Source organism: Bartonella sp. OD88NMGDW (genome assembly GCF_042193775.1).
Classification (GTDB): domain Bacteria; phylum Pseudomonadota; class Alphaproteobacteria; order Rhizobiales; family Rhizobiaceae; genus Bartonella; species Bartonella grahamii.
The window spans coordinates 230,687-288,357 of the sequence record NZ_JBHIMA010000001.1 but is presented as its reverse complement, the minus strand read 5'-3'; the positions used below and the strand labels follow the sequence as shown (position 1 = coordinate 288,357).

The 57,671-nt window shown below is 37.7% G+C and carries 44 protein-coding genes and 2 pseudogenes (1 of these 46 cut by a window edge); 25 read left to right on the top strand and 21 right to left on the bottom strand.

From position 1 onward, the window contains the following. From panB to rpoZ, 11 genes are all read right to left on the bottom strand, one after another. Nucleotides 1-514 carry the 5' portion of a 3-methyl-2-oxobutanoate hydroxymethyltransferase gene (gene panB / locus ACFIJR_RS01280; RefSeq protein WP_375625857.1) on the bottom strand. Its footprint begins 302 nt before the window's first position, so the window shows 514 of its 816 coding nt (coding positions 1-514); the start codon lies at nucleotides 512-514; its stop codon lies beyond the left edge, outside the window. Further along, nucleotides 511-1,371 (bottom strand): pantoate--beta-alanine ligase, encoded by an 861-nt coding sequence (panC, locus tag ACFIJR_RS01275; RefSeq protein ID WP_375625855.1) that lies wholly within the window; start codon nucleotides 1,369-1,371, stop codon nucleotides 511-513. Before panC ends, panB begins: the two co-directional genes overlap by 4 nt. 23 nt (nucleotides 1,372-1,394) lie before the next feature. Further along, nucleotides 1,395-2,141, bottom strand: a complete 747-nt coding sequence (gene recO / locus ACFIJR_RS01270; RefSeq protein WP_375648645.1) for a DNA repair protein RecO — start codon at nucleotides 2,139-2,141, stop codon at nucleotides 1,395-1,397. Nucleotides 2,142-2,172: 31 nt separating this feature from the next. After that, entirely contained in the window at nucleotides 2,173-3,072 is a 900-nt protein-coding gene (gene era / locus ACFIJR_RS01265; protein WP_375625036.1) for a GTPase Era, read from the bottom strand. Continuing rightward, a complete protein-coding gene (gene rnc, locus ACFIJR_RS01260) occupies nucleotides 3,065-3,772 on the bottom strand; it encodes a ribonuclease III (protein WP_012754936.1) in 708 nt (235 codons plus the stop codon). The genes era and rnc overlap by 8 nt, the downstream gene beginning before the upstream one ends. Then, nucleotides 3,753-4,565, bottom strand: coding sequence for a signal peptidase I (lepB, locus tag ACFIJR_RS01255; RefSeq protein ID WP_375653326.1), 813 nt, complete (start codon nucleotides 4,563-4,565; stop codon nucleotides 3,753-3,755). Before lepB ends, rnc begins: the two co-directional genes overlap by 20 nt. A 79-nt stretch (nucleotides 4,566-4,644) precedes the next feature. Next, nucleotides 4,645-5,046, bottom strand: coding sequence for a holo-ACP synthase (gene acpS, locus ACFIJR_RS01250; protein WP_375625039.1), 402 nt, complete (start codon nucleotides 5,044-5,046; stop codon nucleotides 4,645-4,647). Nucleotides 5,047-5,083: 37 nt separating this feature from the next. Next, nucleotides 5,084-5,656: a DUF2062 domain-containing protein gene (locus ACFIJR_RS01245; RefSeq protein WP_375625847.1), complete on the bottom strand. Its 573-nt coding sequence runs from the start codon at nucleotides 5,654-5,656 to the stop codon at nucleotides 5,084-5,086. Nucleotides 5,657-5,750: 94 nt separating this feature from the next. Next, nucleotides 5,751-6,329: an orotate phosphoribosyltransferase gene (gene pyrE, locus ACFIJR_RS01240; RefSeq protein ID WP_375619471.1), complete on the bottom strand. Its 579-nt coding sequence runs from the start codon at nucleotides 6,327-6,329 to the stop codon at nucleotides 5,751-5,753. 16 nt (nucleotides 6,330-6,345) lie between these two features. Next, nucleotides 6,346-8,571, bottom strand: coding sequence for a RelA/SpoT family protein (locus tag ACFIJR_RS01235; protein WP_375625041.1), 2,226 nt, complete (start codon nucleotides 8,569-8,571; stop codon nucleotides 6,346-6,348). 128 nt (nucleotides 8,572-8,699) lie between these two features. Further along, nucleotides 8,700-9,098: a DNA-directed RNA polymerase subunit omega gene (gene rpoZ, locus ACFIJR_RS01230; protein ID WP_375625042.1), complete on the bottom strand. Its 399-nt coding sequence runs from the start codon at nucleotides 9,096-9,098 to the stop codon at nucleotides 8,700-8,702. A 543-nt stretch (nucleotides 9,099-9,641) separates the two neighbouring features. Here rpoZ and ACFIJR_RS01225 point away from each other — a divergent pair. Beyond that, entirely contained in the window at nucleotides 9,642-10,310 is a 669-nt protein-coding gene (locus ACFIJR_RS01225) for a uracil-DNA glycosylase (protein ID WP_375625043.1), read from the top strand. Between the two features lie 49 nt (nucleotides 10,311-10,359). On the opposite strand, the gene smpB is transcribed toward ACFIJR_RS01225, so the two are convergent. Next, entirely contained in the window at nucleotides 10,360-10,836 is a 477-nt protein-coding gene (gene smpB, locus ACFIJR_RS01220) for an SsrA-binding protein SmpB (protein ID WP_012231306.1), read from the bottom strand. A gap of 18 nt (nucleotides 10,837-10,854) precedes the next feature. After that, nucleotides 10,855-11,739, bottom strand: coding sequence for a 4-hydroxy-tetrahydrodipicolinate synthase (gene dapA, locus ACFIJR_RS01215; protein WP_375625842.1), 885 nt, complete (start codon nucleotides 11,737-11,739; stop codon nucleotides 10,855-10,857). 252 nt (nucleotides 11,740-11,991) lie between these two features. Here dapA and ACFIJR_RS01210 point away from each other — a divergent pair, with 252 nt between their 5' ends. Next, nucleotides 11,992-14,082 (top strand): lytic transglycosylase domain-containing protein, encoded by a 2,091-nt coding sequence (locus ACFIJR_RS01210; RefSeq protein WP_375653278.1) that lies wholly within the window; start codon nucleotides 11,992-11,994, stop codon nucleotides 14,080-14,082. A 242-nt stretch (nucleotides 14,083-14,324) separates the two neighbouring features. Here the strand turns inward: ACFIJR_RS01210 and ACFIJR_RS01205 are convergent, their stop codons facing one another. After that, complete coding sequence (locus ACFIJR_RS01205) at nucleotides 14,325-15,107, bottom strand: cell envelope integrity protein TolA (protein ID WP_375625186.1); 783 nt, start codon at nucleotides 15,105-15,107, stop codon at nucleotides 14,325-14,327. 244 nt (nucleotides 15,108-15,351) lie between these two features. Between ACFIJR_RS01205 and ACFIJR_RS01200 the strand changes: the two genes are divergently transcribed. The 5 genes from ACFIJR_RS01200 to ACFIJR_RS01180 all read left to right on the top strand — a co-directional run bounded on the left by ACFIJR_RS01200 (nucleotide 15,352) and on the right by ACFIJR_RS01180 (nucleotide 21,701). Beyond that, the gene (locus ACFIJR_RS01200; protein WP_375653275.1) at nucleotides 15,352-17,532 is read left to right on the top strand and encodes a TonB-dependent hemoglobin/transferrin/lactoferrin family receptor; all 2,181 of its coding nucleotides are present in this window, start codon (nucleotides 15,352-15,354) and stop codon (nucleotides 17,530-17,532) included. A 271-nt stretch (nucleotides 17,533-17,803) separates the two neighbouring features. Beyond that, nucleotides 17,804-18,847 carry a hemin-degrading factor gene (locus ACFIJR_RS01195; protein ID WP_375653273.1) on the top strand — a complete coding sequence of 348 codons (1,044 nt, stop codon included), beginning with the start codon at nucleotides 17,804-17,806 and terminating at the stop codon, nucleotides 18,845-18,847. A gap of 18 nt (nucleotides 18,848-18,865) precedes the next feature. Then, nucleotides 18,866-19,768, top strand: coding sequence for a hemin ABC transporter substrate-binding protein (locus ACFIJR_RS01190; RefSeq protein WP_375625048.1), 903 nt, complete (start codon nucleotides 18,866-18,868; stop codon nucleotides 19,766-19,768). Between the two features lie 5 nt (nucleotides 19,769-19,773). Then, a complete protein-coding gene (locus tag ACFIJR_RS01185) occupies nucleotides 19,774-20,871 on the top strand; it encodes a FecCD family ABC transporter permease (RefSeq protein WP_375625834.1) in 1,098 nt (365 codons plus the stop codon). Then, nucleotides 20,868-21,701, top strand: coding sequence for a heme ABC transporter ATP-binding protein (locus ACFIJR_RS01180; protein WP_375653271.1), 834 nt, complete (start codon nucleotides 20,868-20,870; stop codon nucleotides 21,699-21,701). The genes ACFIJR_RS01185 and ACFIJR_RS01180 overlap by 4 nt, the downstream gene beginning before the upstream one ends. 1,144 nt (nucleotides 21,702-22,845) lie before the next feature. Here ACFIJR_RS01180 and ACFIJR_RS01175 read toward each other — a convergent pair. Next, on the bottom strand, nucleotides 22,846-23,820 hold the full coding sequence (locus ACFIJR_RS01175) for a tail fiber protein (RefSeq protein WP_375653269.1): 975 nt from the start codon (nucleotides 23,818-23,820) through the stop codon (nucleotides 22,846-22,848). A 2,556-nt stretch (nucleotides 23,821-26,376) separates the two neighbouring features. Here ACFIJR_RS01175 and thiC point away from each other — a divergent pair. The 9 genes from thiC to ACFIJR_RS01130 all read left to right on the top strand — a co-directional run bounded on the left by thiC (nucleotide 26,377) and on the right by ACFIJR_RS01130 (nucleotide 38,083). Next, nucleotides 26,377-28,212, top strand: a complete 1,836-nt coding sequence (thiC, locus tag ACFIJR_RS01170) for a phosphomethylpyrimidine synthase ThiC (protein WP_375653266.1) — start codon at nucleotides 26,377-26,379, stop codon at nucleotides 28,210-28,212. Further along, a complete protein-coding gene (locus ACFIJR_RS01165) occupies nucleotides 28,209-29,159 on the top strand; it encodes an FAD-dependent oxidoreductase (RefSeq protein WP_375625826.1) in 951 nt (316 codons plus the stop codon). Before thiC ends, ACFIJR_RS01165 begins: the two co-directional genes overlap by 4 nt. Before the next feature lie 3 nt (nucleotides 29,160-29,162). Next, nucleotides 29,163-29,360 carry a sulfur carrier protein ThiS gene (gene thiS / locus ACFIJR_RS01160; protein ID WP_273791115.1) on the top strand — a complete coding sequence of 66 codons (198 nt, stop codon included), beginning with the start codon at nucleotides 29,163-29,165 and terminating at the stop codon, nucleotides 29,358-29,360. Between the two features lie 4 nt (nucleotides 29,361-29,364). Beyond that, nucleotides 29,365-30,138: a thiazole synthase gene (locus ACFIJR_RS01155; RefSeq protein WP_012754916.1), complete on the top strand. Its 774-nt coding sequence runs from the start codon at nucleotides 29,365-29,367 to the stop codon at nucleotides 30,136-30,138. After that, nucleotides 30,135-30,740 carry a thiamine phosphate synthase gene (locus ACFIJR_RS01150; RefSeq protein ID WP_375625055.1) on the top strand — a complete coding sequence of 202 codons (606 nt, stop codon included), beginning with the start codon at nucleotides 30,135-30,137 and terminating at the stop codon, nucleotides 30,738-30,740. Before ACFIJR_RS01155 ends, ACFIJR_RS01150 begins: the two co-directional genes overlap by 4 nt. Continuing rightward, entirely contained in the window at nucleotides 30,731-31,489 is a 759-nt protein-coding gene (locus ACFIJR_RS01145) for a hydroxymethylpyrimidine/phosphomethylpyrimidine kinase (protein WP_375625187.1), read from the top strand. Before ACFIJR_RS01150 ends, ACFIJR_RS01145 begins: the two co-directional genes overlap by 10 nt. A gap of 446 nt (nucleotides 31,490-31,935) precedes the next feature. Further along, a complete protein-coding gene (locus ACFIJR_RS01140) occupies nucleotides 31,936-32,778 on the top strand; it encodes a uracil-DNA glycosylase family protein (protein ID WP_273788417.1) in 843 nt (280 codons plus the stop codon). 69 nt (nucleotides 32,779-32,847) lie between these two features. Next, the gene (pepN, locus tag ACFIJR_RS01135) at nucleotides 32,848-35,475 is read left to right on the top strand and encodes an aminopeptidase N (RefSeq protein WP_375625056.1); all 2,628 of its coding nucleotides are present in this window, start codon (nucleotides 32,848-32,850) and stop codon (nucleotides 35,473-35,475) included. A gap of 286 nt (nucleotides 35,476-35,761) precedes the next feature. Further along, nucleotides 35,762-38,083 carry an ATP-binding protein gene (locus ACFIJR_RS01130; protein ID WP_375653263.1) on the top strand — a complete coding sequence of 774 codons (2,322 nt, stop codon included), beginning with the start codon at nucleotides 35,762-35,764 and terminating at the stop codon, nucleotides 38,081-38,083. On the opposite strand, the gene ACFIJR_RS01125 is transcribed toward ACFIJR_RS01130, so the two are convergent. After that, a complete protein-coding gene (locus ACFIJR_RS01125; RefSeq protein WP_375625817.1) occupies nucleotides 38,080-38,604 on the bottom strand; it encodes a methylated-DNA--[protein]-cysteine S-methyltransferase in 525 nt (174 codons plus the stop codon). The genes ACFIJR_RS01130 and ACFIJR_RS01125 overlap by 4 nt on opposite strands. A 464-nt stretch (nucleotides 38,605-39,068) precedes the next feature. On the opposite strand from ACFIJR_RS01125, the gene ACFIJR_RS01120 reads away from it, so the two are divergent. From ACFIJR_RS01120 to ACFIJR_RS01105, 4 genes are all read left to right on the top strand, one after another. Beyond that, nucleotides 39,069-39,191 carry a hypothetical protein gene (locus tag ACFIJR_RS01120; RefSeq protein ID WP_375653332.1) on the top strand — a complete coding sequence of 41 codons (123 nt, stop codon included), beginning with the start codon at nucleotides 39,069-39,071 and terminating at the stop codon, nucleotides 39,189-39,191. A 239-nt stretch (nucleotides 39,192-39,430) separates the two neighbouring features. Further along, complete coding sequence (gene carB, locus ACFIJR_RS01115; protein ID WP_375625815.1) at nucleotides 39,431-42,916, top strand: carbamoyl-phosphate synthase large subunit; 3,486 nt, start codon at nucleotides 39,431-39,433, stop codon at nucleotides 42,914-42,916. A 246-nt stretch (nucleotides 42,917-43,162) separates the two neighbouring features. Then, the gene (locus tag ACFIJR_RS01110; protein WP_012754908.1) at nucleotides 43,163-43,372 is read left to right on the top strand and encodes a cold-shock protein; all 210 of its coding nucleotides are present in this window, start codon (nucleotides 43,163-43,165) and stop codon (nucleotides 43,370-43,372) included. Nucleotides 43,373-43,694: 322 nt separating this feature from the next. Further along, nucleotides 43,695-44,897, top strand: coding sequence for a pyridoxal phosphate-dependent aminotransferase (locus tag ACFIJR_RS01105; protein ID WP_375653260.1), 1,203 nt, complete (start codon nucleotides 43,695-43,697; stop codon nucleotides 44,895-44,897). Nucleotides 44,898-46,045: 1,148 nt separating this feature from the next. On the opposite strand, the gene ACFIJR_RS01100 is transcribed toward ACFIJR_RS01105, so the two are convergent. Further along, nucleotides 46,046-46,951, bottom strand: coding sequence for a LysR family transcriptional regulator (locus tag ACFIJR_RS01100; protein WP_012754906.1), 906 nt, complete (start codon nucleotides 46,949-46,951; stop codon nucleotides 46,046-46,048). A gap of 42 nt (nucleotides 46,952-46,993) precedes the next feature. Beyond that, complete coding sequence (gene trxB, locus ACFIJR_RS01095) at nucleotides 46,994-47,950, bottom strand: thioredoxin-disulfide reductase (RefSeq protein WP_375653258.1); 957 nt, start codon at nucleotides 47,948-47,950, stop codon at nucleotides 46,994-46,996. Between the two features lie 312 nt (nucleotides 47,951-48,262). On the opposite strand from trxB, the gene ACFIJR_RS01090 reads away from it, so the two are divergent. Further along, nucleotides 48,263-49,657 (top strand): TrkH family potassium uptake protein, encoded by a 1,395-nt coding sequence (locus ACFIJR_RS01090; protein ID WP_375625807.1) that lies wholly within the window; start codon nucleotides 48,263-48,265, stop codon nucleotides 49,655-49,657. A gap of 1,154 nt (nucleotides 49,658-50,811) precedes the next feature. On the opposite strand, the gene ACFIJR_RS01085 is transcribed toward ACFIJR_RS01090, so the two are convergent. Both ACFIJR_RS01085 and greA read right to left on the bottom strand, forming a co-directional pair. Further along, nucleotides 50,812-51,870, bottom strand: coding sequence for a glycosyltransferase family 4 protein (locus tag ACFIJR_RS01085; protein WP_375653256.1), 1,059 nt, complete (start codon nucleotides 51,868-51,870; stop codon nucleotides 50,812-50,814). A gap of 17 nt (nucleotides 51,871-51,887) precedes the next feature. After that, nucleotides 51,888-52,361 carry a transcription elongation factor GreA gene (gene greA, locus ACFIJR_RS01080; protein ID WP_007347010.1) on the bottom strand — a complete coding sequence of 158 codons (474 nt, stop codon included), beginning with the start codon at nucleotides 52,359-52,361 and terminating at the stop codon, nucleotides 51,888-51,890. Between the two features lie 338 nt (nucleotides 52,362-52,699). Here greA and ACFIJR_RS01075 point away from each other — a divergent pair, with 338 nt between their 5' ends. The 3 genes from ACFIJR_RS01075 to ACFIJR_RS01065 all read left to right on the top strand — a co-directional run bounded on the left by ACFIJR_RS01075 (nucleotide 52,700) and on the right by ACFIJR_RS01065 (nucleotide 56,935). Further along, nucleotides 52,700-53,014 (top strand): SH3 domain-containing protein, encoded by a 315-nt coding sequence (locus ACFIJR_RS01075; RefSeq protein WP_273788409.1) that lies wholly within the window; start codon nucleotides 52,700-52,702, stop codon nucleotides 53,012-53,014. 259 nt (nucleotides 53,015-53,273) lie between these two features. Next, a complete protein-coding gene (uvrB, locus tag ACFIJR_RS01070; protein WP_375653253.1) occupies nucleotides 53,274-55,559 on the top strand; it encodes an excinuclease ABC subunit UvrB in 2,286 nt (761 codons plus the stop codon). Nucleotides 55,560-56,353: 794 nt separating this feature from the next. Further along, a complete protein-coding gene (locus ACFIJR_RS01065; RefSeq protein WP_375625802.1) occupies nucleotides 56,354-56,935 on the top strand; it encodes a BA14K family protein in 582 nt (193 codons plus the stop codon). 51 nt (nucleotides 56,936-56,986) lie between these two features. Here the strand turns inward: ACFIJR_RS01065 and ACFIJR_RS01060 are convergent. Next, a pseudogene (locus ACFIJR_RS01060) lies at nucleotides 56,987-57,149 on the bottom strand (MBL fold metallo-hydrolase); the annotation flags it as partial. Here ACFIJR_RS01060 and ACFIJR_RS01055 point away from each other — a divergent pair. Next, nucleotides 57,129-57,370, top strand: a pseudogene (locus ACFIJR_RS01055) (excinuclease ABC subunit UvrB); the annotation flags it as partial. The pseudogenes ACFIJR_RS01060 and ACFIJR_RS01055 overlap by 21 nt on opposite strands. Nucleotides 57,371-57,671 lie beyond the last annotated feature (301 nt).

Below are 57,671 nucleotides of genomic sequence, written 5' to 3'. Positions count from 1 at the left end.
CGGCTTCAATTCTTTGCCAATCACTCTGTTTTCGTCCTTGTGTTTTGAAACCACCAAAACGATTCACCGCCTGGGGTGTAAGACCGATGTGCCCCATCACTGGAATGCCACGTTTACACAAAAAATCAATTGTTTCCGCTATATAAACACCACCTTCAAGCTTAACTGCACCACACCCCGTTTGAGCAAGAATACGCGATGCATTAAAAAAAGCTTGCTCTGGACTTTCCTCATAAGAGCCAAAAGGCATATCAATAACCACAAGAGCTTTTTGAGATCCACGCACCACGGCTTGTCCGTGTAAAATCATCATATCTAAATTAACAGGAAGCGTTGTCTCAAACCCATACACAACCATACCAACGCTATCACCAACCAAAAGGATATCGCAATATGGATCAGCAATCCGCGCAGTATAAGCTTGATAAGCTGTTAAAGAAACAATTGGCTGTTGTCCCTTTCTTGTACGTATTTCGGAAGATGTTATACGCTTTACGGTTTTATGTACACTCATTTTCCGCCCTTCTCTTGCAATATATATTGATCAATCAGCCTTACCTCTCCAAAGCGAACAGTAAGAAGTAAAACTGCTGGTTTATTCAATGTTCCTTTAACCACGCATAAAGTTTCCATATCCCGCAAATCTATTGCTTCAATGATTGCACGCGTTTCTTGTTGTAAAATATCACGAACAGTTTTGCATAATTTATCAACCGACCGTTCACCTTCATGGTAAAGCTTTTTAGCAGCTTTCCCACTTTCAGGAATAATTTTGGCAGCTTTACGATCTTCTAATGTTAAAAACTGATTGCGTGAAGAACAAGCGACACCATCTGACTCCCGTAGAATAGGAACTCCAACAATTTCAATAGGAAAAGCCAAATCTTCAACCATACGCCGAATAATTAAAATTTGTTGAAAATCCTTTTCCCCAAAAAAAGCCTTATCTGGTTGAACAATGTTAAAAAATTTAGCAACAACGCTTGTTACACCACAAAAGTGCCCTGGACGCAATTTTCCCATCAAAATACGTGATAATTTTTTCACTTGCACAATTGTATCATTTCCCAGTGGCCACATTTCATCTACAGAAGGGGCAAAAACACATTCAACACCTGCTTCTTTTAACAAAGCACAATCGCCCTTCAAATCTCTTGGATATTGAGAAAAATCTTCATGAGGTCCAAATTGCTTTGGATTGACAAAAATAGAAACCAATACGCGATCACACATTGCTCTTGCATACTGTACTAATGCAAGATGACCATCATGCAATGCCCCCATTGTTGGAACAAAACCAATCGAAAAACCTAAACGTCGTTCCTCTGAAGTATATTGGCGGACTTCAGCAATTGTCTTTAAAACTTTCATTTTTCCATTCAATTATCATCAGATCAACAAATTAATGCTCGTATACCAAATTGGCGCTCAAACAATTGTATCAAATTCATGCGCACTGACGGCTGCTTTATATCTCGTGGCGCCCAGACATGACGCATAAGAAAAAAACCCGTCAGTATAAAACCATTTATTATGTCACTAGAATCAGTAGGACGAGTTGTTCTTTGCACAAGAAACTGTGGTAGAATGAGAAGCTTTTTTTTCCAAGGTTCCCCTGCTTCTTCACAGACAGCCCGTCCAGATTTTGGTGATACGTAATGCAGCCTTTCCTGACCGCCTGTTGCAGCACAACAAGATAAATCAAGACCAAAACCAAGTTCTTCAAGAAGCCGCATTTCAAAACGTACAAGCAATTCTGCAGTTACAAATGGTTCATCAAAATTCTGCATAAAAAGGTGTAAAATATCATATAAAACGGGATGTGGATCACGTTCGGGAAGAAGCCGCAAATGAAAAGCTATCAATTGCAAAGCATAAAGTGCTTCTGGTAGACAGATTAATCGCGCCGCGTGTAAATCAAGAGCTTCAAGTCGAAAAAGTCCCAAATGCTCTTCTAAACGAGCCCACCATTCAGCTTCCACAAAATTTCCAGGTTGAAGAAGAGCTGCCATACGACGCGACCGCCCCCCTTTTACCACTCCCATATAACGACCATGTTCACGTGTCATAACCTCAAGAATAACACTTGTTTCACCATATTGGCGTGTACCAAGAATAACGGCTTGTTCTTTCCACTTCATTTTACTTTAATTATTTTTAAAAATCTTATTTTTAAAAATCCAATCCCATTTCGCGATAACGTTCTGGATCGGTATCCCAATTATCGCGCACTTTCACAAAGAGAAAAAGATGAACCTTTTGATCCATAATTTTCATTAGTTCTTTACGTGCTGCTTGACCAATCGCTTTTATTGTATCGCCTTTTGCTCCTAAGACAATTTTTTTCTGACTCTCACGCTCAACATAAATAACTTGATTAATTTTAACGGAACCATCTGAACGCTCTTCCCAGTTTTCTGTTTCAACCGTTGAGGAATAAGGAAGTTCATCATGAAGACGAAGAAAAAGTTTTTCACGCGTAATTTCAGCAGCAAGATGACGCATGGGCATATCGGAAATTTGATCTTCCGGATAATACCATGGTCCCTCCTGCATCATATTACTCAACGCATGAAGTAAATCCTTGCAACCAGAACCGTTTAGAGCAGAAATCATAAATGTTTGCGCAAACTTTACACGTTCATTTATTTTAGTGGTTAACGCTAGAAGAGATGATTTAACAACTGTATCAACCTTATTAAGAACAAGAACTTTTTCTTGTTTCATGTTGTTTACAATATCTAACATCATATCAACTTCATCCGAAAGACCACTTTGAGCATCAATTAAAACGAGCAGAACATCCGCGCTCTTAGCCCCTCCCCAAGCAGCAGAGACCATGGCACGTTCTAAGCGCTTATGGGGACGAAAAACACCTGGTGTATCGACCAACACAATTTGCACATCATCATGAATGACAATACCGCGGATTAAAGTTCGTGTTGTTTGTACCTTATGCGTTACAATTGAAACCTTTGTTCCAACCAATTGATTAACCAATGTCGATTTACCGGCATTAGGCATCCCAATAAGCACAACAAACCCAGAACGCGTTTTCATAACGTCACTCATGATCATTTTTTCCCACTGTTTTCCATACACCCTCTCGTCGCAAAATTTTTTCAGCTGCCATTCTTTCGGCATATCTTTTGGAGCTTCCCTGCCCAATCTCTGAAGCAAACCCAGAAATACTGACCTCTACCATAAAAACAGGATCGTGATCTGGACCTGAACGTTTTATAACCTGATAATGTGGTTGTGCATTGCCTTGGATATGCGCCCATTCCTGTAATTCGGTCTTGGCATCACGCCGACCAGCATCCATTTTCTTTGCCCGACTATGCCAATATTTTTGAATAAAAGGGCGAACGCTTTCCAATCCTCCATCGAGATATATCACGGCAATCAAAGCTTCCACGACATCTGCATGCATATTGATGAGTCGACGCCCCTCGAAATTTTTCATCTCAAAACCAACACGGATCATATCAGGCAGCCTCATTTCACGCGCAATATCAGCACATGTCTGCGCGTTGACCAGATGATTCAAACGGACTGATAATTCACCTTCACTTGCCTGAGGAAAAAGTTGATACAGCATTTCTGCAATCAAAAGCCCTAAAACCCGATCCCCTAGAAACTCTAGTCGTTCATAATTCCCCTGTTCCGAATCTTGCACACTCGAGTGTGTTAATGCCTTCTTTAACCTCTCTTCATCTTTAAAACGATGCCCCGTCAGCTTGAAAAGCTGATCAATCATTAGACGTTTCATCGTTGTTTCCTTGATTGATAAGCGGCAAATCATGAACCGTATTTATGAAAGAAAACAAACGCTTCCAACGCACATCAAATGGCCAGCGCCAAACCTGCCAAGCACTTGAACCGTTACTGATGGAAAAGAAAATCACGCTCGCGCGACCAATAAGATTTTCTTCTGGAACATAGCCTACATCTAAACGACTATCATCTGAATTGTCGCGGTTATCTCCCATCATAAAGTAATGTCCTTGAGGAACTTCAAAGACTTTTGTATCATCGACTTTCGGGATGAAAGCTAAATCAAGTGTATCATAACTGACACCGTTAGGCATTGTCTCGCGATAAACCTCAACAGGATAGTTAACCTCTGTTATATCAGAATTATCAATTTCCCCCATAAAGTGACGGGAAACAGCCTCATCATTAATATAAAGAACACTTTGACGGACTTGTATACGATCACCTGGTAGCCCAACAACGCGTTTTATATAATCAATCTTTGGATTACTTGGTAAGCGAAAAACGACCACATCTCCACGTTGAGGCTGAGATGCCCAAATCCGTCCAGAAAAAAGAGGAGGAGAAAATGGGATGGAAAAACGAGAATACCCATATGCATACTTAGAAACAAACAGATAATCTCCCACCAACAAAGTAGGACGCATTGAACCGGAAGGAATACTAAAAGGCTGGAAAAAAAGTGTCCGAATAACCGCTGCTAAAAGCAGAGCCTGTATTAAAACAGAAATAAATTCACGAACCCCACCTTTTTTTTCTTTTTTATGCACTTTATCTTTTTGGATCATCACCAACTGCCTTCTCATCACAGATATAATTTTTTTCATCATAATATTCAAATAACAAAAGCACAATCTCTCACACCATCTATCCACGTGGAAGTGCTTCGATAATAATAAATGCCTGTGCCCAAGGAAAATCATCTGTTATGCTAAGATGAATAACTGCATCATGATGAGGAGGTAATAACTTTTGAAGTTGTACTTGCGCACGATTTGTTAATTGCATTATTGGTTTACCAGATGGCAAATTAATAACCCCCATGTCTTTCCAATTAATCCCACAAGCGATTCCCGTTCCTAAGGCTTTAGCACATGCTTCTTTAGCAGCAAATCTTTTTGCATAGGAAGAAGAGCTTTTTTTGAGATTTTCCGATCTATTCCTTTCAATATCCGTAAAAATACGTTGGGTAAAACGCTCACCATAACGAACCAACATTTTCTCAATACGTCGTATATCAACCAGATCATTTCCAAGACCAACAATCATACGATATTACCCCATCTTTCTTACGATGAACGCTTCTTTAAACGCCTTTTTTTATAATCTTTTGATATCGCTTTTGTTTAAAACGAACCGTTGCTCTGTAAACACCTATATAAGATAAACCACCAAAAACAATACCTAAAAGAGTTCCACCTAAAATCATAGGACTCATAATTGTGTCCCATGCGCCTTTAAAGAGGAGAGAGAGATTTGACAATGTCAAACCATTAAATAGAGCACGAATTTGCGAAAGAGAAATCTCTTTGACATCGCTAAAAAGTGATAAACAAAAATACCCTACTTTATAATCAGCCATGACAATCAATAAAAATGTGAGTGGATTAGAAAAAATCGTCCCAATGATTGCGGCAGCAAAGTTTGCACGCAAAAGCCAAGATAAAAATATTGCCAAAATAATATGCAACCCAAAGAAAGGGGAACAAGCTAAAAAAATGCCAACAGCAACCCCTAATGCTACTTCATGCGGTGTTGCTGATATACGCAAAATACGTTTATGTATGTAGCAAAATGAGCGAGAAAATGAACGACGTGGCCATAACCAAAGTCGAATACGCGTTACAAAATCTATTGGTTCTCGACTACGAAAAAGCATATGACTCTCAATATACATCTTTTGATGATGAAATAATCTATATCATCCAAATTAATCTTTTTAAGCTTTTGCACAAAAAAAAATAGAAAGACAATTAAATATTTCGACTACCTGGTTTAATCGCTGGAAGAACAGAAAGCTCTGCAGGAAGTGCATCACTAGTATAAGAGGTTATCTCATATTCAGCAAGCGCAATCAATGGAACCCCAACATTGACCTTACCACCAGAACGATCAAGGATACATGCACTGGCCAATACCTCTGCTCCTGCTGCAACAAGCGCCTCAATAGTCTCACGAATGGAAAGACCCGTTGTCACAATATCTTCGACAATAACAACCCGTGCCCCCTTCTTGATTTCAAAACGACGCAATTCAAAGATGCCATTTACACGCTCTACCCAAAGAGAAGGAACACCAAGGTGCCGTGAAGTTTCATAGGAAGGAATAAGGCCGCCAATTGCGGGACCAACAACATAATCAATTTTTCCCTCGATAGATTTTTTGATTTTTTCAGCTAATCCACGACACAACTTTTCCGTCAAGTCAGCATGCATGAATACTTTCGCTTTTTGCATATAAGTCGCACTATGGCGTCCCGATGTTAAAATAAAATGCCCTTCTAGAATAGCATCTGCTTGTTTAAAAATATCAATGACATCTTGTGTATTCATTGCAAAATCTTTCTTTTTATCCATGAACCCGCCGTACTGTACTTACTGAACCCGCCTCTTTTAACTGAGAAAAAATACGATTCAAATGTTTTAAATCCCACACTTCCAAATCAATCATAATTTCTGTAAAATCTGGTGCTGTACGGATAAAAGATAAATTTTGGATATTAGCATCGTTAGCAGAAATTATTTGTGTAATTTCAGCCAAAGAACCAGGACTATTTACAACCAAAATGTTTATCCGTGCAGGAAAACGTTCATTCATTTGGGCATCAATATCCCAGCGGACATCAATCCATCGTTCTGGCTGATCATCATATGCCATCAAAGCTGAAGACTGTATTGGATAAATAATGATCCCAGCCCCAGGCTGCATAATACCAACAATCCGATCTCCAGGCACTGCTCCTTCCGGTGAAAAACGTACGGGTATATCTCCACGGGTTCCTCTAATAGGCAATGCTTTAGATTGATGATTCTCGAACATTTCATTCTTTTCATTTTCTGGAACTTTAAAAATCATACCTTGAGCATTCTCAATATTAAACCAACCTTCTTCCCCAGGCTTAAAAGATGACTTTTGTACTACACGGTGATCTTGATAATCAGGATAAACCGCTTTAATCACATCAGCGGAAAACAGCTCCCCACGCCCAACAGCAGCCAATACATCCTCTACATCTTTACGTGCTAAACGTGGCAAAACTTTCTTCAAAACGTCTTTTGAAAATTGTTTTCCCATATATTCAAATGAACGCTCGAGAATACGATATCCTAAACCCGAATATTGTTTACGTACCGCAGCACGACTTGCTCGTCGAATAGCTGAACGTGCTTTACCTGTGACAACAAGAAATTCCCATGCAGCCGGCGGAATTTGAGCATGTGAACGAATAATATCAACCTCATCACCATTTTTTAATTTGGTCATTAAAGGCATAATACGACCATTGATTTTCACACCCACACAAGAATCACCAATATCGGTATGGACGGCATAAGCAAAATCAATAGGAGTAGCTCCTTTAGGAAAAGCAATTAATCGACCTTTCGGCGTAAAACAAAAAACTTGATCTTGAAAAAGCTCAAGCTTTGTGTGTTCTAAAAATTCTTCCGGATTATCTCCATCTGACAAAGATTGAATCGTTTGACGCAACCATGCATACGCATTTGTTTCATTTGATAACCTCGAAGCCGAATAATTAGAACCTTGCTCTTTATAAATGGAATGTGCCGCAACGCCATATTCAGCAATTTCATCCATAGCAGCAGTTCTAATCTGCAATTCAACACGTTGTCGCGATGGTCCCACAATCGTTGTATGAATGGAACGATAATCATTTTGCTTTGGTATAGAGATATAATCTTTAAAACGACCAGGAACCATTGGCCATGTCGTATGAATGACACCAAGAGCACGATAACAATCATTCACGGACTCAACAATCACACGAAAACCAAAAATATCCGATAACTGTTCAAAAGATAATGCTTTACTTTCCATTTTGCGAAAGACTGAATAAGATTTTTTCTGACGGCTTTTAACATCTGCTTTAATGCCGTGCTCGAAAAAAAGCTTTGTCAATTCATTTTCAATTGTGGAAAGCAAATCACGGTTGTGTTTCAATAATTCAGAAAGTCGATTAGTAATCGTACGATAACCTTCTGGATTTAAATAAAAGAAAGAGAGATCCTCTAATTCCTCGCGCATATCCTGCATACCCATACGACCTGCAAGTGGCGCATAAATATCCATCGTCTCCTCAGCAATTCGCCGACGTTTATCATCACGCATAACACCAAGGGTACGCATATTATGAAGGCGGTCAGCGAGTTTGACTAAAAGAACGCGAACATCATCAGAAATAGCAATAAGAAGTTTACGAAGATTTTCTGCCTGTACAGCTTTCTTTGATACAAGATCAAGCTTATTAAGCTTTGTAAGTCCTTCAACCAACTTCCCAATTTCAGAACCAAAAAGCTGATCAATTTCTGCTCGTGTAGCGCTTGTATCTTCAATTGTATCATGCAAAAGAGCAACAGCAATCGTTGCCTCGTCCAACCGCATATCCGTCAAAATAGCAGCAACTTCTAAAGGATGAGAAAAATAAAGATCACCTGACGCACGCTTTTGATGTGCATGCTTTCTCATTGCATAATCATAGGCCCTGTTTAAAAGAGCCTCATCTACGTCAGACTTGTAACGTTGAACACGTCCAACAAGCTCACACTGACGCATCATACGAGCATATCCTTTATCTTTTCACACCCCTAATCTTTATTGAACACGTCCTATCAATAAAAGACAAGAAAAATAATTGCTCCTCACATGACAAGGTATCTTTACTCCTGTAACATAAATTGCTGCAATTAATAATCGTCACTTTTTTCTGGAACAACCAAACCTTCAATACCCGCTAAAAGCTCTTCTTCTGACATATGATCAAATGAAGTACCTTCTTCTTGCGACGACGTATTAAAAGCACTTTCAGCTTCACCTGAATGGGTAATAAATTCACTTGCCATTTCTGGCTCATCTACTTCCACATGCTTTTGCAGCGAATGAATAAGGTCTTCCTTTAAATCAGCAGGCGACAATGTTTCTTCTGCTATTTCACGCAAAGCAACAACTGGATTTTTATCATTATCACGATCAACCGTAATCTGCGCTCCTTGTGAAATCTGACGCGCCCGATGACCTGCTAAAAGTACCAATTCAAAGCGGTTATCAACTTTATCAATACAATCTTCTACCGTTACGCGGGCCATTTATGCCTCTTTCTCAAATAAAAAAATTTAATAGCGGATAGAGAAGTATATACAATAATCAAAATAAAACACAAGAAAAACAACTCAAACTTTTATATTTTTTGATTAAAGAACTTATTTAAGAAAATTTATAAAAATGTATAACCTATTCATGCCCGTTATCAAAGCTTCTCTTAAAAGCATTCCAATAAATTGGCTTCAAACAGAGGGAGCTCTTTCTTGACAAAATACTTGTCTGGAGTCTTTATCCTTTTAAAAAGAATACCAGCTGTTTAAAATCCTTTGCAATAAAGGCAGCCTTATGCATAATTTTTATGATAATATCTTTATTTAAAGAGAACTTTTTTCTTTGAACATCATGTGTATTGCACTCTTATTCATCGAATGAATTACTGAAAGATTACCTCTCTTTACATAATAATTAGCAATAAGTTTATATTAAATTTTATTTATATTCATTATAGATTGTTTCTCAAAACATAACCCGTCATATACGCTATAAAAGACTCAAAAAAATAGAAAAAACGATTGATGCCTAACACCATGAATAACCAATTAACATCACTTTTCCCAGAACCACCCAAAAATTGCAATTTATGTCCTAGGCTCCATCAGTTTATCGCTGACTGGCGTGTAAAAGAACCAAGTTGGTATAACGCACCGGTGCGCCCCTTCTTTCCTTATAAAGGAGCAGACACAACGCGCCTTCTTATTGTTGGACTTGCTCCTGGATTACGTGGAGCAAATCGAACTGGACGTCCGTTCACTGGTGATTATGCTGGGCACTTACTTTATTCAACTTTAAAAAAATTTGGTTTTGCCCAAGGAACCTTCGAAGAAAGAGCAGATGATACTCTTGAACTGATTGATGCAGCAATCGTTAACTCTGTTCGTTGTGTTCCACCAGAAAATAAACCCACCGGTGCAGAAATTAACACGTGCCGCTATTTCTTCTCACCTCTTTTAACAAATCTTCCCAAACTTAAAGCCGTTATTACCTTAGGAACCATTGCACACCATTCAACGATACGTGCCCTTAATGCAAAAGTTTTAGCTCACCCTTTTGGACACGGCGAAATCAATAACATCGGCAGATTACGCATCTTTTCAAGCTATCACTGTTCTCGTTATAATACAAATACTGGACGCTTGACAGACGCCATGTTTCACCAAATTTTTCAAGCAGCAAAAACATACTTAGATCAATGCTAAAACTGTTTTAAACCAGCGCTATAAATAAAGGATACCTAGATCGCATTCGTCATCCATATCTTTTTAAAAGTCTTGCTTTTTCACGTCCCCAATCGCGTTTTTTTTCTGTTTCTCGCTTATCATGAAGTTTTTTCCCCCGCGCTAGAGCAATCTCCAACTTAACGCGCCCACGTTCATTAAAATAAAGTTTAAGAGGAACAAGTGTCATTCCTTCACGAGACGTTGCATTAAAAAAACGTGCCATCTCACGTTTTGAAAGCAATAACTTGCGCAAACGTCGCGGTTCATGATTAAAACGATTAGCCTGCGTATATTCAGGAATATAGCTGTTTACTAACCATAATTCCCCATTCTCAAAACTCGCATAGCTTTCAGCAATATTGGCATGATTAGAACGTAAGGACTTTACTTCCGCTCCCTGAAGGACAAGACCGGCCTCGAGATTATTAAGGATTTCAAAATTAAAACGTGCTTTACGATTGTCAGCAATTATTTTCCGTACGGGCGCGTTCTTTTTTTTATTCATGGCTTTGTCAATATCATTTTATGCTTTTAAAATACCAGCATGACTGAGGGCTGCATCAATAATCTTCTTTGTTCTTTCTGTTAACGGAACAATCGGAGAACGCACAGTATCACCACAAAATCCTAATTTTGCAGCAGCATATTTAATACCCGCTGGACTAGGCTCAATAAACACAGCACGATTAAGAGGCATCAAGCGATCATTTAATTCTCGTGCTGTTTTATAATCACCACGAAAACAAGCATCTTGAAGCTCTGCACACAGCTTTGGAGCAACATTGGAGGAAACTGAAATACACCCCATACCTCCATGTGCATTAAAACCTAACGCTGTACAATCATCACCGGAAAGCTGTACAAAATCCTTCCCACACTTTTCACGTTGTTCACTAACGCGTTCAATTCTGCTCGTTGCATCTTTTACACCAATGATATTTTTAAAATCTTGATAAAGGTCTTTCATCGTTTCCACAGCCATATCGATAACAGAACGACCAGGAATATTATAAATTATAATCGGAATAGAGACAGCTTTGGCAATGGAAGAAAAATGTTTGTATAAACCAGATTGATTTGGTCTATTATAATAGGGAGTGACAACCAAAACTGCATCTGCACCAGCTTTTTGCGCGTATTGTGCAAGCTCTACAGCCTCACTTGTGCTATTTGATCCCGCTCCAGCAACAACAGGAACACGCTTTGCGACCTGCTCAACACACAATTCTATAATCCGCTTATGTTCTTCATGACTTAACGTTGCTGATTCACCGGTTGTCCCAACTGGGCTTACACCGTTAATCCCTTGTGTGATCTGCCATTCAATAAAATCACAAAACGCCTTCTCATCAATTGCGCCCTTATTATCAAACGGTGTAATAAGCGCAGTTATAGCTCCCTTGAGCATGATAAACTCCCTATAATGTTCGCTTTTATTTTTTTTAATAATCGCCTTTTATAAATTTTAAATAGAGCATAATCTTGCTCTATCATTGAAGCAAGATGAATTTCAAAAAAAGCCCTCTTAAGATAAAAATATTCCTCCTTAAATGTTGCACATTTTTTTAAAATAAGCCGTCTATATTAACGCGTTTTTCATGCTTGTGTTCTATAAATCCTTAAGTTTTTACAAAAAGCAAGGTCTCAAGGTCTTTTCTCTATGCGTGTATTTTCCACCTCTCTTTTCGTATCAACCTTTACTGCACTTATACTGGCAATAAGAATTTTATTTTCAAGTGCATCCGCGCAAACACCCCTTTTGCACGGGAAAGCGCCAATCCCTTTGGTGCGCCCTACTCCCTTTACCGAAAAAGAAGCTCTAGAGCCTCTTCAACAGATACACACGACATTACACAATACTGCTACACTTCAGAAACTGAAAGCTGGGCTAGATGCACTAGCAAACAACAATATTGCAAAAACAATAAATCTTCGTAATTCAATGGAAAAACATAGCCTTGATCGTCATATTTTGACATGGGCGCTGGGGATATCAAACCAAGCTGATATACCAAGTTCTGAAATATTTAATGCAATCAACATGCTAAAAGGATGGCCCGGTATAGAAACGATGCAACGCAATGCTGAACGTGCTTTTCTTAACGAAACCAACCTCACACGCGCAATCATCCAAAAATTTTCTCATCACCCGCCCCAAACAGCGCAAGGAATGGCTCTCTTCGCTAAAGCACTTATTGCAACGGGACAAACCACTCGTGCTCGACACGTTATTGCGCCATGGTGGCATAAAACACAGCTTAATGCAAAAGAAGAAATATTTGTTCTTAAAAATGCAAGCGCTGCATTAAAACCTATTGATCATCTGAAACGCATGCAGTTTATGCTGTATGCATATCGTTTTGATTCAGCAGCACGCGTTGCAAAATTAGCCCATGCTCAATCTCTTTTTGATGCTTTTGTGGCCGTTGAAAAAAATGATCCTAGAGCTACACAAAAATTAAAAGCTGTAGAAAGATCATGGCAAAAAGATCCTCTTTTTCAGTTTGCTCGAATACGCCATCTTCGACGAACAGAGCAATATAATGCAGCTGCAGCACTCATGATGAAAACATCAAAAGATGCATTCCACCTTATGAACCCTCATTCATTATGGAAAGAACAACGCGCCCTTTCTCGTGAAATGCTCGATTTAAACAAACCAAAAATTGCTTATCAACTCGTTGCAATGCACACTGGTATAACATCTGCATTAGCTATCGATGCTGAGTTTCATGCAGGATGGTACGCACTACGGTTTCTTCATAACCCTAAATTGGCAATGCAGCATTTTTCACGTATTCCTCAACTCTCTTCTTTACCTTTTTCTGCATCACGTGGATATTACTGGATGGGACGAACAGCAGAAACGCTAGAAGAACATAAAAATGCCCAGCAATACTTTCATCGCGCAGCTCATTTTGGTGCAACTTACTATGGTCAATTAGCCGCTGCACGACTCAACCAAAAAAAGCTTAAAGTTTCCTTTCCCAAACCAACAACCGCTGAGCGACAACATTTTAGTGCACGAAAAGCGATCAAAGCAATTCAACGTCTTGAAGCAGCCGGCTATGCTGATTTTGCTAAAATTTTTTATAGAGAGCTCGGAAAAAAAATAGAAAGTCCCGGCGAATTAGCCCTTCTGGCTGTTATGGCAGAAAAAAACGGAGACTATTATACCAGTCTCAAAATTGGAAAAATGGCTGTTTTTCAGGGAAAAAATGTCGGTGCACTCTCTCATCCTCTGGGAGCTATACCAGCTTCTACTAATATTTCTGTAGAAGAAAAATCGCTTATCTATGCCATTGCACGCCAAGAAAGCGAATTTAATCCAACAGCCATATCAAAAGCAGGTGCACAAGGTATACTCCAATTGCTTCCTACAACAGCAAAAGCATTGGCAAAAAAACACTCAATTGCATGGTCTCCTAAAAAATTTAGCAATGATGCTCATTATAATGCAACATTAGGTGCCCATTTTCTTAATGAACAATTGGAACGTTTTAATGGATCCTATATACTAACTCTTATTGGCTATAATGCGGGTCCCCGTCGTGTCAATGAATGGATAAAACGTTATGGCGATCCTCGAGGACAATCTCTCGATAACGTCATTGATTGGATTGAGCGTATTCCTTATACAGAAACACGTAATTACGTGATGCGTGTCATGGAAAATTATGGTGTCTACAAAGCAAGACTCACTGGGAAAATAGATATAAAAACCGACCTGCTTTCTGGTCGACGGAAATAATATGCCTTAACTTCCCAAATAGTACTTTGAAAGCGTTCATAAGACGTGTTTTTATTCCTTTTTAAATAGCACCCACATACCAACCTGCTTATGATGTATACGCAAGTAATTTTAATTGATTCAGTATCAATAAATTCAAAATGAGAAAACCCTATGCTATTAGGATCTTTTATTTCAAATACAAAATGATGAATTATCATTATAAATCAATATATTATAAGAAAAGCGCCCCATATAAAAAATCAGCTAAATATCAAGGATACTCTGATTATTTTATTCACTTTTGATGGGGGGGGGGGTGGAAAAGAACCAACGCGTTGAAGTGCCGCCATCGCTAATCGATCAAGTTCCGGATTACCAGCAGAGACTGCTACACGACTAGAAAAAATACTCCCCTGCTTATGCACCATAAATTCTAACTTCACCGTTCCTTTTGCACGACTGGTACGCTGTCCCACAATATAATTTTTTTGCCTTTCTAATTGTGACTGTACCTTTGCTAACCACTCCATTAACAACATATCTTCAAGCCCTGCTGTACTGACGCCCTTGTTGGTGGAAGAAGAACGTACCGCCTTTGCATTGGAGCGCTTTACTACAGCTTTTGGCATCGGTATTGTTTTTTTGATAAACGCTTTATGCTCCACTTTTTGAGGAAGAGGTTCTTCCAAAGACTTTAAGTCATCTTGTTCTACCATATGCTGAGGCTCTTCCGATTGAACTTCATCCACGGATTCTAATTCCTCTGACTCCTTCTCTAAAAGATCAGACTGTAATACTTTTGGCTCTGTATTAATATCCGAATTAATATCCGACTCTGTATGAATATCTGACAAATCTGTATCAACATCCGGATAGATAGTTTCTTGCACAAAAGTCAGCATAATCTCCGACGAGAGCAAGCTATTACTTACACCCGTACTTTGAAAATAAAACTGCGCTCCCAATAATACATGCAAAAATAAAGCTCCAACAAATGCACCAATCCAAAGAGTTAATAATTGCGTCGTATTTTCAAAATTCATCGTTTCTTCTGCCGCTATTTTAAGCTTAATATTGGTGTAAATCTCATTAAAACAGGCTATTTTGAAATTGCAACTTTTTTCTTGACTGATTTTGTCATGTTTAATATGGTTTTCTAGTGGTTTTGTCTTGTTGGCAAAATCACTTCTGCTTGGCTGGCAAGTTTTAATCAGCGGGTCCAGCCTTTTTGTATGTAAATAAAATTTCAAAACAGAGAGGGGATGTTTAAAAAGGTTGTGATGTGTTATGCAAATAAGACGAAAAAATATCTATAAAAGCTGTGTGATTTTAAGTGCATTATCGGTCTGTATACCTTCATTTGTTTTTGCACGAAATAAAGATGGAGGAGCTGTCACTGAACTCAAACCAATTGTTATTGAAGAGAAAAAAATAGGGACGGCCTTGGATTCGGTCACTATTCTGACAGATCGGAAAACCGCGAAGGATATTCGTGAGAAACAAATAACTGATGCCTATGATATTAGTCGTCTTTATCCAACCGTGGGGTATAGCCCAAGTAATAACAGTTTTGTCATTCGTGGTTTAGAAGCAAACCGTGTTCTCACAACAGTGGATGGTATTGTTCTTCCGTGGTTCAATGATATATTGCGTAATAACAGTGGTAACACAATGTTTGACTTTAGTGCGCTTTCCACACTTGATGTTATTCAGGGACCGGATTCTAGTCTTTATGGATCTGGTGCACTGGGAGGAGTTGTTGCGTTGCGTACCCTTGATCCTGAAGATCTTATCACAGAAGGAAAAAATTGGGGTGGTCTTATAAGAAGTGGTTATCATTCTGTTGATAATAGTTGGCACGTAGATCAAGCTGTTGCAATGCGTGCTCAACAAACGTTTTTGCTTTTCCAAGGTTCTTATGCGGAAGGTCATGAGCGCAAAAATATGGGAACCCTAGAAGGTTATGGAGAGCGCACACGTAAAAACCCTGCTCATTTTGACCAAAATAATTTGCTCTTTAAAATTCACCAATACCTTGATGACAATCACCGACTTGGTTTTACAGCAGAACGTTTTGGTCACAATGTTGATACACATTCATTGAATGCTTCTGAAAGATATTATGCCCGTGGTTCCGTTTATGACAAGGACGACAAACTCCGTGAACGCCTTTCTCTTTCTTATGACTATAACGGCAATGAAGATGCACTTTTTGATGCGTTTCGTGGACAGATTTATTGGCAAAGACAGTCAAGTCATGATATTATGACTTCATTTCGTGTTCGGGCACCCAAAGGGGATTTTTTGAGAGATAATTTTTTGCGTAATACCAATTATGGTTTCAATGCTGATGCTCTCAAGAAGGTTCATATTGGCACTGTAGACCATACGTTAAAGCTTGCCGCTAATGTCTTGTCATCTAAGTTTCATCATTATTTGTTCGGGAAAGATAATTGTCACTTGCCGGAAAATGCACGGGGATGCCTCTTTGTGCCCGCTAATCGGTCAGATTCACCAGATACAAATGGCTATAATTTGGGTTTTGTTTTCGAAGATGAAATTGGCCTTGCCGATAACCATTTCCGTATCACACCTGGAATTCGTTATGATTGGTATAAGTATGTCCCTCAGAAAACGTCTTCTTATGAGAAAGCTCTACTTTCTGACAAATTTCCTCCAGAAAGAAATGGTTCACGTTTTTCTCCCAAATTACGTGTGGAGTGGGATGTTCGTGATCAAGTAACGCTTTATGCCCAATGGGCACAGGCTTTTCGTGCACCACGTATTGCAGAACTTTACGTCTCTTATATAAAACCCTCTGCTTATTACTCGAAGGGCAACCCTGATCTTAAAGCAGAAACGAGCAATGGGTATGATGTTGGTATAAGGTATGGAAATAGAAATTTGGGTGGTTCAGTCAGTGCCTTTTTCAATCAATACAAGGACTTCATAGACACTGTGGATAAAGGTCCATCAGAGGAATTCCCATTAGCACGTCGCCATTATATAAATCGTGCAAATGTGCGTATTTATGGTGCTGAAGCAAAAATACATTTGGCTCTTAATGGTGGATTCCATAGCAATTTTGCTCTTGCCTATTCGCAAGGAAAAGATATTGATAAAGATGAATATCTTAACTCAATTCCAGCTTTAAAAACGATTGTTGGGATCGGATATGCAAAAGAAATCTGGGGAGCAGACGTTGTTCTTACCTCATCTGCCAAACGTGATAAAGTTGCTAAGGAATCGGACTATCAAAAAATTCCAGGTTATAATATTATTGATGTGTCAGGTTGGTTGAAGCCATTTGGTGAAAAGGGTCCTGTTATAAGGGCTGGTGTTTATAATCTGTTCAATCAAAAATATTGGAATGTATCAGATCTTCCTTCCGATGACGGCTCAACACCGAAGGATTATTATAGTCAGCCTGGTCGCAACTTTAAAGTTTCGTTCGTGCAAAAATTTTAGTCACTTTTGTTAATCATTAGATCAATTAAAAAGGTTATATCGATAAAAAATAAATTATTGCGTTTCTGTTCTCATTGTTCTTTGAACAACGAATTTTGAGGTTTGCGCTTTAACTCTTTGTAATTTATTGGTTTTTATTGTTCTATTGTTGATAAAATAAGGGCTTTTTTGGTGGTGAGTTGAACCATTAGTTGATAGTGGTTCAACTCACTGTTTTTGAGTTTTAAAATTAAACAATTAACCTTTAAACAGGTAACATAAGGATAAGCCCATGTCATACACAGCCGAAATGATTATTCACTTGCGTGAAGAAAAAAAAGAAATGCGTAACCGCGATTTCGCGGACTCTATTGGTATATCCGAAGCAGAACTCATTGCGGCTTATTGTACAATTGGAAAAGCAAAAAAACTACGCGCTGATGTCGCTACTCTCTTGGAAAATGCTCCTAAACTTGGAATAGTCATGGCATTAACACGGAATGAAAATGCTGTCCATGAAATAACAGGATGTTTTGAGAAGATTGTTCAAAGTCAGCATATTCCGATAACACTCGGTGAAATTGACTTGCGTATTTTTTCAAAACAGTGGAAGTTTGGTTTCGAGCATGACGTGACTATTCTCGGAACACCTATGAAAAGTCTGCAATTTTTTGATCAATATGGCATTGCTATTTTCAAACTCTATTCTCAAGACGCAACAAATATGGAAGAATGGGCTGCACTTGTTGAAAAGTTGCTTCATAACGATCAATCATCCGCACTTGATATTTCTCCCGCTCCTACTCCAGTACAATGTGATACGGCAAAGCTAGATGTTGAAAAGTTCCGAGATCGTTGGCGACAGATGACTGATGTGCATCAACTTCATGGAATTATTTCTGAACTGAAAATTAATCGACATAATGCCGTAAAACATGCCGGAAATGAATTTGCCGATGAGTTAAAAATAGAAGCTGTTGAGATGATGCTCAAACAAGTTGCACAAGAAGAGTTACCAATTATGTGTTTTGTTGGAAATAAAGGATGTATCCAAATTTTCACTGGGCAAGTAAAGAATATTAAGCAAATGGGACCTTGGCTTAATGTTCTCGATCAGAAGTTTCACCTCCATTTACTCGTTTCTGGAATCAAGAAGGTATGGCGTGTTCGCAAACCTACAATTGATGGATATGTCAACTCACTTGAAGTTTTCGATAAAGATGATGAGATGATTATTCAATTCTTTGGCGTACGCAAGGAGGGCCAAAAAGAACGTGAAGATTGGCGCTCTTTATTGAATGGTTTACCATCGTGCCAAGAAAACAGCAGTAACTAAGATAAGGTAAGGTCAGACATGTTCATATCTCTTTTGCATAGGTTATCAAACCTTTTCCTTATATGTTTACTGCTCTCTCTTACCTGTTTTTCTAAACAAGTGATTGCTGAACCCACAACCCGTTTTCCTGAAAATGCTCGAATTGTTTCTATCGGCGGAGCACTTACAGAAATTGTCTATGCATTGGGTGCCCAAGATCAGCTTGTCGCCCGTGATAGTACAAGCGTCTACCCGCAAGAAGCGCTCAAGCTTCCTGTGCTTGGATATATGCGTGCTCTTTCACCGGAGGGTGTTTTATCACTTGCCCCAGAGGGCATATTGCTTGTTGAAGGAAGCGGTCCCGCTTCAACAATTGATATTCTCAAAAAAACATCAATCCCTCTGGTGATCATACCAGAAGACTACTCCCGTGAAAATGTGATAGAAAAGATTCGCCTCGTTGGTCAAGCCATTCATCGGGAAGTTCAAGCCGCTGCGTTAATTGAAAAATTGAAGCGTAATTTTTTAGAAAACGATACGCTTTTGGCGAAAGTAACAACACCAAAGCGTGTTCTTTTTGTTTTCTCTGTGCAAAATGGACGCGTCATGGCATCTGGAACAGGTACTGCAGCTGATAGTATGATAAAACTTTCAGGTGCTATCAATGCTATCACCGATTATAAAGGATATAAACTTCTCAACGGCGAAGCGTTATTGAAATCAGATCCTGATGTTATCTTACTTGTAAAACATGGTGCAAGATCAACTAGCATTGATAAGATTTTAGCCATACCGGCAGTTCAAGCAACAACAGCAGCAAAAAATCATGCCATAAAACAGATGGATGCTATGTATTTTTTAGGATTTGGTCCACGCACTGCAGACGCATCAAGAGAGCTTATTGAGATACTTTATGGTGCAAATCAAAACGGTAAGAGCTGATAAAAATGGTAGACGGTACATCCATGATGCATTTACCTGAAACAAAAGAAGGTAAAAAAATAAACCGTTCAAAGCAGGGGAAGGTTTTATTATTAAGCTTAATAATATTCCTTACCTTCAGTATTTTTGGTGGGCTCTTGAATGGTGCCGCAAAGGTTTCTTTCCTTGATCTCCTCCATGTGATGCTTACACAAGATTTTTCAGTAAGTAGTAAAACGCGTGATTACCTCGTGCTTATCGACATAAGGCTTCCCCGTGTTATCTTTGGATTGTTAATTGGAGCAGCTTTAGCTGTCTCCGGTGTTCTTATGCAAGGGCTTTTCCGTAATCCTCTTGCAGATCCTGGAATTATAGGTGTATCAGCAGGTGCTGGACTTGGAGCAGTCTTAGCAATTGTTGTCGGTATTGCTTTTCCTGTTTCATTTGCACCTTTTCTAGAGCCTTACAAAGTTATCATAGGTGCTTTTTTTGGTGGACTTTTATCAACGATTATTCTCTACATAATAGCAACGCATAATAGCTTTACCTCTATTGCAACCATGCTGCTTGCTGGTATTGCTCTTGGTGCATTAAGCAGTGCAGTTGTTGGAACATTGATTTTTATCGCAAATGACCAACAACTCCGTGATATCACTTTTTGGAGTCTTGGCTCTCTTGCAGGCGCTACATGGTTGAAAGTATGGCTCGTTCTCCCTTTCATCGTTATTGGTCTTCTTTTCTCTCCCTTTTTATCACGAGCACTTAATGCCCTTGCTCTTGGAGAAGCTGTTGCTGGCCATATTGGTTTCCATATTCAACGCGTTAAAAATATTGCTATTCCCCTTGTTGCCCTTATGTGTGGTAGTGCTGTTGCTGTCAGTGGTGGTATTGGTTTTATTGGTATTATTGTTCCTCATATTTTACGTCAACTCATTGGTCCTGATCATCGCTATCTCATTCCTTGCTCTGCTCTCTTGGGAGCAGCATTACTTATTTTTGCTGATACGTTTGCACGCTTAATTGTTGCCCCCGCAGAATTGCCGATTGGGATTGTAACAGCGCTTTTTGGTGCTCCTTTCTTTCTATGGATCCTTATATGCAAACGAGGAACAGACTTTTCATGATTAAAGCGACAAATATTTGTGTTCAGCGCGGAAAGAAGCAGATTCTTAAACACATTAATCTTCAAGCTAAAAGTGGTGCTTTTACCATTATTATTGGTCCTAATGGATCAGGGAAAAGTACTTTTATCAAAGCTCTGAGTGGTGAAATTCCTTACAGTGGAAAAATAACCTTAAATGGTTATAATGTATGCCAAACAAAAACTCATGAAATGGCAAAAATGCGCGCTGTGCTACCACAATCAACAACGCTCGTATTTCCATTCTTAGTCCATGAAGTTGTAGGGCTTGGCCTTTCTGTAAACCAATTTACCATTACCAAAGCCGAAGTGCAAAATCTTATCCAAAAAGCTTTAGAGTGCGTTGACCTTTCTGATTATGGCAACCTGTATTATCACCAATTATCAGGTGGAGAACAAGCTAGAGTACAACTTGCCCGTGTCCTTTGCCAAATCTGGAAACCTGTTCATAATGGGATTCCTCGCTGGATGATATTAGATGAACCTATTGCTAGCCTCGATATTCAACATCAAATCATCGTTATGGATATTGCTAAACAATTTGCCCATTCTGGTGGCGGCGTTCTTGCTGTTCTTCATGACCTCAATCTCGCAGCACATTATGCAGATAACATGATCTTGCTCAAGGAAGGAGAGATTTATTGCAAAGGAAATGCAACTAACGTTTTGACAACACAAAATCTCCGCGATGTTTATCATTGTTCTTTAAACGTTTCTGAATTACCTAAAGAAGATATCCCATTTATACTCCCTCAAACGGCATCCTCCTATGAAATTAGATCTCTAAGCTATCGGTTTCAATCTAAAAACTAAAGTCCATAGAAAAATAAAACATGCAAATATTTAAGAATCTTTTTTATTTTTATATGAACTTCTTTTTGTCATCTGTCATTTTAAAAAAGAAAACCAAACACCCTAAAAATATTTTGAGAAAAAACCACTAGTTTAAAATCTTTCAAGATTTTACATAACTAAAAACATGCGAAATTTTGTTTTGCTATCAAGCTGTTAGATAATACGAATTTATACAACATAAATATGCGTTTTTCCACTCTTTTTATCACTTTTATCTTTATAAAAATGTTTCAAGAAATGCGTACAAATGCCTTTGTTATAATAATGGGGTGTATTATTTATATCTTCTAAGGACTATGTAGAAATCAAGTACCTTTCTCCCATCTATAAAAATTTATTTGTAGCTTTAATGGTAATATTTTCTTTATAACACATATACTTTAGCTTTTTGTATAAATAAATATTGATTTATAATGATATTTTTTACTTTTCTCTCTCTATTTAAAAAATCGTTTATTGGCATATTACAAAGAATTAAACTATTGAATAAAAACTTTAAAATAAAATCAATAACGCTTCTTGTAAGCCCCCTAATACAAAAACAATGCGGAATATAGGAATGAGGAGAGAGATAGCATTTGTCTGCTGCTTCACAAGCATAACGATGATTCCACTCAAGGAATACTATCATTTACAGATAAAGCCTACACCATAGCAATGCAAAGAAATGAAATGGACAACAAGATGAGAGATATCTTTATGAGATAAATTAACTCATACAGGGGTATGCTATTTTTACACAAAAAACGTTAAAAATATTGTACTTTTTATGCCTCAGGTTGAATAATTTTATCACCTTATCCCCTATCAAAACACCTTATGAACAAATATATCTCCAGATCTCTTCATGGCACAGTTTAAATGATTTAATACATTTTCTCTATGTTATCATACAATTATAAAAAAGTTATGATTTTCTTTTTCTGATAATAAATTATATCCTTAACTCTTTCTTTTAATCATTTTAAAATTGTTTTTTTGTCTCCCTCAAGTATCGTATTAACAATATAGATTTCCTCTTCATAGACGTAGAAAATAACGCGGAATTGCTCCGCGTTAATAAAATTATCAATGTCTATAGATTATTATTACTCAAACATACTCAGGATTTTATAGCATAGACAACGGTTGCATTAACAGGACGCGTTTCTGCCTCACCCGTATGGGAAAGAGTTACCTTGTGTGTATGTGCGCCAGCAGAACCTGTTCTCCCCTTCAGGGTCGCATTATAGGTATAATGGTTCGGTAGTCTCCCAATATCACCAACTGGCCATCCAACTCCTTTATACTCAAAATTATGCGCATGCTCGCCTGCATTTTCAATACTCCCAATATGCGTATGCGATTTTATGCTATCTTGTTGTTCATCTGCAAATTTTCTACCACCATCTAACCCCCGACCATTATCAAAGCCGCGTAAAAACATGCCTCTAAAATCAGGAACTTTAAAAGTTTTATTGCTGTCTTTTCCCCATTTATCACCTATTGCGTTGAATAACTGCGGATAATCTTCACGCTTATAGGCCTTACCATCACACAAAAGCCAACCATTTGGCACATTTTGCATAGCAAATGTTGCAATAAATCCAGAGGGAAAACTTTCTATCTTTGGTGGTGTAGGATTTAATAAATACCACCCCTCATGCTCTTTTATTAAAACACCATTATTGTACACCATTTCATAAATGCCATCTGTTTGAAATTCTCCACCTTCTAATGGTATAACCCCCGCATCAGTTGCTTTATAGATAAGCTTTTCTCCTATATTATTAACAGTTATTTTTGTCGAGCCAATATTTACACCACAAGCTTTAAAACGTATGATGATATCATTGTTGTATTTTTTTATAGGCGAAACTGTCTTTAAGGTAATTAATGTTGTTTTATCTTCCACATTTACTGTAAAGCTTGAATTAATAGATCCACCATTATCTGCAAGATATTCACGCACGCGCTGCATCATCGCCCGTGCACTATCATTAACAGAACTAGGCGGCTGACCTTCTGCCCAATTAATGATACTATCTGAATAAGCATTTTCATCAGCCTTTAGAGACCAATCGTAAATATTAGACATTATAAATCCCCCATTATTTTCATAGTTTTTCTAACAAATTCTCGTTCTGTGCACTAAAATGTGCTGCCACTGTTGATTGGTACATCATAATCACTGCACCATCCGTATTTACGCATTTTACCTCTCTTCACTCCTTACAATTTAATAACCTAAATTCACCAGATGCTTTTCATAACATTAGTATTAATGTTTTCTCTTCTAATGTGTGATGTAACCACCTCATCTGATGTTACTTAATATCTTGTTTTGTTGCTTTGCTGTTGTTATATAAATATTTCTCAAATCTTGCATCTTGTTGCAAAATTTATAAATACTGTTCAAAATTTTCCTTATTATGGATTTCATATAACCATTATCGAATGTAATAACTTATCATCCACATAGAAAGTTTCTGACTTAAGCATTATCTTTTTTATTTTTTTCAATAGTTTAAATCTATCTCGTTGATATTTTAAAACAAGGAAACTCTATCTTTTGGCTATCACTTGTATTAAAATTTTAAAGTTAGCTTTAAATTCTTTGCATGCTTCATTATGTTTTTATTCACATGCAAATGCTTTGTTCTATTTTATTCAATTTATTCCTGAAATTGTGTTACAAGGTCAGCACCAATGTTTTTTTGAACAGGCTTTTGTTCAATCTAAATGCACCATAGAGAATATACTCAATATGGCCATTTCCTCACACTTTCATTGAACTGGAAATGAAATACCACACACCTTCACCACATCTGAAGGTTGTATCCGATCCGGAAAACATTAAAAAACATAACCTAGCACCCTCCCCCAATTTTTATGAACAATACCCTTGTTTTTTTAATGCCCCGTAACCAAATTCTCCCCTCCCGCATTTAGCATATTTCTATATATATTATTATATGTATATTTTTTTTGCAAGAATAATAAATCATTCTCAACAACATCTTGCAATTATTGGTGCTCTTCTCTATTCTTTCCAGCGTTTACCTCATTATTTAGTATAATTGAACTACTTAAAAATGATTTTTTTAACAAGATCTAAAAGATAAGCTATTTTTTATATCTTTCATAGTGTTCATAACGAGTTTTATGATATTAGTGGAACAATGCAAAGCAATTATAGAATGCTATGATAGTTTAGATAAAGAATTCACTAACGAATTTATCTATGAGTCTCTTGTTAACACATTTGTCTATCTCTGGGGTATACCAATCATCTTTTCCTGTATAGCTGCAGATTTTATATGGCTACCAATTGTAACATTGCTAATAATAGCAATATTAGTGGGAATTTGGTTACTCTTCCTCATAATTCCTTACTTATTCCAAAATTGGTTTTTGGCTTTGATAATCATTATTATAATAATTCTTTGTTTGCGTTTGTTTTATTTATTCCCTATTTTAGTGTTTAAAAATTTTTTTGAGGCGAATTTACTCAATTTTTTTCTTGTTGTATTATAATAAATAAGAGCACTTCATTATAATTAGAAAGCTTTTTGTATATCTTTTTGTATATAATGAGTGATTTCTTATCTGTAATATTACTGCACGATATCACATGACTCTTGAGTACCTTTACCTTGAAAACAAAGAGCTTTATGTCTCAGAAAATGAATTTAAGTAGTACTTTATGCTGAGATACATCCTTTTGCTTTCTCTCTTCCAACTCTTTAAAAGTGTTGATGAAATTTCAAGATGAAAAGCCTTTGTTCATTTTCATCATCATTTTTTAATAATAAAGATTAAGTATTGTTTCACATTTTTGTTTATCGCATTCTTAATGGGAATATCTCCTCATGAAAAATAGAATGCCCCACACAAAATATAATGATATTGCATATCACGCACTTTTTAAAGAAATATTGCTCAAAATATACTCTGTTCATTTTACGATAGCACACGTCAATGATACAATAGAAAGCCATTACAGATCGTCATCTTTAAGCTTTTGAAGATACAAGCTGGAACCCATTATACAATTTTGTTGGTCGCCACATTGCGATCGTCCTCGCATCTGAGAATGTTCATGTATGACTTTTCGCTTCCTTTCTTCAAGTATTTTGCCCCATATGCTCCCACTGATGACGTGCAAGAAGTGATTTTATATGAAAAGATGTATGATGAAAGAATCTTATGGTATTCTGAGTTACTATTTTAATATGAAAAAAATCTCGATCAGAGCTATAAACTATCTAATTTTTCCTTGATAATCCGTTTTTAACTTTATTCTTGTTTATAAAAGCTTCAGTATCATAGTTTATCACTTCATAATATCTATTTTCACTCTTAAAAAACACACCAAAATCATTTAAATATATTTTTATGATTGACAATATAGATATTTAAGCCAACCATATTCGTATTAAAAAAATACTTTAAATGGGAGGAGGCATGCAAATATTAGAATAGATATTGTATCAATTTTTCAAAATAAATTTTCTTGAGCTTTATTCGGTTTGCTTTGCTATAAAGCAAATACTATTTCTATTCATCCGAATGCTCGTAATTGATAATTTGAATATATCTCCATTAACATCGCAACCTATTTTTGAACTCTGTATCTATAAGGAAAAAGTTTGTGCAGAAAAATACTCCATCAATCAGTTGTAACCCCTTTCCCGCTTCACGCAAAATTTATCAACAAAGTCCTATCTTTTCTGATGTGCGCGTACCATTGCGTGAAATTTCACTGACTGATGGCAGTGGTGAGAAACCTTTAAAAGTTTACGATACTTCTGGCCCCTACACAGATAAAGATATGATCATTGATATTACAAAAGGCTTGCCAGCAATTAGCTTGCCTTGGCTCTCTAAGCGGGATGATACTGAAACTTATCCTGCACGATTAGTTAAACCTGAAGATAATGGATTGGCTTCTGATAAAAACCTTACACCAACCTTTCAACAAAAACGTCCCATTTTACGAGCAAAAAATGGCAAAGCAATTACACAAATGGCTTACGCGCGCGCAGGCATTATTACCGAAGAAATGGAATATGTGGCTATACGAGAAAATGAAGGATTAGCAGTAAAAGAACAGCAAAATGTACCATCAAATGAAACATTTGCTGGATCAATACCAGAAATTTATACTGCCGAATTTGTTCGCAATGAAATTGCTTGTGGACGCGCCATTATTCCACAAAACATTAATCATCCAGAGTGCGAACCCATGATTATTGGGCGTAATTTTCGTGTTAAAATTAATGCTAATATTGGCAATTCAGCAGTGACTTCATCTATGGAAGAAGAAGTTGATAAAATGGTTTGGGCCATTCGCTGGGGAGCAGATACAGTTATGGATCTCTCAACAGGTCGAAATATTCATAATATTCGTGAGTGGATTATTCGAAATGCCCCTGTTCCTATTGGAACTGTTCCACTTTATCAAGCACTCGAAAAAGTACAGGGTATTGCCGAAAACCTAACATGGGATATTTTCCGTGATACTCTTATTGAGCAAGCAGAGCAAGGTGTTGATTATTTTACCATTCATGCGGGATTAAGATTACCTTTTATCCCTTTGACCGTTGATCGGGTAACAGGTATTGTTTCACGAGGTGGTTCTATTATGGCAAAATGGTGCTTGCAGCATCACAAAGAAAGTTTTCTTTATGAACATTTTGATGAAATTTGTGATATTGCACGCACGTATGACATCTCTCTTTCCTTGGGGGATGGATTGCGCCCTGGCTCTATTGCCGATGCCAATGATGAAGCCCAATTTGCAGAGCTTAAAACTTTGGGAGAATTGACAAAAATTGCTTGGAAAAAAGATGTACAGGTTATGATTGAAGGTCCTGGGCATGTCCCAATGCACAAAATTAAAGAAAATATGGAGCAACAATTAGATCTCTGTCATGAGGCGCCTTTTTATACTTTGGGACCTCTTACAACCGACATTGCTCCTGGTTATGATCATATTACATCAGCAATTGGTGCCGCTATGATTGGATGGTTTGGAACAGCTATGTTGTGTTATGTAACACCTAAAGAACACCTAGGACTCCCCGATAGAAATGACGTAAAAACTGGTGTGATCACTTATAAAATTGCTGCTCATGCCGCTGACCTTGCCAAAGGTTTGCCTAGAGCACAATTGCGCGATAATGCTCTTTCGCGTGCACGATTTGATTTTAGATGGCATGATCAATTCAACCTTTCTCTTGATCCGGAAACAGCCTGTGCCTTTCATGATGAAACAATGCCTAAAGAAGCCCATAAATTGGTACATTTTTGTTCCATGTGTGGACCAAAATTCTGTTCTATGCGTATTTCTCATGATATTCGTGAGGCAGCAGCAATAAGAAAAACAAAAGGGGAAGGTATGATCGCCATGGCCGAAAAATATCAAAAAAATGGTGATCTTTATATGGAAATCATTTCTCCTCAAAAAAAGAAAGTAAACAGTTGAAGAACATTCTTATCAAAGGTGCAGGTGTAGGCGGCTTAACGGTTGCCTTTATATTACAGCAAAAAGGTGTTTCTGTTACTATATCGGCTCCCCCTCATTCTCCTATAGGAAGTGCTAGTTGGTATGCAGGAGGAATGCTCGCACCTTACTGTGAGAGAGAAAATGCGGAACAGATTGTTGAAGATCTTGGTATACAAGCTATACAGTGGTGGCGTAAAACGCTTCCCAACCTTGTCATACAAAAAGGCACTTTAGTGGTTGCACCTACACGAGATAGAGGAGAGCTTGAACGGTTTTCTGGACGCACGCATAATCACAAAACCATAGATAATATAGAGATAGCTCATCTTGAACCAGATCTTGCGGAACGTTTTAACTGTGCACTCTTTTATGAAAATGAAGCCCATATTGATCCTCGCAAAGCACTTATGGCTTTAAAAGAAAAGCTTCTCAACAATGGAGCGTGTTTTGTTGATGTAGAGACGGCTGAAACAAATTTTGATATTGTTATTGATGCGACAGGAATAGCACGTTTAGGAAAAGATAAAAATATACGGGGCGTACGCGGCGAAATGCTTCTCGTGCGCTGCACCGATATTAAAATTTCGCGTCCAATTCGTCTTCTTCATCCACGGTTTCCTCTCTACATTGTACCTCGACAAGATAATATTTTTATGATTGGTGCAACGATGATTGAAAGTGACTTTGATGGTGCAATCTCAGTGAGATCAATGATGGAACTGCTCAACGCGGCTTATACTTTACATCCTGCTTTTGCTGAAGCAGAAATTATTGAATCTGGCGTTGGTGTTCGTCCATGTTATCCTAATAACTTCCCTTCTGTGCATAAAGATGGTAACTTTATTTCTATTAATGGATTTTATAGACATGGTTTTCTGTTGTCTCCAGAAATGGCAAAACGAGCAATGGAATTGGCATTGGAATAAAGCATGCAAATATTTGTTAATGGTGAAACAGTCCAAACAGAAGTTATGACTCTCGGTCTCTTGCTTGAAGAATTGGGGTATGAAGGAAATTGGCTTGCAACTGCTGTTAACGCTGAAGTTGTTCCCATAGATGCACGAAGCCAATTTGTCTTGCATGAAGGAGATAAAATTGAAATTTTAAGCCCAATGCAAGGAGGCTAAAATTATGCTGAATCTTTATGGACGACAATTCTCTTCCCGTCTTCTATTAGGTACAGCGCAATATCCTTCACCAGCAATCCTTCGTGATGCTATTCATAAATCGAATACGGAAATTGTAACTGTTTCCTTGCGCCGTGAAACTGCAGGTGGAAAACAAGGTGGACAATTTTGGCAATTTCTTCAAGAACTTGGGGTAACAGTACTTCCTAATACTGCTGGTTGTTATACTGTTAAAGAGGCCGTAACCACAGCGCAATTAGCAAGAGATCTCTTTAAAACAGCTTGGATTAAACTCGAAGTGATAGGAAACCCAGACACCTTACAGCCAAATATTTTTTCCTTAATCGAAGCAGCGCAAATTTTAAACAATGAAGGTTTCAAAATTTTTGCTTACACAACGGATGATCTCATTGTTGCTGAAAAACTTTTTGACATTGGTTGCCGTGTTATTATGCCTTGGTGTGCTCCTATTGGTTCTGCCAAAGGACCTCATAATACTGATGGATTGCGTTCTATCCGTGCTTACCTTCCGGATGCTACTCTTGTTATTGATGCCGGCATTGGACGCCCATCACATGCCGCCATTGCGATGGAACTCGGTTACGATGCAGTACTGCTTAATACCGCAGTTGCTAAAGCAGGTGATCCTGTCTTAATGGCTGAAGCATTTTCTAAAGCTGTTCAAGCAGGACGTATGGGATATAAAGCTGGCATGATCGAAGCACGCAATGTGGCAGTCCCTTCAACGCCAGTCATTGGAAAAGCAGTATTTTCATGAAACTGGATCCATTTTACCTCATCGTTGATAACGCTGATTGGGTTGAACGTTTGCTCCCTCTTGGCATCAAGCTCGTACAATTGCGTATGAAACATGAAAATCAACAAATAATCCGTCAACATATCAAGCGCGCAAAAAACATATGCAATAAATTGGGAGCACAATTAATTATTAATGATCATTGGGAAATAGCAATTGATGAAAAGTGCAATTTTATTCATCTGGGACAAGAAGATCTAAGCAATGCTGATCTTCACGCAATTCGTAAAAGTGGTATAAAAGTTGGTCTTAGTACACACGATGAACATGAATTGGATATCGCACTCTCTGTTAATCCTGAATATATTGCACTTGGTCCTATTTATCCGACAATCTTAAAAAAAATGAAATGGATGCCGCAAGGACTAGAAAAAATCAAACAATGGAGAAAGCGGATTGGTGCTTTACCTTTGGTGGGCATTGGTGGTTTAACACCAGAACGCGCAGTTGGTGTTTTAAAAGCGGGAGCAAATAGTGCTGCTGTTGTGACTGATATTATCCTCCATAAAAAACCTGAAGAGCGTGTCCAACAGTGGATAAAAGTGACACAAATATGGCGTTGATACCTTCCATTCTTATTGTTGCAGGCACAGATCCAACAGGAGGTGCCGGTATTGTTCGTGATATAGAAACCGCTGCACATTTTCAAATAAAAGCAAATTTAGCAATCACTTGTGTTAACGTACAAGATGATAATCGCGTTGCCGAAATCATTCCAATGCGCGAAGACCTCGTCGCTGCGCAAATGCGTGCTGCCCTAGAAGCAAATCCAATAAGCGCAATAAAAATCGGTATGATGGGGACAAAAGCAATTATAGAAGCAATCTGTAACGTACTCAAAGACTATCCCCATATCCCAGTTATTTTGGACCCCGTACTTGTCGCTTCATCAGGAGGAAAACTAACAACGGAAACAATCATCGACACGATGATCGATAAACTGCTTTCTCATGTTACTCTTTTAACACCGAATAGAGAAGAACTTGCTCTTCTTAGCCAAAGTCCATTGGCATCTTATGATGAGCAAGCAATACAACAAGCAAAAAAACTTTTGTCATTGGGAGCTCAATCTATTTTAGTAAAAGGGGGACATGCAGAGGGTCCTCTTGCAATTGATAGCTTCTTTGACAAAACTGAAGTCATAAATATTTCTACGCCACGTTTAAAAGGAACAATGCGAGGAACAGGTTGCATTCTCTCAAGCGCTATTGCTGCGCATTTGGCGTTAAATGAATCTATGACTGAAGCGGTAAAAAAAGCAAAAGCATATACCCACACATTACTTTTAAACCATTGTAAAAACAGTTTGTAAAGTCTTAGTATTTTTTCATATAAAAGTAATATTTATATATCTCATTAATATATTTAATATTTTTAATAAAAATTATTAAAAATAATATAATAATAAAAAAAATATACTTAATTTTATAAATAAAATACTATAAAAGTAACTTTCATTAATTATTAAATATAGAATATAATGATCAAAAATGTTATCATACCACTTGCATTCAGTAGAGAATTCTTTTATTATAAATAACTTAGTCTGTTTAAAAATTTAAAATAGCGTAATTTAAACAAATTGTACATTTAAAGATGTATATAATCGCGAACACTCGCATTTTACGATTTGCCTTTTTTGTGAAAAGAGAGAATCCTATCAGCGTTCTTGTACATTAATGGCTAGCGAATACATTTATAAAACTTGAAGGATAATTTTGTTTGATCTATAGTTGCTAGATCATTAGAAAAAATAAAATGTTAAATCAAACGCCGTGCTCAATTTCCTATGAAGAACTCTTAAACTTTTATAAAGAAAGTGGTGCGGATGCTGTTCTGACAGATTTCCCTATTAATCGTTTTAAGCAGTCTGCTTGTTCAGAGAGCAAATTAATATCTGTCGTGAACATTTCTCATAATCAACAAACATCTCCCAAAACATCTCCCACCGTAAAATCAGATCATCGTCCGCTGCATAACTCTAGGGGGGCTATACAAAATGAACCCACAGCTATAGAGAGTGCAAACAATGCAAAAACACTTGATGAATTAAAATCTGCTCTCCTTGCATTTAATGGCTGTTCACTAAAATTGACAGCAAAAAATACCTGCTTTTCAGATGGAACAGCAGGAAGCCCCCTGATGCTTATAGGCGAAGCACCAGGACGAGAAGAGGATATACAAGGAATTCCTTTTGTGGGAAAAGCAGGAATGTTGCTTAATAAAATCCTCGCATCAATTGGCTTAACAAGGAATAATGTTTACATTGCCAACACTATTCCTTGGCGTCCACCAGGAAATCGTACACCAACACCAAGAGAAGTCGCCTTGTGCCGCCCTTTTATTGAACGGCACATTTATCTAGCGCGTCCTCGTGTACTTATAGCACTGGGAGGCATTGCTGCACAGCTCCTTACGGGATCTCAAAATGGGATTATCCGAACACGAGGGAAATGGCATATTTATGAAAGTGAGGATAATATAAAAATACCTGTTATGCCAACTTTCCACCCTGCCTACCTTCTCCGAACCCCTAGTCAAAAAAAACTTACATGGATAGACTTCTTAGAAGTAAAAAATCGCCTCGATAGCCTTTTGTAATTCTTTAATCTTCTTTGACTCTAAAATTAAAAACCTTCTTTAACTCTTAAAATATGAATGGGAAAAACTATGGAACAGCCAACAACACCTATTTATCGTTTGGAAGACTACCAGCCAACCCCTTACGTTATTCCTAAAACACAACTTTCCTTCCAATTGGCACCAACAAAAACCTATGTTACAGCCATATTGTCTATTGAGTCCCGTCACAATACAAAAGAATTAACACCTCTTGTTCTTTCTGGTGATGATCTTACTTTAATTTCCGTTTCTATTAATGATGAGACATTAGCCCCAAACACTTATAAAGTGACGCCTTCACGTTTAGAAATTACAACGCCACCAGCAGCTCCTTTTACATTGAAATTGGTTACGGAACTGAATCCTGAAAGCAACCGCCAACTTATGGGCCTTTATCTTTCAAATGGTGTTTATTGCACACAATGCGAATCGGAAGGTTTTCGTCGTATTACTTATTTTTACGACCGCCCAGATGTTCTTTCTACCTATAGAGTGAAAATTGAGGCAGATTCCCAAACAATCCCAATCTTGCTTTCAAATGGTAATCTGGTGGAAACAGGAACTTTAGAGAATAATCGCCATTTTGCCATTTGGGAAGATCCTTATCCCAAACCATCCTATCTCTTTGCTTTAGTAGGTGGAGATCTTGATAAGTTAGAAGATCATTTTACAACTGTATCTGGACGACGTATCGAGCTTGGTATCTATGTGGAAAAAGGAAAAACCAAACGCGCAACCTATGCAATGGATGCTCTTAAACGTTCCATGCGTTGGGATGAACAATGTTTTGGGCGCGAATATGATCTTGATATTTTCAATATTGTTGCAGTGTCCGACTTTAACATGGGAGCAATGGAAAACAAGGGACTTAACGTTTTTAATGATAAATATGTTCTGGCAGATCCTGAAACAGCAACCGATCAGGATTATAGAAATGTTGAACGTGTCATTGCACATGAATATTTCCATAATTGGAGCGGTAATCGTATTACCTGTCGCGATTGGTTTCAACTCTGTTTAAAAGAAGGATTCACTGTTTATCGTGATCAGGAATTTTCATCAGATCAAAATGTACGCAGCCTACAACGAATTGAAAATGTAAAAGCATTAAAAGCGACGCAATTTGCAGAAGATGCAGGACCTCTTGCGCATCCTGTACGTCCTCGTCAATATAGCCAAATTAATAATTTTTACACCACAACTGTTTATGAAAAAGGTGCCGAAGTTGTTCGCATGATACGGACTATTTTAGGACCCTCTCTATTTCGTAAAGGTACTGATCTTTATTTTCAACGTCATGATGGACAAGCTTGTACAATTGAAGATTTTATCGCCTGTTTTGCTGAAGTATCTGGTCAAGACTTTTCCCAATTCATGTTGTGGTATGAACAAGCTGGAACACCAAATGTAGAAATCGATAGTCATTATAGCGATGGTGTTTTAACAATTCATGCAAAGCAACATATTCCGGCAACCCCACAACAAAATACAAAAAAGCCCATGCTTATCCCTATATTATTTGGCTTGTTAGGACCTAATGGAGAAAACCTCACCTATGAAGCGGATACAGATATTCAATCAAACGTTATGCTTTTATCCAAGGAAAACCAAACGTTTACATTAAAGGGTCTGCGTGAAAAACCTGTTTTATCACTGCTTAGAGACTTCTCTGCACCAATCAATCTACAAACTCCATTCAATGAAAGCGAACTTATTTTTCTTGCACAACATGATGACAATCACATCAATCGCTGGCAATCTCTTAATCATTTAATGACGCAAGCTTTGATTCAAAGCATTCAAGATGAAACAAAAGCAAAAGAGGGTATGCCCTCTGCTTTGATAAAATTGATTGAAGCTATCGTTACAGATGAAAGTCTTGAACCTGAGTTTCGTGCATTTTGTTTAAGTTTACCGAGCGAAGTTGAACTTGCCCACACACTTGGTAAAAATATTGATCCAGAGCGTATTCATCATGTGCGCAATCAGTTTTTAGCTTCGCTCGCGCATACACATCAAGGGCTCTTCACAAAATTTTATGGGCAAATGCAAACTAAAGAGCCCTATTCACCAAACACTGTACAAGCTGGAAAGCGAGCATTAAAGAATATAATACTGGATTATCTTTCCATTACTGAGGCCAATCCAAATCGTGCTGCCACACAATATGCAACAGCTGATAATATGACTGACCGTATGGCTAGTATCGCTGTTCTCGTGAAGCGTTTTAATGAAAGTGAGCAGGCGCAAAATGCCTTAAATGATTTTGAAAACCGCTATCACCATGATCCTTTGGTCATGGATAAATGGTTCTCCATTCAAGCAATGGTTGCAGGGGCATCAACGCTCGAGAATGTTCAAAAGCTCATGCAACACCCGCTCTTTTCAAAAGATAATCCCAATCGTGTGCGTTCCCTAATCGGTGTCTTTGCCTCTAACAATCTCACGGGCTTTAACAGGATGGATGGAGCGTCTTATCATTTTCTTTGCCAAATTATTTTGGAAATTGACAAAAAAAATCCACAGCTCGCTTCACGATTATTAACAACGATGCGCTCTTGGCGACAATTAGAACCCATTCGACAACAAAAACTTGAAACTGAATTAAAAATGATTGCTGCTGCACCAAAGTTATCAAGTGATGTCGCTGATATCATCAACCGTCTGCTCACTTGAAACGAAAAAATTATTTTAAATCAATATTCTATAATATTTTTTAAATAAATTCTACAGACTATTCGATCATCATTAAATCTATAAACAGGCAATCTAAGCCTGTTTATAGATCATGTTTAAAGTGCCTTTTCCTTTTCATATTCCAAATTCATAGAAGTAAAATTATTTTTTTTAAAAAAAAGACTGGACAGAAGACTCCTGTTTTGATTCATTGCACTCGATGGGGTTACTATGAATATCGAAGCAGTTTTTAAATCACATTATTCCATAATTAAAGGAACTGGAAATGGCTAAATTGGACGCATATCATGCGCCAACGGAGGTGTATGCTGATTCAAAATCGAGCGCTCCAAGTCATAAAGCGCAGAAAAAACGTATTCATCTGCTTTCTGGCTCTGCCTATCAAAAGCTTCTCTTTATTGAGCCTTGGTTGCGTCGCTCACTTCCATTTGTCATTGTAGCATTTCTTATTGTACTTGCATCAATTCGTTTTGTATCACTCTATGATTGGCGTAACACGATTGATAAAAACACGCGTTCTACCATCACTCTCTTAGCTTCTCATATTACCAATACAATTAATCATGACTTACTGGCTGTTTCTCAGAAAGGAAAAGTCTCTACCCTTTCTCATAGTCATTTACAAAATATCCTCACCACTTTTCGTAATCAAGAGCTTATTAATCCTAGCACTCTGATCGCCATTATTGATCAAAAGGGAAATGTCTTAGCTTCATCTAGTTCAGAGATTGCTTTAGGTAAACCTTTGCAAGATTTTATCTCTGACAGCATTGCTTTACAATCTCTTGGTCAGCACATTGGAATTATGAAAATCACAATAGGAAAAGATGCCCCTGCTCTTGCTTCATTTCACCAAACAGAAAATGGGCAATATGGCGTATTCATTAGCGAAAAGATGCAAGATAGCGCCATGGAATGGCGGAAAATTCTCTCGTTAAATATAACTCTGTTCATTGGAACTAGTGGCGTTATCCTCGCTCTTCTTTATGCTTATTACAACCAAATTGTACGAGCACGCAAAACGGATCTTGTTTCAGAAAAAATTCAAAACCGTATTGATATGGCAATGATGCGTGGACGCTGTGGACTATGGGATTGGAATATGGCAAGTGGACGCGTCTACTGGTCACGAGCAATGTACGAAATGCTCGGCTATATCCCTCAGGATGCATTGCTCTCAATTTCCCAAATTAGCGCCATTATCAATCCAAATGATGCGAATTTTTTTGATCTTGCTCAGGAATTAATGAGTGGTAAAAAAAAGCATATCGATATTAACGTTCCCATGCGTCATGCCGATGGCCATTATGTCTGGATGCGTATTCGTGCTGAAGTTACTGAAGAAGAAGAACCCCATTTGGTTGGTATTTCCTTCGATATTAGTGAACAGCAACAATTGGCTGAACAAACAGCGCAAGCCGACCTTCGTATCCGTGATGCGATTGAAAATATTTCAGAATCTTTCGTCTTGTGGGATTCAGAAGGACGTTTAGTCATGTCCAACAGCAAATTTTGCGAATATGCTGCTATTCCTAAACAAATTCTACAATCCGGTATCCAACGTGCAACCGTCGAAGCCATGGCACGCCCTGCACTCAGTGAATATCCCCTTAAAGATGATGGTACTGGTAACTTAACCAGTATTCGCCAAACGGCAGATGGTTGTTGGCTCAAAATTAACGAACGGCGAACCCAAGACGGAGGATTGGTTTGTATTGGTACTGACATTTCTGAGCTTAAACAACAACAGGAAAAATTTGAAGACAGTGAAAGGCGTCTTTTTTCTTTCATTCAAGAACTCAAACGTGCTCGAGGAAGTGCTCAACAACGTGCCTCAGAAGTTGAAAAACTTAATAAAAGTCTCAAGGCAGAAAAAGAGCGTGCTGAAAGTGCTAACAAAGCTAAATCAGAGTTTTTGGCTAATATGTCCCATGAATTGCGCACTCCACTTAACGCTATTCTAGGCTTTTCAGATATCATGTTACAATCGACTTTTGGCCCTCTTGGTTCACAACGCTATAAGGAATATATGCATGATATTTACAATTCAGGAACCCATCTTCTAACCCTTATCAATGACATCCTTGATATGTCAAAAATTGAAGCTGGAAGATTTACGCTTGATTGTAAAAATACCGATCTTGAGCCCATCATTAGTGAAGCAGTACGGACATTAACGCCTCAAGCTCAAGAAAAAAATATTGTTGTTACAACAAACATTACGCCAGAACTTCATGCTGAAGTTGATGGTCGTGCTATGAAACAGATTTTCCTTAATCTCATCTCTAATGCCGTTAAATTTACGCCTTCTGGCGGAAATATTGATGTTTGCGCTTTCAAGAAAAAAAACAGCCTTATTTTTAAAATTACAGATACAGGTGTTGGTATTCCCCAATCAGCAATTAAAAAACTTGGGCAACCTTTTGAACAAGTTGAAAATCAGCTTACTAAATCTCACACGGGCTCAGGTCTTGGCTTAGCCATTTCACGCTCCTTGCTAGAACTCCACAAAGGAAAACTTGAAATTACCTCAAAAGAAATGAAAGGGACAACTGTAACGATTATAATGCCCATCACACAAAATTAAATTCCTCCATTTTGTTCTCGTTGTAGCAAAATCTGTTTCCGTTTGGATCCCCAACGATACCCTGAAATAAAACCATTTTTACGCACAACACGATGACAAGGAATGATAACAGCCAATTCGTTACGTGCACACGCATTAGCAACGGCACGAAAAGCGTTCGGTATACCAATACGGCACGCTAAGACTTCATATGAAATTGTTTCACCACATGGTATATCACATAATACTGCCCATACTTGTCGTTGAAAAACTGTACCATTTATATCTAAGGGAAAATTATATTTTTTGACCAACTTAGGTGTTTCTATCATGGCTATAATATGGGCAACTTCTCTCTTAAATGTATTGTCACCTACAACTTGTTGTGCATCACCAAAGCGTATCGTAAACCCCTGTAATAATTGCTCTATAGTGTCTCCTAACGCTATATAACAAATCCCTTTTTGAGACCTAGCCACCAAAAGCTTTCCTATTGATACATCTTTCAAACAGAATATTCTCGTTTGGGAAATGTTCAGCATTTTAGCCTTCTTTATATTTTTAAATATTTTAAAAAGTTTTGAACATCATCCATAAAGTAAAGAGAGAGTATTCACTATCTTTTAACAACAAACAAAATCATTCTGAAATTATCTCCTTAGCCATTGTATTAAAATACACTCTCGCCCTTTTATGAAATGGAAACATACATCGATTGACTTCCTTCCTACCCTAAAACGGAAACTTCAACCAGAAAAGATCTATCAACAATCTTGCTTTTTATCTAACAGATTCCAACTGAGACCATTTCATATGGTTTATTTCACAAGCTCTCTACAAACAAATCCTGCCCTGAATTCTATCATATACTCTAACAAAAAAACACCTTAATGTGGTAAATTTTCATACCTTATATCAGAGCTCTAAACGGTAGTATTTTACGGAATAACAAGATAAACTTCCCATTTCATTTTACGAAATCTCATCGAACCATAAATAATGGCTTATGTTTTACAAGCAACAGAAAAAGCGCGCGTCCTCTTTAGGCAAACAACGTCATAAAACACAAAATATGCCGGCAATGGATTGGAAAGATGTTCCGGCTTTTTATTCTCCACAGTATGCTTAAATATTCTAATTTGTTGGAGCACTATTATTATTTTTTATCAAAGATCATACTTTTGATATACTGACGAGATGACTCAGCTCAAAAAAGAAATTTATCTTTAATTTTATGAAAAAAAGCATGGAAAAGGTATTTTAGTGCTTACTTTCTTTGTCACTTAACTTATAAAATGACTGTAGCCTCAGAACTGAAATATTTTACCCGCAACAATCGCGCACAGATATTTGTCATAGGAAAAAGCCATGCCCAAACGCACAGATATAAAATCTATTCTTATCATCGGAGCAGGACCTATTATCATTGGTCAGGCATGTGAATTTGATTATTCAGGCACTCAAGCCTGTAAAGCATTAAAAGAAGAAGGTTATCGAATTATTTTGGTAAACTCTAATCCTGCCACGATCATGACAGATCCAGATCTAGCTGATGCAACTTATATAGAGCCCATTACTCCTGAAATAGTTGCCAAAATTATTGCCCACGAACGTCCCGATGCCCTTTTGCCCACTATGGGAGGACAAACAGCTCTCAACACTGCTTTATCATTAAAGCGTATGGGTATTTTAGACCGCTATCATGTTGAAATGATAGGGGCCAATGCTGATGCTATTGATAAAGCTGAAGATCGTGCTTTATTCCGCCAAGCGATGGCAAAAATCGGTTTGGAAACGCCACGCTCTATGTTAGCCAATGCAACAGAACTAAAAGAAGAAAATCGCCGACAGCACGCAAAAACGCGTGCTGAACTTAAAGCAAAACTTTCTGGTGCTGCACTTGACAAAGCACTCGAAGAACTTGAGCGCAACTGGCGACATACCGAAACTGATCGCAAACAACATTATATCGCCCATGCAACAGCAAAAGCAGTTCAAGCTCTTGATGTTATTGGCCTTCCAGCTATTATTCGTCCTTCATTTACCCTTGGTGGAACCGGTGGTGGAATCGCTTACAATCGTTCTGAATTTTATGAAATTATCGAACGCGGTCTTGAAGCTTCGCCTACAACAGAAGTTTTAATTGAAGAAAGTGTTTTAGGGTGGAAAGAATATGAGATGGAAGTTGTTCGTGATAAGAACGACAACTGTATCATCGTTTGTTCTATTGAAAACATTGATCCAATGGGGATTCATACCGGTGATTCGATCACTGTAGCACCTGCTCTCACCTTAACAGATAAAGAATATCAATGTATGCGTAATGCTTCGATTGCTGTTTTGCGCGAAATTGGTGTTGAAACGGGGGGATCCAATGTACAGTTTGCTGTCAATCCTGAAAATGGGCGCCTCATTGTTATTGAAATGAATCCGCGTGTTTCTCGCTCTTCAGCGCTTGCCTCAAAAGCAACGGGGTTTCCCATTGCCAAAGTAGCGGCCAAACTGGCTGTTGGTTATACTCTTGATGAATTAAAAAATGATATCACGGGTGGTGCAACACCAGCATCATTTGAACCTTCTATTGACTATATTGTAACAAAAATTCCTCGTTTTGCTTTCGAAAAATTTCCCGGTTCATCACCTGTCCTCACAACTGCGATGAAATCTGTAGGAGAAGTCATGGCAATTGGACGCACTTTTCAAGAATCGTTACAAAAAGCACTCCGTGGACTTGAAACAGGACTTACGGGTCTTGATGAAATTGTTATTCCAGAGCATGCTGAAGGTGATGAAAAAAGTTCTATACGCTCCGCCATTGCAATACCAAGCCCTGATCGTCTGCGCTACATTGCTCAAGCCATGCGCACAGGCTTACCCTTAAATGAGATTCACCAAATTAGCAAAATTGATCCATGGTTTTTAGAACAAATAGCCTCCATCATTGAAATGGAGCAGCGTATCCGCGTTCATGGATTACCCCAAGACTCAGATAACTTACGTATGTTAAAAGCTATGGGATTTTCAGATGCGCGATTAGCCTCCCTTACTGGAAAAGAACCCGATTATATCGCAGCTTTACGCAAATCACTGAATGTTAAACACGTCTTCAAACGGATTGACACTTGTGCCGCTGAATTTTCTTCTCCTACAGCCTATATGTATTCAACATATGAAGTTCCCTTTGCAGGTGTAGAGCACTCGGAAGCACACGTTTCTGAACGCAAAAAAATTGCTATTTTAGGCGGTGGACCAAACCGCATTGGGCAAGGTATTGAATTTGATTACTGTTGCTGCCACGCTGCTTTTGCACTGCGTGATGCAGGCTTTGAAGCGATTATGATTAACTGTAATCCTGAAACAGTTTCAACCGACTATGATACCTCTGATCGTCTTTACTTTGAATCTTTAACAACAGAAGATGTTATCGCTATTTTAGAAGCAGAACAGGAAAAAGGAGATTTGGTTGGAGTCATCGTTCAATTTGGCGGACAAACACCCTTGAAATTGGCAAGCGCTCTAGAAAAACACAACATTCCTATCTTGGGTACTTCACCTGACGCTATCGACTTAGCAGAAGATAGAGATCGCTTTCAAAAACTATTATTTAAACTTAACTTAACACAACCTCAAAATGGTATTGCTCACTCCATCGAACAAGCACGCCTCATTGCCCACGAACTAGGCTTTCCATTGGTTGTACGTCCCTCTTATGTTTTAGGAGGACGTGCTATGCAAATTATCCGTGATGAACGTAGCTTACAAAATTATTTACTTGAGAGTGTCCCTGAATTAATTTCAGAAGATATCAAAGTCCGTTATCCTAACGACACAACAGGACAAATCAATATATTGCTTGGTAAAAATCCGCTTCTCTTTGATACCTATTTAACAGAAGCAATTGAAGTAGACGTTGATTGTCTATGTGATGGCAAAGAAACACTGATTGTTGGTATTATGGAACACATTGAAGAAGCTGGTATCCACTCTGGTGATTCAGCATGTTCTTTACCAGTCCGTACGCTCTCAAATAAAATAGTTACTGAATTAGAGCGCCAAACCAAAGCATTAGCACAAGCACTTCATGTTCGCGGCTTAATGAATGTACAATATGCTATAAAAGGTGATACCATTTATGTCTTAGAAGTCAATCCCCGTGCTTCACGTACTGTCCCATTTGTTGCAAAAACGATTGGTCGCCCTATTGCTAAAATGGCTGCACGTATTATGGCAGGAGAAACACTTCATGATGCTCTTCAAGCTTATGGTGGATTACCTTCTTTGCAGAAAAAACAACATATTGCCGTCAAGGAAGCAGTGTTTCCTTTTGCTCGTTTTTCAGGTGTTGATACACTTCTTGGTCCAGAAATGCGTTCAACCGGTGAAGTTATGGGACTTGACTATGAATTTTCGCTTGCTTTTGCTAAAGCCCAACTTGGAGCTGGTGTAAAACTCCCTAAAGAGGGAACTTTGTTCGTTTCTGTAAGAGATGAAGATAAAAAACGCATCTTAAATCCTGTAAAACGTTTAACTGAGCTTGGCTTTTCTGTTGTCGCCACAAGTGGAACACAAAAATTTCTCACAGAACACCACGTTGAAGCAACAAAAATCAACAAAGTTCTAGAGGGACACCCCCATATTGAAGATGCTATTCGTAATCGCCAAATTCAATTGATTTTTAATACAACTAGCACTGCCAGTGCCATCTCAGACTCAAAATCATTACGTTATGCAGCACTCATGCAAAATGTTCCCTATTATACAACAATAGCTGGAGCCGAAGCCGTCGTAGAAGCGATCAAAGTACTCAAAAAAAGGCGCCTTGAAGTGCGTTCACTACAAAGTTATTTCAGTTGAATTTTCTCTACTCAGCAAAATGTACACTGTTTTCTTATTTTTTCTTTATATAAAATTTGATTAAGACTTGCTTTTTGTTCTAAAGACTTTTATAGAGGTTTCATCGAATTTTCGGTTACGTGACTTTCTTTCCTGTGCGATCTGCACTTTTGACGAAACTTCTCCCACCTAATTTCGATCTACAACCGTATTGAGGGAATGAAAGCTTCAATACTCAATATAATTATATATTCTAAGGAGTTTCCTATGTCTACAGGAACAGTTAAGTGGTTTAATACAACAAAAGGTTTCGGATTTATTCAACCTAGTGATGGTAGTGCAGATGTATTTGTACACATTTCTGCCGTCGAGCGTTCTGGTCTAAACAGTCTTAATGAAGGGCAAAAAATTTCCTATGATGTTCTTCAAGATCGTCGTTCAGGAAAATTTGCCGCTGGCAATCTTGCAGCTCTTTAAGGTTTAAGTTCTGCAATATTTTATTTAAAAATCTTCGTCTGTAACGACGAAGATTTTTTTTATTTTGTATGAAGCATCATTTTATCTTGTTAACATAAAAGACTGCTTATCTCCTTTGCACAATTTATCAAACCTCCCTTATACTTCCTCAAAAACTTTCATAAAATCTACGAAGAGATTATCTTGTAAAAATCTCAAAAAAGATGAATATAAAGCCCGTGTAAGAGTATTTTGGAAGTTTTTTATTGCATACAATATAATCTCTTATAGAATATCCTTAAAGCAATAACCATTTGTTGATATAATATAAGGATTTAAAATTATGGCTTTTATTGCCGACAAACTGTCTCGTATCAAACCTTCTGCAACAATTGCTGCTTCCCAAAAAGCCCGTCATTTAAAAACATTAGGGCGCAACGTTATTGCTTTAAGCGCTGGAGAGCCAGACTTTGATACCCCAGACAACATCAAAAACGCGGCCATTGAAGCTATTCGAAGAGGAGAAACAAAATACCCTCCCATATCTGGAATTCCAGAATTGCGCCAAGCAATTTCTGCAAAGTTTAAAAGAGAAAATAATCTCAATTATGAACCAGAGCAAATTATTGTTGGAACCGGTGGTAAACAGATTCTCTTTAATGCATTGATGGCAACTTTAAATAAAGGGGATGAAGTCATCATTCCATCTCCTTATTGGGTAAGTTATCCAGAAATGGTCGCACTCAACGATGGTACGCCTGTCTTTTTAGAAACAAAAGCCGAATTTTCTTATAAACTCCAACCACAAGAGCTAGAAGCTGCCATTACCCCCAAAACCAAATGGTTCATCTTTAACTCTCCTTCAAATCCATCAGGTGCCGCTTATACACATAATGAATTGAAAAAACTCACAGATGTTTTAGTAAAATATCCTCATGTTTATATTCTTTCCGATGATATATATGAACATCTCACATATGAGGGTTTTACCTTTGTTACTCCAGCTCAAGTAGAACCAGCGCTTTATGAGCGTACACTTACAATGAATGGTGTTTCCAAAGCCTATGCGATGACGGGGTGGAGAATCGGCTATGCAGGCGGACCGCAAGAATTAATTAAAGCTATGGATACCATTCAAGGTCAGCAAACATCTGGAACAAGTGTCATTTCACAATGGGCTGCTGTTGAAGCTCTCAATGGACCACAAGACTTTATCGCTAAAAATAAAAGTATTTTTCAAGAACGCCGTGATCTCGTTGTTTCCATGCTAAACCAAGCTCCTGGCATTCACTGTCCAACGCCCGAAGGTGCTTTTTATGTTTATCCTTCTTGCACAGGACTTATTGGAAAGAAAACACCCAACGGTCAATGTATTACGAATGATGAAGACTTTGCCATAGCGCTTCTAGAAACAGAAGCTGTTGCTGTCGTCCAAGGATCTGCTTTTGGACTTGGATCAGCTTTTCGTATTTCTTATGCAACATCAGAAGAATTACTTGAAGAAGCTTGTATACGTATACAGCGCTTTTGCAACAGTTTAATTTAAAATTTTTAATACCATCTCTTGTGATCGTTTTTTTGCCGAATGTCAGTATAGGCGAGAAAATATCGGAAACTGTATCATGACCTAAATCAATCGATTCAGTAAAAATATCCATGAATAAACACGTGTAGATAAAGATCAAAAAAATCTAGCGATCAAATAAATGAATCGGTTTATTATCATGAAAGATGAAAAACCTTTTCTGCTTTCTCCATTCAATTTATAACTCTAAAAAAGATCGAGAACTTTTAAATACAATTGCCCTTATAATCAAGAGCCCTTACAATCAAATCTTTTTTATTTCTCGGCTTCTTCTTGGTCCTAAAATGAAGAAGAAGCCACCTCCCGTCGTTATGTAAACAATCCAGTTTCCTTTAAGTTCTATCTAATAACGACTTGATTTACTTCATAGGCTTTATGAACAAAACCTGCCTTAAATATTCACCTCACACTCTAATAAAAAGCACTTCATGTATAAAGTTTTAAATATTTTATATCACGTCCCTAAAAGACAGACTTTTATGCTACAACATGATAAATCTCTCTCAAACTCCTTATTGAATTGTAGTATTCTTAAAAAATTGTTGGATATCTACAAATTTCGAAATTTTTTCCTTATCATCCTCCCATATATTGCAATTTCTAGGAGCTCTTTCAAAAATAAAAAAAAAGCCGGACATCTGTCCGGCAAATTTGGAAAATCCTCAGAGATAAAATCAATCTGATAGATCTTCGTAAGGGAACACTCAAGAAAATGCACTGGGAGGCAACATAATCAAGAGATAGTATTCTATGTCATCTTATAAGAAAAAGTACAATAAAGACTTAAGCGTATCTGCTATGCAATAAACACATAGCTTTAAATTTGTCTCCATCATGTACCATTCTTTTTAATTAAATATAAAAATGTAAGCTATACCATCACACGATTGTCCAGTTTTCAATATATAATAACTCTCACATTCGCTAGTATTCATAAAAAACATTTATCCCTTTTTCCAAAAGTATTTCTCCGCACGGACTCCCCCCACTTTTAATGTGCAACGAATAGTTTTAATTGATTCAATATAGGCAAATTTGAAACGAAAGAATATTAGGGAGTCTCAAGTTATAAAACAGTTAATTATTCCTTATAAATTAAGGCATTAACATTAAAAAGACCACTGACGGGCTTTTAAAAAAATATAATCTCGAAAAGCATTTAATCTTGCCAAATTCTTTAAATTATAAGGATAACAAAAAAAAGTATCAAACGAAGGAATATCAACCATATCAGGAAAAAGACGCACCAAATGCTCATCATTATTGACGATATAATCAGGCAGCACAGCAATCCCAAGATCACGCATAAGCGCATTCTTTATTGAGATAATATTGTTGATTTGTAGAACTGAAACGCGCAATGATCCATCACTTCTACCAGCCTTTTCCAACCAATTTAAACCAGACAAATAAGGTGGGACAGGTTCACCGAACGAAATAATACGATGCTCATCGAGATCAGACAATTTTTCCGGCTTTCCATAATTTGCAATATACTTTTCCGAAGCATAAACATGCATATGAATTGTAAAGAGTTTTCTTTGTATAAGATCAGGTTGTTGGGGTTGATGTAAGCGAACAGCACAATCCGCATGACACATTGTCAAATCAAGCTCTTCATCGGAAAGCAAAAGCTGAACCTGCATATCAGGATAAAGACTAAGAAATTCTGGCATACGCTCTGCAATCCACCCTGCCCCCATTCCAAAGGTCGAGGTCACACGCAAGTGCCCCGTTGGTTTTGCATAGCTTTCACTTAATTGCAAACGTACACTTTCAAGCTTCATCAAAACATCATGAGCTGTACGATAAAGAGTTTCTCCCTGTTCTGTAAGAATCAAACCACGCGCATGACGTTGAAATAAGGATACCCCAACCTCTTGTTCTAAAGCCGAAACCTGTCGTGAAACTGCTGATTGAGATAAATGAAGTTTTTGAGCAGCATGCGTAAAAGATCCCGCTTCTGCTGCAGCGTGAAAAACCCTTAACTTATCCCAATCCAACGGTGGCGCCACAATTAATTCTACCTCTAGATTCTTTATGTTCTCAATGAATTACTAACGCTTAGGTATATCCAAAAACCGTTCTGCTTCCAACGCTGCCATACATCCTCTTCCTGCAGCTGTTACAGCTTGGCGGAATCTTTCATCTGTTACATCCCCAGCAGCAAAAACACCAGCAATGCTTGTTGCTGTTGAGTCCGGTGCTGTCCATAAATAGCCGCCTCGTTTTTGTTTCAGCTGTCCTTCAAACAGAGAAACAGCAGGATCATGCCCAATAGCAATAAATATTCCCTCTGCATTCACTGTCATCTCGTGACCTGTCTTAACATTTTTTAGACGTGCCCCTGTTACAACAGCGCCCACTGCCCCCTGTGCAGGCAGCCCCACAATTTCTTCCACCACATGATCCCAAATGATACGTACGTTCTTGCAAGCAAGCAACCTATCTTGTAAAATTTTTTCTGCCCGAAACTGCCCCCGCCTGTGAACCACGCTTACACTTTTAGCCAAATGCGATAAATAAAGTGCTTCTTCAACAGCGGTATTTCCTCCTCCCACGACAATAACGTCCTTATCACGGTAAAAAAAGCCATCACATGTAGCACAAGCGGACACACCACCGCCCATAAAGGTCTGTTCACTTTCTAAACCAAGCCAGCGCGCTTGAGCTCCTGTTGCAATAATCAGGGAATCACAAGAATATTGTGTTCCTGAATCCCCATATAAAACAAAAGGATACTTCAACAAATCAGCCTTTATAATTGTATCATAGAAAATTTTTGTCCCCATATTCTCAGCTTGTTTCGCCATTTGTTCCATCAACCACGGTCCTTGAATGGGATCTGCAAAACCTGGATAATTCTCAACATCAGTTGTAATTGTCAATTGTCCACCCTGCTGCAAGCCCGTCACCAAAACCGGCTTAAGCATTGCTCTTGCTGCATAGATCGCCGCTGTATAACCAGCCGGACCTGAGCCAATAATCAGCAGACGAATATGTGATTGTACCATTAAATCCCCTTCACTTTATTATAACTTAATTATTCTATAAATGATAACGGAATGCAGCCTTTTAAAAAAATATTTTTCAAGAACTCCAATTATGTTATACATACTTCATTTTCAAGTTTTATGAAAAGGTCTGATTACAAATTTCATCAAGGCATGCTAATGTTAAGAATTAATCTTTATCCTATGAAGAGAAAAACGTAAATTCTTATGAGCACAAAACCATAATAAAAAGAGATACAAAGATAGGGAACGGTCATTTTTCAGTTTATTATCAATGTTTGTGCACGGTTTGCGTTAATCATGGCAGGAGCAATGCTTTTGCCAATTTTTGTGGATCTGCACGACAACAATCGTAATTGGATAACCTTTCTCTATTCTTGTGCCATAACCACCATGTTAGCAACGCTGATTCTTTTAGCAACTAAGGGAGCTACTTGTCGTTTTTCAGCACGGCTTGGCTTTATGCTCACTGTTTGCCTTTGGCTAACAGGAAGTATCGTAGGTGCCTTACCTCTTTATCTTTCTCCTCTTCCCATTTCTCTAGCAGGAGCGATTTTTGAATCTGTTTCTGGAATTACAACAACAGGCTCCACAGTCCTTTCTGATCTTGATAATTTATCGCGAAGTATTTTGTTATGGCGTTCTCTTATATGCTGGATTGGGGGTATTGGTTTTATCGGTTTAGCCCTCTTACTTTTGCCTTCACTGCGTGTGGGTGGCGTACGACTTTTTCATATGGAATCATCTGATAAATCTGAAAAAATATTGCCTCGCATCAACCAAATTGCTAACGGAATTATCATCGCTTATGTTGGGTTAACATTGGCTTGTATGCTTTCTTATTTTGCTGCAGGCATGAATTTATTTGATGCCATTAACCATGCAATGAGTACAGTCGCAACAGCTGGTTTTTCAACGCATGATGCTTCTTTTGGTTATTTTTCTGATACACCAGCCATCTTAATTATTTCAACAATCTTCATGTTGCTTTCTGCTTTGCCCTTCGTACTTTATGTTAAATTAGTCCTTCCTGGACACTCCAAACGCTTCCTTGACCCACAAGTGATTGTTTTTCTCCATATCGTTCTCCTTTTCAGCTTTGCTTTAGCGGCATGGCTACGGTTTTATGATCATCGCGCGTTCCACTTGATTTTCCTTGATGTCATTTTTCACCTTTCATCCATTATTAGCACCACAGGTTACAGCGCTGAAGATTATCAACTTTGGGGACCGTTTGCGCTTGGAATTTTCTTCATTGTTTCTTTTACAGGCGGATGTGCTGGTTCTACTTCTGGTGGCATGAAAATCAATCGCCTCATTATTCTTTGGCGTATTACACAAACAAATATAGAAAAACTTCTTTCTCCTAATGTCGTTGTAAAGGCCCGCTACGATCACTCAAATATATCAAACGATGTTGCTCAAGCCGTTTTGTTTTTTGTTTGTCTTTATATGTTTTGCCTCGTTATCGGCACTGCACTTTTGCTTACAACCGGTCTTGACTTTACCTCTGCCTTTACGGGAGTCTTAACCGCACTTTCAAATGTTGGTCCAGGCTTTGGAGATATTATTGGCCCCACTGGTAATTTCTCTACAATCAACGATAATGCTTTATGGATTTTAAGTTTTCTAATGTTAGCTGGACGCCTTGAAATCATAACAATATTCGTCCTTTTTATTCCCGCTTTCTGGCGTGAACAATTCTAATGCATAGAGCATTTTATTCTACTATGATAAAAAATTTACAATATAAAAAGGCGTGAACAGTATGAGTCATAATATTCACCCCTTACTCAATCCACTGAAGATTTCCTAAAATTTCATACAAGTCATCATATCAACGATATAAATGTTGATATAAAAATAATTCGACAAGAACAATCAAATACCAAGAGCCTTCAAATCGAGAACATATAAAACTTCACTTTATTGATCTTCTTTATCAAATAAAGTGGGCACATAGAACATCCTTTTTTTACGAATAATCTCTCATGCAAAAAATATGAATATTTGCTAATAAAAGTGCTTTTTCTCTTTAATAGAGTTACATCCTTATAGAAAAAATGCTATTATATTATGGATTCACAAGCTTGTTTGTAAAAAAAATCTCACAATACTCATCAACCCCATTTCACGACAGTTCTCATGAAAGATATAAAATGGGCACCATCATTTTTACTTAAATAATAATAAGGTGCAAGTCGGTACCACAAAATAAGATATAAATTAGTACCACCATATTATTTTCTTTCTGTTAATGCCGTAACAACCTGCAGTTCAGACAATTTATAAGAAATCTCTTTACACCCTGTCTTCAATAGTTTTTATCCACCACATGCTTTCTTCCAATTGTGATGTGCAAGAGGATAGCTCTTATTCAAATTAAAAAGGTAAATTATCTATAAAAATCATATATATATATTGATCTTAGATCCATCTTATTATGAATTTATTGAAAATATGTACGACTATTTTACCCATGGAGACACCATAAATATCTTTTTTAAGACAAGAAAACGTTTTTTCCATCTATTTAAGTCTTCCAAAACGAACAATATCAGTACGACACCGTATATCTAGACTTGAGTTAAAGCATTATTTTCTTATTCTAAAATATCACTGAATAAAAATAGCTTTCCTCTCTCCTAATATGCTTTATCATAAAGCACATGTTGCTCTCAAGCGTATACATTTTTAATATTTTATCCAAAATTTTGAGAACTTCTTATAGCGTTCTACTAAAGAAAATATAAATTTTGTAAAATAACATTTATATCATTGAGCTGCTTTCTTGATGACTATGAAAAATCTTTAAGGAAAAAACTTTTTATCACTCCTCAAAAAGATTTTTGATATAATAATCAAAGTGTTTTTTCCGCAAACAGTTCTTTGTAAACACGCTCAATCTCGGTTGTCTCCTTTTCCAAAGGAAAGTGTGTACGAACATGGGTTAAAGCTTTCTTTCCGGCTACCAATGTTTTTTCTACATCAGCAAAATAAGGTTCAATTGCTGCTGTTAAAGCCGCTCTATCTCCTGCTTTTACAACTGTTCCTGTTCCCTCGACCACAAATTCTTTATAAGCTCCTGCATCACTCGTTACAACAGCAACCTGTGATGCCATTGCTTCTAATGGTGTTAAACCGAAACCTTCTGTACGAGAAGGTGCAACATAAAGCGATAAACGACGATACCACAAAGGGATATCCAGAATCTCACCAAGAAAAATAATGCGATCATCCAGACCAGCCTTAGCAATCTTTTGGTGTAATTCTTTTTCAAAATGATAATATTGCTCTGTCGTACGACCAGCGATAAGTGCTGTCCATTCAGGATAGTCAGGCAATAACGCTATCATGGCATCAACAAATAAATCTGTTCCCTTTGAGTAACGCAGACGCCCAAAACACCCTACCGCATATTTTCCTGGAAATCCTGTCGAAGAAAAGTAATCATCAAGAGCCTGTGGTGGAGTAAAACGCCTCACATCCACTCCGTGCATAATAACCTTATGAGGCACTTCTAGATAAGCGCCTGTATGTGTACTGGTAGCGATAACCCTATCCATACAGCGAATCAACCATTTGGTAAAAGACTTATGATGGCGTTGTGAAGCCGATGTAAAGATAAGTTTCAGCTTCATTTTCAAGATATCGCGCAAAAAGATCCCAAAAAGCATCTCAATATTGCGTCGTGCATGCCAAATACGAAATGGCTTCCCTTTCGGACTTTTCCAAAGTCCGAAAAGGTCCTTAAAGGCAAGAGTCGGCAAAGTTTGTGGTAAACCAAACCCTAAAGTGGATATACGCACACCCTGTTCGCGTTGCAGTGGAATAAGCTGAATAATCGTAGATGTTACTCCCGATAAACGCCTTTTAAAGTGAGGCGCAATAATTTCAGTTTCGTCCAAAGATACACGCATAATAATCCATATGTTATTTAGATATACTGAACCTTAATGATCTCGTAATTATGCGCACCACCTGGTGCATTCACCTCAATCACATCACCTTCTTGCTTTCCAATGAGTGCACGTGCAATAGGCGAAGAAATAGAGATTTTACCAACCTTTACATCAGCTTCTTGATCTCCTACGATCTGATACACTTTTTTTTCTTCTGTATCCTCATCCAAGAGTTTAATGGTTGCTCCAAATTTTATTTTGTCGCCTGAAAGACGCGAAACATCTATAACTTCTGCTCGGGCAATATAATCTTCAAGCTCATTTATACGCCCCTCATTATGGCTTTGTGCTTCTTTAGCTGCATGATACTCAGCATTTTCTGATAAATCACCATGTGCACGCGCCTCAGAAATTGCTTCAATAATTCGCGGACGCTCCTGTTGTTGACGCCAACGCAACTCTTCTTTAAGACTCTCAAAACCAGCTGTAGTCATCGGAACTTTTTCCATAATCCGTCCCTTTCTATTACACGGAAGGTTTAATAAAAATACAAAAAACGGCTTCCAAAATTACTTTTGGAATCCGAAAACTACGATCTTTTTTATTATATAGTACAGTATCGCTATTTTCCATACAAAAATAAATAAAGGAAACAAAACATGCACAAATAGTGATTAAAACATCTCATTTTGGTGTTTAAAACGTTAAACTTCACTCTTCTCTTTAAAATCTCCTAAAGAAGAAAGAATTGTATTTTTTTCTGTTTTATCATAATCTAGCAAAAGAAATCATATGGGATACAAAGAGAGAAGGATAGAAAATCTCTAAAGAAATTCTTTACAGAAGAATGAAAAAAATCGTCATTTTTTTTATGTTTGGCTCTTTCTTTTTCGCCACAACAGTATCTGAAGCTGCGGATGCTTTTGTTACGAGAAATCTTAATTTTAGAACAGGTCCCAGCACTCAGTATGCACTTTGCGGCTTAATCTCTGCTGGAGAATTGGTTTTTGTTAAAAACTGTGAAGGCAATTGGTGCCATATCCGATATAACACTCAAATAGGTTGGGTGTCATCTCGTTATCTTTCATTTAAAGATGGAAATGATCTTTATCACACATACACGATGTCTTTAGTGCCCAAACGTACCGATTATTCTCCATAACAGCCATAATAATTTATGCCATCTTAAATATTATCATGGCAAAAATGCAATAGTGTCCACGAACAACCACAATATGCCCCCTCCAAAGAACCACTTCGAAGAATTCGTCTCATAGAAAAAACTTGATCAATATCCTAATGAAAGCTCCAATAAACCAAAATAAATCTGTTCAATAACGTTTTGCTGTTATCGTAATGAAATTGTAAAAATTAGTATTTTCTTTAAAATCACCAGCACTTTTCTATTAAAGGATACAACAATGAAAAATGGTGTTACAGCAACAGTTGAGGCTCTTTCTGCTCTGATTGCCTCAGGCAATCCTCTTTTTAAGAATGGCGTATTATGGACACCTCACCGCCCTATTCGTCCTGAAAAATCTGAAGGTGGCATTCCATTTCAACTCGAAACACCCTTTGAACCTGCAGGAGATCAACCTCAAGCAATTAAAACTCTGGTTGAGGGAATTCAAAAAGATGAACGTACACAAGTGCTTTTGGGTGTTACCGGCTCAGGAAAAACCTATACAATGGCCAAAATCATTGAAGAAACACAGCGTCCAGCTTTAATCTTAGCACCAAATAAAACTCTAGCAGCGCAGCTTTACGGAGAGTTTAAAAGTTTTTTTCCCCACAATGCCGTCGAATATTTTGTTTCCTATTATGACTATTATCAGCCAGAAGCCTACGTTGCACGCTCTGATACCTATATTGAAAAAGAATCCTCAATTAATGAACAAATCGACCGTATGCGCCATGCTGCAACACGTGCTGTCCTTGAACGTGATGACGTCATTATTGTCGCGTCTGTATCGTGTATTTACGGGATTGGTTCAGTAGAAACTTATACTGCTATGACCTTCAAAATAGAAAAAGGTGATAAACTCAATCAACGAAAACTCTTGGCTGATTTAGTCTCTCAACAGTATTATCGACAAGATATCAATTTCATTCGTGGTTCCTTTCGTGTTCGAGGGGATACAATCGAAATTTTCCCTGCCCACCTCGAAGATCGTGCTTGGCGTATTTCGCTCTTTGGCGATGAAGTGGAAACAATTACGGAATTTGATCCTCTAACGGGACAAAAAACAGGCGATCTTCAATCGATTAAAATTTATGCCAACTCACACTACGTAACACCACGCCCAACACTCAATCAAGCGATGAAATCGATCAAAATGGAACTCGCTCAACGCCTTGATGAGTTGAACGCAGCTGGACGTCTTTTAGAAGCACAACGTTTAGAACAACGTACAATTTTTGATTTGGAAATGTTGGAAACCACCGGCTCATGCTCTGGAATCGAAAATTATTCACGCTATTTAACAGGACGAAAACCCGGAGAACCACCACCAACCTTGTTTGAATACATTCCAAACAATGCTCTTGTTTTTATCGATGAAAGTCACGTAACCATTCCCCAAATTGGAGGCATGTACCGAGGTGATTTTCGAAGAAAAGCAACCCTAGCAGAATATGGGTTTCGCCTACCTTCCTGTATGGACAATCGCCCTTTACGCTTTGAAGAATGGGATGCCATGCGCCCACAAACTATTGCCGTCTCTGCAACACCAGGACGCTGGGAAATAGAACAATCTCATGGCACTTTTGCAGAACAAATTATTCGTCCAACAGGGCTCATTGATCCGCCAACAGAGGTTCGTCCAGCCAGCAATCAAGTCGATGATGTTGTAAATGAAATTCGTAAAACAATTCAAAAAGGCTACCGTACATTGGTGACAGTTCTCACAAAGCGTATGGCCGAGGACTTAACTGAATATCTCCACGAACAAGATATTCGTGTACGCTATATGCATTCTGACATTGATACATTAGAACGCATTGAAATTCTACGCGATCTGCGGCTTGGCACCTTTGATGTCCTCATCGGTATCAACTTGCTCCGAGAAGGCTTAGATATTCCAGAATGTGGTTTTGTTGCCATTCTAGATGCTGATAAGGAGGGCTTTTTGCGCTCTGAAACTTCCCTCATACAAACAATCGGACGTGCTGCACGTAACGTAGATGGCCACGTTATCCTCTATGCAGATACAATCACAGGCTCCATAGAACGAGCCTTACAGGAGACACAAAGACGTCGACAAAAACAAATAGCCTATAATGAAGAACACCATATCACACCCAAAAGTATCAAAAAAAATATCGGAGATATTCTCAATTCAGGCTATGAAAACGACCATATTCGCACAATTACCCCTGATGTCATCGAGAAAAAAAATATGGTTGGCAACAATTTAGCATCTCATATTAAACACCTTGAAAAATTAATGCATGAAGCAGCTGCTGATCTCAACTTTGAAGAAGCAGCACGCCTTCGCGATGAAATCAAACAATTACAAAAGATAGAACTAGAAATCGCTGAGAACCCCTTAACTCATCATAGCGAACAATCTACCCTTGAGCCCGTATTACAACCAAGTCTTTTCTCCAAACCAGACCTTGCACACATGGGACCAACCATGGATACTGGTATTTTGGAAAATCGAAAAGGAAAATCTGGTAACCCCCCCCTAATCAAGCAACAATAAAACGAAAAAAAACGCAACCAACAAAGGAGTAAGAAATTTCAAACCGCCTAAAATAATCTTCAGCTCTTCTAAAAAAACAACTAAAGCTCAAAAGCAAACAGCATTATCCGCAAAATAGACAACCTCAAACATCAAGGGAGCTCCAATTTATCTAAAACACCATGAGAGAGAACTTTTTACAAAAAATGCCTAAACTTTATTAACTTTTTAAGTAATTTTTCTTGTTAAACCGCGTTATAAAAAATTCCTAAAAATGTAAAAAAATTCTAAACTCTAAAAAAGCAGACAAATTTAAAGAGAATGTTTTGTATATATCAAAAAATTACTTACAATATATTATCTTTATACAGTTATACTCTGATATCGAACTCAAATATTATTTAGACTCACAAGAGAATATTCAAATATTACACTGTACTATAACACAAATAAAGTAAAACAAGACTTTATCGTAGAACCATAAACTCATGATAAAAAATGATAACTTTTATTCATACTCCTATTATTCAATTTATATTGTATCAAGTGATGCAAAAAGTATCCCTAAATAAAGAGTTTATATTCCATAGTAAAAAATCGGGTACTCTTACTACAAACTTATTAATTAACCTCAAGCATAGTACATTAATTGAAATCAAAATTCTGTCATGATTTTATTTTACTGTATCTGAGATGGGTTTAACTAAATGAATTTTCATTTGTTTTGCCACAATAAAGTCCAAAATTATTCAGGCTCTATTCAGTTTGAAACATGTAGGATGTGAAAAATACGAATTTACACAAGGAGCATCATTATGAAAAAGATGATCAGGTTAGCGGTATTATCAGCAATGTCAACTGCAACCGTTTTCATGCCGCTAAATACAACGCTTGCGGATATGGCATGGTATCAAATGAGTGAAATGAAGAGGGAGTCTGGTTTACCGTCTCGCAATTTTAGCTCCCATTCTTTTCATAGTAAACATCACTCTTTTGATGATCCCCACAAGCGTCATTATTTCAGCCAGACATGGAGAGAACAACAACATCATCATGTTGAAAGCAAAACATATCATTATGTCGAACGTAAAAAAACAAAACACAGTAATATTCAAGGAGATGCTTTAGCATTGGGCATTCTTGCTCTTGCAGCAGGTGCAGTTCTTAGTAAAGTTTTTAAAAAACCAGAACAGCCACAAATTGTCTATCAAGACGTACCACAAAATCAGGTGATTTATCAAGTGCAGCAAACGGTGGAATATGAGCCAGTACAACAATCATCAGAATCTGATTGGCTTCAATATTGCAAGAAAAAATACCGTTCCTTCAACCCTAAAACAGGTACTTTTCGAGGCCGTGATGGCTTAAATCATGTCTGCTATGCTCCAGTAAATTGAATTAACATTGAGAAAAGCCCGCTCTAAAGCGGGTTTTTGATGCCCTCCCCCTTAAATCTCTTGAAGAAAAGGATTATTTTTGGCGCTCATAGCCTATGCTACTTTTGGGACCATGCCCACAGATAAAACAAACATCATCGCCTAAGGGAAAAACTTTTTCTCGAAGGGATTGCATCAATTTTTCATGGAAGCAGAATGGGATGCCATGCGCCCCAAAAAACTATTGCCGTCTCTGCAACACCAGGACGCTGAGAAATAGAACAATCTCATGGCACTTTTGCAGAACAAATTATTTGTCCAACAGGGCTCATTGATCCACCAACAGAGGTTCGTCCAGCCAGCAATCAAGTCGATGATGTTGTGAATGAAATTCGTAAAACAATTCAAAAAGGCTACAGCACATTGGTGACAGTTCTCACAAAGCGTATGGCCGATTAAGCAATTTTTCTTGTTAAACCGCGTTATAAAAAAATCCCTAAAAAAGTAAAAAACTTCTAAACTCTAAAAAAGCAGACAAATTTAAAGAAAATATCTTATATATATAAATTCCTAAAATATATTATATTTATACATTTATACTCTGATATCGAACTAAAATATTATTTATCCTCACAAGATAATATTAAAATAGGACGCTGTTCTATAATACAAATAAATTAAAATAAGACTTTATCATAGCACCATAAGCATATGATAAAAAATGATAACTTTTATTTATACACCTATTATTAAATTT

What these genes read in the sequence shown, in the direction of transcription:
- ACFIJR_RS01105 (WP_375653260.1), top strand. Translation starts at nt 43,695, where the DNA reads ATGGCTTTTATTGCCGACAAACTGTCTCGTATCAAACCTTCTGCAACA.
- ACFIJR_RS01200 (WP_375653275.1), top strand. Translation starts at nt 15,352, where the DNA reads ATGCAAATAAGACGAAAAAATATCTATAAAAGCTGTGTGATTTTAAGT.
- ACFIJR_RS01195 (WP_375653273.1), top strand. Translation starts at nt 17,804, where the DNA reads ATGTCATACACAGCCGAAATGATTATTCACTTGCGTGAAGAAAAAAAA.
- ACFIJR_RS01065 (WP_375625802.1), top strand. Translation starts at nt 56,354, where the DNA reads ATGAAAAAGATGATCAGGTTAGCGGTATTATCAGCAATGTCAACTGCA.
- ACFIJR_RS01235 (WP_375625041.1), bottom strand. Translation starts at nt 8,571, where the DNA reads ATGATGCGTCAGTGTGAGCTTGTTGGACGTGTTCAACGTTACAAGTCT.
- ACFIJR_RS01245 (WP_375625847.1), bottom strand. Translation starts at nt 5,656, where the DNA reads ATGCTTTTTCGTAGTCGAGAACCAATAGATTTTGTAACGCGTATTCGA.
- ACFIJR_RS01225 (WP_375625043.1), top strand. Translation starts at nt 9,642, where the DNA reads ATGAATAACCAATTAACATCACTTTTCCCAGAACCACCCAAAAATTGC.
- trxB (WP_375653258.1), bottom strand. Translation starts at nt 47,950, where the DNA reads ATGGTACAATCACATATTCGTCTGCTGATTATTGGCTCAGGTCCGGCT.
- ACFIJR_RS01175 (WP_375653269.1), bottom strand. Translation starts at nt 23,820, where the DNA reads ATGTCTAATATTTACGATTGGTCTCTAAAGGCTGATGAAAATGCTTAT.
- pyrE (WP_375619471.1), bottom strand. Translation starts at nt 6,329, where the DNA reads ATGAATACACAAGATGTCATTGATATTTTTAAACAAGCAGATGCTATT.
- smpB (WP_012231306.1), bottom strand. Translation starts at nt 10,836, where the DNA reads ATGAATAAAAAAAAGAACGCGCCCGTACGGAAAATAATTGCTGACAAT.
- era (WP_375625036.1), bottom strand. Translation starts at nt 3,072, where the DNA reads ATGAGTGACGTTATGAAAACGCGTTCTGGGTTTGTTGTGCTTATTGGG.
- ACFIJR_RS01090 (WP_375625807.1), top strand. Translation starts at nt 48,263, where the DNA reads ATGCTTTTGCCAATTTTTGTGGATCTGCACGACAACAATCGTAATTGG.
- ACFIJR_RS01205 (WP_375625186.1), bottom strand. Translation starts at nt 15,107, where the DNA reads ATGAATTTTGAAAATACGACGCAATTATTAACTCTTTGGATTGGTGCA.
- ACFIJR_RS01130 (WP_375653263.1), top strand. Translation starts at nt 35,762, where the DNA reads ATGGCTAAATTGGACGCATATCATGCGCCAACGGAGGTGTATGCTGAT.
- ACFIJR_RS01110 (WP_012754908.1), top strand. Translation starts at nt 43,163, where the DNA reads ATGTCTACAGGAACAGTTAAGTGGTTTAATACAACAAAAGGTTTCGGA.
- thiS (WP_273791115.1), top strand. Translation starts at nt 29,163, where the DNA reads ATGCAAATATTTGTTAATGGTGAAACAGTCCAAACAGAAGTTATGACT.
- acpS (WP_375625039.1), bottom strand. Translation starts at nt 5,046, where the DNA reads ATGATTGTTGGTCTTGGAAATGATCTGGTTGATATACGACGTATTGAG.
- greA (WP_007347010.1), bottom strand. Translation starts at nt 52,361, where the DNA reads ATGGAAAAAGTTCCGATGACTACAGCTGGTTTTGAGAGTCTTAAAGAA.
- ACFIJR_RS01185 (WP_375625834.1), top strand. Translation starts at nt 19,774, where the DNA reads ATGGTAGACGGTACATCCATGATGCATTTACCTGAAACAAAAGAAGGT.
- ACFIJR_RS01150 (WP_375625055.1), top strand. Translation starts at nt 30,135, where the DNA reads ATGAAACTGGATCCATTTTACCTCATCGTTGATAACGCTGATTGGGTT.
- ACFIJR_RS01190 (WP_375625048.1), top strand. Translation starts at nt 18,866, where the DNA reads ATGTTCATATCTCTTTTGCATAGGTTATCAAACCTTTTCCTTATATGT.
- pepN (WP_375625056.1), top strand. Translation starts at nt 32,848, where the DNA reads ATGGAACAGCCAACAACACCTATTTATCGTTTGGAAGACTACCAGCCA.
- uvrB (WP_375653253.1), top strand. Translation starts at nt 53,274, where the DNA reads ATGAAAAATGGTGTTACAGCAACAGTTGAGGCTCTTTCTGCTCTGATT.
- recO (WP_375648645.1), bottom strand. Translation starts at nt 2,141, where the DNA reads ATGAAGTGGAAAGAACAAGCCGTTATTCTTGGTACACGCCAATATGGT.
- dapA (WP_375625842.1), bottom strand. Translation starts at nt 11,739, where the DNA reads ATGCTCAAGGGAGCTATAACTGCGCTTATTACACCGTTTGATAATAAG.
- ACFIJR_RS01210 (WP_375653278.1), top strand. Translation starts at nt 11,992, where the DNA reads ATGCGTGTATTTTCCACCTCTCTTTTCGTATCAACCTTTACTGCACTT.
- ACFIJR_RS01180 (WP_375653271.1), top strand. Translation starts at nt 20,868, where the DNA reads ATGATTAAAGCGACAAATATTTGTGTTCAGCGCGGAAAGAAGCAGATT.
- lepB (WP_375653326.1), bottom strand. Translation starts at nt 4,565, where the DNA reads ATGATCCAAAAAGATAAAGTGCATAAAAAAGAAAAAAAAGGTGGGGTT.
- carB (WP_375625815.1), top strand. Translation starts at nt 39,431, where the DNA reads ATGCCCAAACGCACAGATATAAAATCTATTCTTATCATCGGAGCAGGA.
- ACFIJR_RS01120 (WP_375653332.1), top strand. Translation starts at nt 39,069, where the DNA reads ATGTTTTACAAGCAACAGAAAAAGCGCGCGTCCTCTTTAGGCAAACAA.
- ACFIJR_RS01075 (WP_273788409.1), top strand. Translation starts at nt 52,700, where the DNA reads ATGAAAAAAATCGTCATTTTTTTTATGTTTGGCTCTTTCTTTTTCGCC.
- ACFIJR_RS01145 (WP_375625187.1), top strand. Translation starts at nt 30,731, where the DNA reads ATGGCGTTGATACCTTCCATTCTTATTGTTGCAGGCACAGATCCAACA.
- rnc (WP_012754936.1), bottom strand. Translation starts at nt 3,772, where the DNA reads ATGAAACGTCTAATGATTGATCAGCTTTTCAAGCTGACGGGGCATCGT.
- ACFIJR_RS01140 (WP_273788417.1), top strand. Translation starts at nt 31,936, where the DNA reads ATGTTAAATCAAACGCCGTGCTCAATTTCCTATGAAGAACTCTTAAAC.
- ACFIJR_RS01155 (WP_012754916.1), top strand. Translation starts at nt 29,365, where the DNA reads ATGCTGAATCTTTATGGACGACAATTCTCTTCCCGTCTTCTATTAGGT.
- ACFIJR_RS01125 (WP_375625817.1), bottom strand. Translation starts at nt 38,604, where the DNA reads ATGCTGAACATTTCCCAAACGAGAATATTCTGTTTGAAAGATGTATCA.
- panC (WP_375625855.1), bottom strand. Translation starts at nt 1,371, where the DNA reads ATGAAAGTTTTAAAGACAATTGCTGAAGTCCGCCAATATACTTCAGAG.
- ACFIJR_RS01085 (WP_375653256.1), bottom strand. Translation starts at nt 51,870, where the DNA reads ATGCGTGTATCTTTGGACGAAACTGAAATTATTGCGCCTCACTTTAAA.
- rpoZ (WP_375625042.1), bottom strand. Translation starts at nt 9,098, where the DNA reads ATGGCCCGCGTAACGGTAGAAGATTGTATTGATAAAGTTGATAACCGC.